Source organism: Gemmiger formicilis, assembly GCF_016900095.1.
Classification (GTDB): Bacteria; Bacillota; Clostridia; order Oscillospirales; family Ruminococcaceae; genus Gemmiger; species Gemmiger formicilis_A.
This window is the reverse complement of sequence record NZ_JACJJP010000002.1, coordinates 57,672-115,342: the sequence shown is the minus strand read 5'-3', so window position 1 is coordinate 115,342 and position 57,671 is coordinate 57,672. Positions and strand designations below refer to the sequence as shown.

The window sequence follows — 57,671 nt, the reverse complement described above, 5'->3', positions numbered from 1 at the left end:
CCAGGTGGTACGGGTTGGGTCGGGCAGGTCCTGCGGGGGAACCAGGTTGGTGCCGTAGGGCAGCTCGGTCAACGCCGGACTTTCGGGCAGGGTAAGCATGTGCTCATTGACCCAGCTGCCCGCCGGAATATCCTGCCGGGCATAGCCCAGCACCACCCCATAGCGCAGCACCTCGCTCCCCTGGGGAATGTGCCGCAGAGCAATCTTGTGAGCCTGGGGAATATCCTGCAGCGCACGCAGGCCGGGGGCCGCCATTGTGCCGGCGGGCAGGTCCCGCACCGCAATGGCAACGTTGTCCTGGGGTTTGACCTGCAGGACCAGAGGCATTTGTTGTTCCGCCATAAGGCACCTCCTCTTTGGTTTGAACACGCGGCCGGGTGTTCACCGGTTGCCGCGCAGATATTCGCTGTAAGCCATCATGCAGGCTGCCGCACCATGCTGGTTGTCCGGGCGGATGGCTTCGCTGAGATAATAGGCCACGCTCCCGTCGCGGTCGGTGCGGTGGTCGGGCCCGGGGCCCAGCCCCGCACTGCCGCAGATGCCGTCCAGCACCAGGGTGTTCCCTGTTCCCTTCAGGCAGGCACCCTGGATGCCAGCCAGGACCCCGGCCCCCCGCTGAAAGTACCCGGCGGGCAGCATGCCCAGCCGAGCGCCTTTCATCATGGCATAGGCCGCCATGGCGCTGCCCGATGTTTCGGGATAGTTGCCAGGCTCCCCGGCCAGGTCCACCAGCTGCAGGAACATCCCGCTTTCCCGGTCGCAGTAGGGCAGCAAACCGTTAATGGCTTCCAGCAGCAGATTTTCCACCCGCTCTTTCTGGGACTGACGGGGCATCAGGTCCCAAACATCCACCAGCATCATCAGGAACCAGCCTTCGGCCCGCAGCCACACGCAGGGGGAAAGCCCGGTTTCGGGGTCGGCCCATTCCTGCGCCCGGCGCTCGTCCCAGGCATGGCGATACAGCCCCTTTTCCGGCAGGTACAGCCGCCGACGGACCTCCTCGATCTGGTGCAGAGCATCCTCTGCGTTGGCCGGGTCCTGAAGGTAAACGGGTAAAGCCATGTACAGTCCGTCCAGCCAGACCTGCCAGGGATAGATATCCTTATGCCAGAAGTTGCCGCTTTCGGTGCGGGGATGCTCAGCCAGAGCCGCCTGTTTGGCAGCCAGACGGCGCCGCCAGCGCTCGTTCCCTGTCAAAGTCAACAGGACTAGGTCGGTCTTGCCGAAGCTGATGGTATCCAGATTGTGGCCCAGAGGCTGATCATCAGGCGGCAGAAGTTCCCCGGTCAGGTCCAGAATCCTGTCCCGAAAAAACACATCCCCGGTGGCGCGGTACAGGTCATAGGCCCCCAGTATTGTCAGATCGTCCTTGTAGTTCCAGTTTTTATGGGGTGCGCCGCCACAGATCCCCCGCCGCAGATAGGCGCGGAAATAGGCGTCGAACCGCTCAAAATTGTACTGCATTCCCTTTTCTCCTTTGCGGTGCCGGTCACTGCATCCACCGGCAGGCCTGTGTCATGACGGCCCGGTCGCTGTCGGCGGCACCGGGCACTGCTTCCTCCCGAAGGACGGGCAGTTCCTCCTGGGGCAGGCCCTTCATGTGGCGGAACACCGTTTCGTATTCTACCACCGAATCTTCCAGCCGGCAGGGGATGTGACGCCGGCCTTCGTACCGCACACCCTTGAAATGCACGGCCATGATCTTGTCGCCCCATAAGTCCATGGCGCGGCCGAACAGCTGATCCTGCCGGTCCAGCCAGTCCGGTCCCAGCAGATTGGCAGGGTCAAAGATCAGGCGCAGGGCCGGGCTGGCCATGGTATCCAGCAGCTGCCGGGCATACTCGGCGGTGGACAGGGCATGATGCCACACCGGTTCCAGTGCCACCGTCACCCCCAGGGCTTCGGCGGCAGGCAGAATCTCTTCCAGGCTTTTTTCCAGCTGGGCCCTGGCTTGGGCCAGGGTGGTGCCGACAGGCTGTTTTTCCATGCCGGTGGTTTCGCTGCCCATGCACAAAGCCCCCAGGGCCCGGCAGACCGGCATCTGGCTGATGAACGCCCGGACCTCCCGGCGGCGCAGGGTTTCGTCCGCAGCAGCCAGTTCCCGGTACACCCCCAGCACCGGCACGCGCAGGCCGGTGCCTTTCATGGCGGCCAGGGTGTCCTCCACCACCGTGGGGGTCACATCTTCCAGGGTAGAAATTCCTTCTATGGCTTTGGGGTAGGCCAGCTGGGTGCAGGTCCAGCCATCCCGCCGCAGGCGGGCAAACATTTCGGCCGGAGTTCCGCGGCCGTAGTCATGGGCGCGTGCACCCAGGTAAAAATCAGGCATAATCGGCTCCTTTTTAATGCAATTCCCGTTACAGCAGGCCCATTCCCGCAAGAACGGCGCGCAGTTTTTCCTTTTCGGGCGGGGTCAGTTCCTGGATGGGGTCCAGGCACTTGCCTACCGGAATGCCCTGCATGTTCAGCCCTTCCTTGATGGCCTGGGGGAAGGTGCCCATGGAGCAGGCAATGCGCAGCGGCGCCAGACGGTACTGAGCTTCCAGCGCCCCCTTCCAGTCGCCGTCCATGAACTTATCATAGATGTCGGCAGCGATGCGGGGGGCCACGTTGGCACAGCTGGCCACAGCGCCCGAGCATCCGTAATGCAGGCCGGCATAGATCATGGTGTCACGGCCCATCATCACATGGAAATGGTCCCGCTGGTCCATGGTCAGGCGCAGGTATTCCTCACAGGTAGTCATATCCCCGGTGGAATCCTTGATGCCGATGATGTTGGGGCAATCCCGCGCCAGGCGGGCAGCGGTTTCGGGGGCGATGTTGACGTTGGTTTTGGGTTTGTTGTTGTACATGATCACCGGCAGCGAGGACGCTTCGGCGATGGTGCGGTAATAGGTATACAACTCGTCCTGGGTCTGGCTGACGAACATGGGGGTCAGCACGCTGACGGCATCGTAGCCCCCCACCTGCTCCACCAGGTGCACCAGACGAATGACGCCCCGGGTGGTGATGTGGCTGCATCCGGCCAGCAGCTGGATGGGCTTTCCGTAGCGGTTCTTGCGGCCGGCGGCCGCCTGGCGCACAGTGGTCAGGACCCGGACATACTCCTCATCATTGACGGCGTAGAACTCGCCGGTGGTGCCGAAGGGAAACACGCCGTGCACTCCATTGTCAATGAGATGGCGGACCATATCGGCCAGGGCGTCACATCGCACGATACCTTCCGGCGTGAAAAGGGTGATGATGGGCGGGATGATTCCGTAGGGCAAATACATAGGACGATGCCTCCTCCAAAGATAAGCCGCAGGGGCTTTGAAACGAGTGTAGCCCGCAGCGGCGGTTTGTTCAATGGGCAGAACCACCGAATCTGGACGCCAAAGCTGTTCAAAACAGAGAAATTGCAAAATCCGAAACGAATGATTGCAAACCGGAACCAAAAGATTGCAGTTACAGGCTGTTGAAATCCGCCACCGCGTTGAGGGTGCACACCGCCTGGGCCATGGTAACCCTGCGGTCCGGGTCAAACCGGCCCCTTTCGTCCAGCTTCATAAAGCCGAAATACAAGGCCCGGGCCACCTGGGTGGCATGAATGGGGCTGACTCGGTCGGCGTCGGCGCAATGGGGCCGGGTGGTGGATGCGTTGCGGTAGTTGGCCGCGCAGCAGGACATGGCCACGGTGGCAAGCTCTTCCCGGGTGAGGAAACCGTTGGGTGCCAAGGCATCCCCTTGGCGGGCCATGACCCCCTGGACGATAGCGCTTTCCAGTGGGGGCAGGCCTGGCACCGGACTCAGCATCGGTTCCAGCATACTGGCCAGCGTCCGCCGCCGTATGGGGGCGTCGGGCGCGCCGGCGGTAGGGCCGGGCAGCATGCCCCGGGCCTGCAGGCGCCGGTTTTCGGCACTGCCGGGGGTGCCCGGCGCCGCGCCCGGCTCAGGGGGCGGCACAATGTGGTATTCCATGCTTTGCTCCCCGCAGCCCTGAGAATTGATGGCCCACAGGCGCAGCCGCCCTGCCTGCATGGCGGCAGAAAGGCGGAAGACGGTGCCGGTGCCGCAGTCCCGCCAGGCACCGCCGGGCGGGCAGAACTGCCAACGGTAGGCCGGCGGGGTGCCCGGCACGCAGCTGTTGCTGGCGGCATGAAGTTCGGCCCCAGGGGCGGGAATTCCCAGAATGTGCACTCCGTAAGGGCGGGGATAGGGTCTGCCGTTGAGGAACACATCCTCCAGCACCGGATCTTTCCAGTTCTGTGCCCAGAGCGGATGGGTCACACCGTCAATGTGAATGTGCCGCAGTTCCAGCCCGGTGATGGGCACCTGGGAAAAGGCTTCGAGAAAAATGCCGTACTCTCCGCCGTGAGCGGTGACGTTCTGGATCAGAATATCCCGGAACACCGGCAGGTTGTCGCCGTCAGGACCGTCCTCATACATCATGGTGCCGTGCACCGCGGCCCCGCTCACCGTACGGATGTCGCTGTCTGCCAGCACCACCTGTTCCACCACTCTGCCCCGGCGGGCATTGCTTTTCAGCCGCAGGGCATAGGTCAGGTTGGGGCTGTCGAACCGGTTGCCACGGGCCACAATACGGCACAGCCCGCCGCTCATCTCGCTGCCCAGGGCAATACCGCCGTGGCCGTCGGCAAAGAAGTTGTGGCGGATGAGCACATTTCGGCAGGGCGTAGCCAAAATACGCCCGTCCCGGTCCCTGCCGGATTTCAGGCTGATGCAGTCGTCCCCATTGTCAAAGAAGCAGTTTTCGATGAGCACCCCGTCGCAGCTTTCCGGGTCACAGCCGTCGGAGTTGGGGCCGTGAGAGTCGATACACAGCCCCCGTATGACCACGCTACGGCACAGCACCGGGTTCAGGTTCCACATGGGGCTGTGCCGCATGGTAAATTCCTTTAGCAGTACCCGCTCGCAGCGCAGGAACTGCACAAAGTTGGGGCGCAGATAATCTCCATCCCCGAACCGTCTTTGCTCCACCGGCACCCCTTCCAGGTTCATGCGGCGCAGACGGCGGCGGGCCGGTGCCTGCAGGTCTGCGCTCTCGGTGGACCAGGGATTTTCCTCTTCATGGTGCCAGGACCACCAGGTATCCGGCCGTCCCTGGCCATCCAGCACACCGGGGCCGGTCACAGCCAGATCGGTTTCGTCACAGGCATACAGCAGCGCCGAATAATTGTAACAGGGGGTGCCTTCCCAGTGGGAAAACACCACCGGATAATCACCCGTGTCCACCCGGGGCAGAAACCGCAGCACCGAAGCGGGACTTTGCAGGTGCAGTTCCACATGGCTGCGCAGGCGCAGCGCCCCGGTAAGAAAAACACCCCGAGGCACCTCCACCCGGCCCCCGCCGGCTGCGGCCACCCGGTCAATGGCCTGCTGGATGGCGGCAGTCTGGGGTGTGCGGGCGCCCGGCACCGCGCCACAGCGGCAGATGTTCAGGCTATAATTCGGAATCTGAGGTGGACGGATCCGGGCCAGAATTTCCCGTTCCAAAGCATCAACGTTCATAGTATTTCCTTTTGCGTGTTTTCAAGAACGGTTCCGTGTTCCGTCGGCTGTTCCCTCAAACCGGGGGTCAGGGTACTCCTCCAGGCAGCGCAGCAGCAGGGTCACGGCGTCCCCCGCAAACACAACCTGCACCAGCAGACTGCCGGTGCGCTCTCCCAGCAGGCAGACCTGCACCAACAGGGTCCGGTCGTCCTTCCAGGCAGCGGAAACCGCGCAGGGAATCTGTGTTTCCGCGAAGCTGCCGCAATGGCAGCTGCCCGCTCCGAAGTCCAGCACCACCGTGCCGGAGGAATAGCACAGCTCCAGGGTTCCGCCGGCGTCGCCGCTGCGCAGGGTCATCTCCCGAAGGCCGGCGGGACCGTGCAGGCGGTAGGTGCCGTCGTGCCCGGCGGCAGAGCCCGGCCAGGGGATTCCGGCCACCGGCGCCAGGGTCAGCGCCTGCACCCGCTCGCGCAGGGCAGCCCAGGCCGGGGGATTTTCCGGCAAAGGGTCCGGGGCAAGCCGGGGCCACAGGCAGGTCCACAGCCCGTCCAGAATCAGCTGCACCCCGCCCTGGCGGCCCTGGGTGTCGGCAGTGGTAACCACCAGCAGGTCCTTGTCCGGCAGGCAGATGGAAAGCTGCCCGCCCATGCCGTACAGGCACCAGCCGTTGTGGGACAGCCGCCAGAACTGGTAGCCGTACCCCTGGGCGAAATCCCATTCGCCGCCGGCATTGTTGGCTTCGGTATCAATCTGGCGGCACAAAGCCTGCCGCAGATAGCCGGCGGGCAGCAGCTGCCGCCCGCCCCACCGGCCCTCTGCGGCCAGTAGACGCAGCAGGCGCAACATATCCCGGGGGCAGGCCAGCAGCCCCGACCCACCCTGGGGGATTCCCATGGGATCCCCCAGGCAGTAGGCTTTGGGGGAAAAGCCGATCTCGTCCAGGCATTTCCGGCACAGATAAGGCAGCAGTTCTTCCCCGCTCAACCGGCCTACCAGGGCACAGAGCACATGGGTGGCGCTGGTGTCATAGGCAAAGAACCGTCCGGGGGCATGGTCTGCCGGAGCGGTAAAGAAACTGCCCACCCAGTCGGGGCCGGGATGGTCCTTGTAGGTAGTACGTCGGTAGGGGGTGGCCATGCACAGCATCTCCCGGATGGTCAGGGCGGCCAGTTCGGGAGTGGGACCAGCGGGAGGCAGTTTGTCCGGAAAATACCGGCATATGGGGTCATCCAGGCAAAGCCGGCCTTCCTCTTCCAGCAACCCGATAGCCAGGGAAACCAGGCTCTTGGTCTGGGAAAACATACGGTGCAGGGTCTGGGGGCCAAAGGGTTTCCAGTAGGCTTCCAGCACGAGCCTGTCCCTCCGCATGACAAGCAGGCTATGCATGGCCAGGCCTCGCTCCTCCCAGAAATCCAGCACACTATGCAGGGCCTCGCTGGGTATGCCCACGGATTCGGGGGTAGCGGTGCGCAGCGCGGGGGCGCTCATCGGGCAGCGGCCTCGGCGCGGCGCCGGGCTTCAAAGGCGATGAACTTTTCGTCACCGGGCATGATGGGGTCATACTCCTTGGTGAATATCTCCACCCGGGGGAAATCCTTTGCCAGGGCATCGGCTTTCCGGGCCAGCAGATATTCGGCATAGGCCATCATGCAGACGCCCACCCCCTTCTGTTCATCGGCTACCACATCTTCCGACAGGTAGTATTCCACTGTACCCTTGCGGCGCAGGTTTCCTGCCGGGCCCAGACCGGCCCCCTTGCAGATGCCGTTCAGGCTGACCTGGCCGTTGCTGATGGTAAACTTGCGCAAGGCAATACCCATAAGCACCTGTTCCCCGCTGCGGCGATAGGTTTCATCGGACAGAACGCCCAGGCGGGCCCCTTTCAGCAGGCTGTACGCCACCATCAGGGAACCACTGGTTTCCAGATAGTTGCCATGCACATTAGGCAGGGCCGGCAGCTGATAGAACAGCCCGCTGTCCCGATCCTGCCAGCGCAGGATACCGTCGATGCCTTCCTTCCACAGGGCCGCCAGTTCCCGCCGGTCCTCGGCTCGCTCTTCCGGGAAAAGGTCGTAGATATCGGCCAGCGCCATCAGGTACCACCCCAGGGCCCGCAGCCAGATGTTAGGGGACAGGCCGGTTTCTTTGTCTGCCCAGAAAGCCTGGCGGGATTCGTCCCAGGCATGGTAGTACAGGCCGGTCTTGGGGTCGTACAGATGAGCGCGGGCGTTGCGGAACTGCAGCATCACATCGTCCAGGCGGCTGCCATCCCCGAACTTGCGTTCATAGGTCACATAGTACGGCAGGCCCATGTACAGTCCGTCCAGCCAGACCTGATTGGGATAGATGCCTTTGTGCCAGAAACTGCCGCTGGCCGTGCGGGGCTGGTGGCGCAGCTGGTCTTCCAGTGTTTCGATTGCGGTGCGGTATTTTGGATTTCCGGTCCGGTCGTACAGTTCAAACAGGACACGGCCGGTGGGGATGTAATCCAGGTTGTATTCCTTCTGGTCGTAGCAGCGGATAGCGCCTGTGTCGTCGATATAACGGTCAATGAAGCGTTGGATGGTATCCCGGAACACTTCTTCGCCAGTGGCCCGGTACAGGGCAGAAAGTCCGATCAGGACACAGCCATCCTCATAGTTCCACATATTGCGGTCGGTACGGCTGAATACCGCGGCGTACTGCCGAAGGTAGCGATCATACAACATAAAAATTCTCCAGTCAAAGGTATGTGGGTGGACGGCGGACGGTTCAGCGCCGGCGCCAGCGGGCGAAAGAGAACTCTCCGCGATAGTTGGAAGAGTTGCAGTGTGGGTATTTCAGGGGGATATACTCCCGGTCAGTCAGGGTGCAGGGACGGTCCTGGGTGTAAATGTACATGTGCTTGGCATCCCATAGCACGATTTCATCCCGGGCATCACCGGTGAGGTCGATGACCTCGGCGCACATGTCTGGATGGCCGTCCGCCGGGAACCGGACCACCTGGTCCCCTTCCCCGTCAATCAGGCCTCCCAGTTCGGGGTTACCATTGAGCAGGATCAGCTCAGTGCCATCCCCCTGCCAGTTGACCGGGGCAATGACGTTGCCGTTGCACTTGGGTTCCTGGTGCCAGATTTCTCGCCCTTTGCAGTCGTAGAGATAGACAATGCCCTGGTTTTCCCAGTAGGTAGTGGTGCAGATCTGCAGGCCGGGACGGTCGGGGCAGTAGTTGGCCACACTGATGCGCTGGCCGTGACCGTTGATGTCCCGGGCGCGGATGTTGCCCTGCTTGTCCACGATCATGAACCCTTCCCACCCGGACACAATGGCAATAAGGTCATCATCCACATCGGGGTCAAACCGGCCGATAACGATCTCGTCGGTGTGGTCGGTACTGATGGGCAGCTGCCAGACCAGCTTGCCATCGCTGCTGATCATGTTGTAACAGCTGAAGATTTCGTCCTTGCCGTCCCCGTTGAAGTCGTAGGCGTAGGGAAAATGGCCGGTGTTGTTGTGGGTAAACTTCCACAGCAGGTTGAACTGATCGTCATACACCCACAGCCGGGCATAGCGGTCCTTGATGAGGATATCACTGGGGTGATCCTTGCCGGACACGTTCACGATGCGGATGGCATCCACATTCAGGCGGTCGAAGGCATGCTTCTGGAACTCGATGCCCAGGATCTGATCCGCCGGGTCGTCGTTGAAGGGGGTGGGCATAGACCGCAGCTCCCGGCCGGTGCGGCCGTCCAGAATCTTGAGATGGAAGTCCTGGGCCACAATGACCTCGTCAATGCCGTCATTGTTGATGTCGTAAATCTGGAAGGGCAGGTCACAGGTGGTATCCTGGTTGACCGCCAGGGCAGAGGGTTCCCCGGTCTGCCAAAGCACTCGACCGGTTTCGATACTCACGGCGGTCAGGCAGCTGATGTTGCAGTAGCGTTCCTTGAACACCCGTTTCTGGTGCTGGGCAATGACGAAATACCAGTCGGTGCCGCCGGTGAGGTGGCCGAAACGAATCTGGCGGGAAGCGCCGAAGTTTTCCAGGTTGATGATCTTCCACAGTTTGGGCTGGGCATACAGGCGGCGTTTTTCCGCCACACGTGCCGCCCGGGCGTCCCGCCGGGCGGTGAAAGCCGCTGCGGCTTCGGGGGTGGCGGTCACCAGAACGTCGGTGTACTGCGCCGGCATGTAGGCAGCCAGCGCCACTTTGCCGGTGGCGTAGCGCTCATCCTGCGTTTCCAGCAGAAGCCGGCCGTTTACGCTGCAACGCAGGTGCGCGCCGCAGCAGCTGGCTTCCAGGGTGTACAGGGTGTCGCAGTCATAGGCAAAATCGCATTGGGCCAGCAGGGTGCGTTCTTTCTTTTCCACCCGGTAAAGCTGGGCTTTGCCGTTGTTGAGGAAAAAGGCATAATGCATCAGAGAGGTCTGATACCGGAACAGAAGACCGGCTTCCTCGGTGGTACACAGGGCCCGCATCCGCACCCGGAAGGTATAGTCGCCCCAGTCCTCGTCCCCGGCGGTGAGCACCGGGCAGACGTTGTGGGTCAGGGGATTGCGGACCCGCATCTGCTCCATATAATGCACACCGTCACAGGCGGTGACGATCCAGTTGGGGCCACGGTAGTTGCAGTTGGTGATGGGATCGTACCAGCCGCCGGTGTACCCGGGCTGCTGTACGAAGTGGTATTCGCCCATGGCCGAATGTTCCCGGTCAAAAGGCAGCGGCCCGATGGAAAACGAGCGGAAGTCGTCCTGAAACAGAACGGTTGGCTGCGCCATTGTTTTGCCTCCCTTGCCAAAATCATGCAAAATATATGCAAAAAAGAAGCTGCGTCACGCAAGTAAGAAAAACTTTCCCCCCCCGTGGCGCAGCGTCGGTTCAGTTGGGCGTGCGCCCAGACTTAGCGTATGGTGCCTTGCTTACTTGTTGGCCAGGTACTCCGCCTGGTAGCCGTCGATTGCTTCGGCCCAGCCGTTGACGCAATCCTGTGCGGTCATGTCGCCCATCAGGACAGCCTGGAAGTCGGCGGTCATATCGTCGGTGATGAAAGTGGAGAAGTCGGTCAGCCAGTACGGGTTATCGATCTGGTAGTAGTTGGGATCGGTCAGGTAGCTGGCGTACAGCATCATTTCGGGATCGCTGGAATACCAATCCTGTTCCTGAACCTGGACGTTGCAGGGAACGCGGCCCAGCTGGCGGCACAATTCGCCTTCCACCTCGGCGCTCAGCAGCTGATCAATGAGCCACACGGAGCCGCTGTAGTCCTTGTCCTCGCCCTGGTTGGGGATGCAGTAGATGTTGGGCTGCAGACCGGAAGCGAAGTAGTGGCCCTGGTCGTTGGCCAGAACGCGGGCGGCGGCAAAGTTGCCTTCACCCAGGTTCTCCAGATGGGTGGCTTCGGAAGAAGAGTTGTGAATGATATACATGGAGACGCCGGAACCGAACTCGGCCACGATCTGGTCGAAGTTGTTGTTGATGGAGTCGCCGGAGACCCAGTTGTTCTTATAGATGTTGGCGTAGGTGTCCAGTGCTTCGGCAAAGGCGGGATCGCTCAGGATGCAGTTGCCCTCGTCGTCGAACCAGGAGCCTTCATAGCCCAGGCCGTCGGTGTAGGTCCACAGCCAGGCAACCAGGCTGTCGTACGGACGCACGCCGCGCAGGCTGTAGAAGTACTTGGAGTTGGCGGGATCGGCAAACTGTTCGCACAGCTGCAGGAATTCGGACTGGGTTTCGGGCGGGGTGATGTTATTTTCCTCAAAGTCCTTCACATTGTACCAGGCCACTTCCTGGTTGTAGGCGAAGGGCAGGCCGTACAGCACGCCGTCGCCCAGGGTGCGGGTGCCTTCCAGCAGCTGATCGTCGATATACTGGTAGTTGGTGATCTGGTCCACATAGTCATCCAGAGGCAGCAGGGAATCCTGTGCGGTGAAGGCCGCAATGTTGGAGAAGCCCAGGCTGACCACGTCCGGCATGGTGTTGGTGGAGACAGCCATCTGGAACTGCTGCTGGAAGTCGGCGAAGGAGAAGCTGGTATACACCACTTCGTACTGGTCCTGGCTGGCGTTCAGCTCTTTGAAGTAATCCTCAAAGTAGGCGTCGGTCACCGGATCGGCAGAGTGATACCAGAACTGCAGGGTTTTCTTTTCGCCGGTGGAGGCAGTGGAGGCGGTGGAGGCCGCTTCGTCGGTGGCGGTGCCCGCGGTGGACGCGGAGCTGCCGGAACCACCGCTGCAACCGGTCAGCAAAGCAGCAAACATGGCCATGCTCAGCACGCCGGCGGTCCATTTGGTCAATTTCATGTGTATGTCCTCCTTGTTCTTCTATTGTCAGGCGTTCTGATCCGAACGCCCGTTTCCTTGGGTGGGGGCCTTATCCCTTCACGGCGCCGGAAGTGGCACCGCCGGACAGGTGCTTCTGGATGAAGGCAAAGATGATGATGACGGGCAGCAGGGCGATGACGCAGCCGGCGGCCAGCAGACCGTAGTCGGTGCCGTATTCACCCTGGAAGACGTTCAGTGCCAAGGGCAGGGTGTACTTGGTACGGTCGGTGATGAAGGCGGTGGCGTAGACGTACACGTTCCAGGCATTGATGAAGGCGTAAGCGCCGGTGGCCACGATGCTGGGCAGCATAACCGGGATCAGAATGCGGAACACCGCGCCCAGCAGGGTGCAGCCGTCCACCTGGGCGGCCTCTTCCAGCTCGTTGGGAACCGAGTTGTAGTAGCCCATCATCATGAACATGCAGAACGGCAGGTTGGTGCAGGTGCAGATCAGCACCAGGCTCCACAGGTTGTTGATCAGGTTCAGGCTGACCATGGTCTGGAACAGCGGGATCATCAGCACAACGGCGGGCAGCATCTGGGTGACCAGCATGAGCACGTAGACGACCCCTTTGCCCCGGAATCTGTAGCGGCTCATGGCGTAGCCGGCCAGCAAGCTCAACAGGGTGACGAAGACGGTGGTCAGGATAGCCACAAAGAAGGTGTTCTTGACGTTGTTGCCAAATCCCATCTTCTGGAACAGGTAGATGTAGTTTTCAAAGGTGGGATTCTGGGGCCAGTACTGGATGGGGATGCTCAGCACGTCCACGCTGTCCTTCAGCGAGGTGTTCACGATCCAGTAGAAGGGGAACAGGGTGAACACCAGAAAGACGGCCAGCGGCAGGTACAGCAGCAGCACGCGGGAGCCCGCGGCAGACAGATTGCGCTTGAATTTGGTATCCATATTGTGCGGCCTCCTTTATACGTTTTTGCCCATTTTGCCGAACTTGATATACACGAACGCCACAACCAGCATGATGATGGTGGACACCACCGCCAGAGCGGAAGCGTAGCCGTAATCGTAGCTGTTGGTGAAGGTGCGCATGGTGTACAGTGCCAGGGTGGTGGTTCCGCGGTTGGGACCACCGTCGGTCAGGGCAATGATCAGGTCAACGGCGTTGAAGGTCCAGATGCAGCGCAACAGGGTGGTGAAGATGATGGTGTCCTTGATCATGGGAATGGTGATGCGGAACATCATGGTGGGGGCGTTGGCGCCGTCGATGCGGGCGGATTCGTACAGGTCGTCGGGAATGCTGACCAGCGCGGACATAAAGCTGATGGTAAAGAAGGGAATGCCGCGCCATACGTTGGCAATACAGGCGGCCAGCATGGCCATGGATGCGCTGGAGAACCAGGATATGTTGGTATCGATGAGCCCCACACGCTGCAGCAGGTCATTGATGACGCCGTAGGTCTGGCCCAGCATCAGGTTCCAGATGATACCGACCATCAGGCCGGCAACAGCCCAGGGCACCAGGGCCAGGGCGCGGACGATGCCGCGGCCTTTGAACTTGCGGGTCAGCAGATAGGCCAGCCAGAATCCCAGCACGCACTGGAACACCACGCTGATCACGGCGTACACCAACGTGTTGCCCAGCGTGCGCCAGAACAGGTCGTCCTTGGTAAAGATCTGGATGAAGTTTTCCAGGCCGATGAAATGACGGTCATTGGGCTTGGTGATCTTGTATTCTTCCACGCTCATGATGAACACGTTGATGATGGGCCAAATCATGAAGACCAGCACAAAGGCCAGCATAGGGGCCAGCATCAGGTAAGGCGTTGCCAGCTTGCGGTAATGCAGGCGCATGCCCTTTTTGGAAACAGCGGAGATGGCGGTTTGGTCCTTGCTCATGGGTTTCTTCCCTCCGTTTTTGCTTTCTTGTGCGGGGTGCTTACTCCACCCGCAGCAAAACCTTCATAATGTTGCCGTCGTTGTGCTGCAGCACCTCGAAGGCATCGGCGGCGTCGGCCAGGGCGTACTCCCGGCTGACCAGTTTTTCCACGTCCACCAGACCGCGGCACAGGATGTCCACCACCTGTTCAAAGTCGGCGGTGTAGGCGTTGCGGCTGCCGTAGACGTTCAGTTCCTTTTTCAGCAGGATGGAATGGAGGAAGGTGGTTTCGCGCTTGCCGTTGCCGATGAGGATGATGGTGCCGGCGAAAGCCGCCTGCTGGATGCACTGCAGGAAGGTCTGGGGCAGACCGCAGCATTCCACACAGACATCAAAGCCGTTGCCGCCGGTGATTTCGGCGGTAAAGCGGTCCACATCCTCCTGAGAGGCGGAATTGACCGTGCCGGCGGCGCCCATTTCCCGGGCAACGGCCAGGCGGCCGTCCAGAATATCGGCCATGTACACTTCGGCACCGATAGCCCTGGCGCTGAGCATGGCAAACATGCCGATGGGGCCGGCTCCCACCACCAGAACCTTGTCCCCGGCTTTGACATGCCCGCGGGAGATTCCGTGATGGCCGATGCAGAAGGGCTCCACCAGGGCCAGCTGGCGGGCGCTCAGGCCGCGGCCCGGCACAATGCGGGAAACAGGCATGGTGATGTAATCCTGAAAGGCACCGTCCCGCTGCACGCCCATGGTCTGGTTGTCGGTGCAGCAGTTCACAAAACCGCGCCGGCAGGAATAGCAGTGCCCACAATTGAAGTACGGGTTGCAGGTGACAATGTCGCCGGGGTTCAGACCGCGGTCATTTTCCGGCACGGAGACGATCTGGGCACTGAACTCATGACCGGGGACGCGGGGATAGGTGGTAAAGGGCTGGTTGCCGGTAAAGCTGGCCAGGTCGGCGCCGCAGATCCCGCAATACTGTACCTTCAGCAGCGCTTCTCCGGCACCGGGAACGGGCTGCACGGCGTCTTTGCGAACTTCGACGATTCCCGGTTCCTTGATCACAACTTGATTCATCGTTTGTGTTTCCTCCCTGTGGAATTCTCTTGCTTAACTGCCTTCAGGCCGCCTGCCATTCCCTCCGGCTCCGGCGGTCAAGGTCATCTTCTATCTAGATTATAGCCACATCTTTTGCCCGATTGGAAATATCAACCCAACTATCACGGTATAACTGCAAAGTTATGGAGCCTAAAAAACACTTTACAAAGCGATTTTTTGCTTCTATAATAATAATACTTGCCAAAGGTGGTGGAAAAATATTGTGAAAAATACCATGTTCGACCAACTGAACTATCTGATGGTGTTGGCAGAGGAACAGAATATCACACGTGCAGCCGACCGTTTGTTCATTTCGCAGCCGGCGCTGACCGTATACCTGAACCGGCTGGAGCGGGATCTGGGAGTACGGCTGTTTGACCGCAGTACCAACCCCATCCGCATTACCGAAGCCGGCACCTATTATATCTCCGAGCTGGAAAAAATCTGCAACATGCAGGACCGCCTGGCCCGGGACCTACTGCAGTTCAACAGCGACCCGGACCTGAAGCTGAACCTGGGGATCGGGCGAAACCGCGGCACCATCTGGCTGCCCATGACCCTGCCCCGGCTGCAGCGAATGTTCCCGGACGCCGAGATCAGCGTATCCGAGGACCGGGACGTAAATATGATCGAGAAGGTACTGCACGGAGTGCTGGACATGGCCGTGGTAGAAACCTATGTGTATAACGCCAAGCTGTCCTATCTGCGCCTGCCCCAGGAATTCCACCTGTTTTTGGTCCCCCGCAGCATTCCGCTCATGAAATCTTACGATCTGACAGGAAACAGCATGACCCATCCCCTGGATGTGGATGCCGAACGGCTGAGCAACGAGCTGTTCATCTGCCCTAGTGTCAAGGGCAGTATGAATCGCCATACCCAATGGATGTGCACCGCCTACAATTTCCATCCCAAGCGTACCATGTTCATTTCCAACGCGGTAACCGTTTATCAGATGGTGGCCAACGGCATGGGCATTGCTTTTGAGAACGCAGCCTATTCCCATTTTGTCCACACAGAGGAAAAGCCGGTCTTTGTCATGCCCGGCGGCAGCCCCACATCCTTCCGAATCTATGTGGTATTCAACGCCAAACGCATCACTCCCCTGCACCGCACCTTCATGCAGCTGCTGCACGACGCCATCGGCGAAACCTTGTACGGCCGCAAGTTCGAGATGGAGTACATGTAATCCCTTTCTCAGATAAACAAAAAAGTGCTCGCTCCCCTGACGGGGAACGGGCACTTTTTCACATCTTTTGTAGCCAGAACAGCAACCAGTTATAAATCGCCTTTGCACATAATTCTTTTCACTGAAAGTTGCCGCAAAGACCTCTCATAACACGATTCTTATGAATCAGTATTCTGCGTCGTCGCCCTCTGCAGGGCTGATGCCATACTTTTTGATGCAGCGCCACAGGGTCGTTTTGCTGATTCCCAGTTCCTGGGCCACCTTGGTCCGATTGCCATGGTATCGGCGCAGAAGCTCTGCAATCTGGTCAGCTCTGCGGTCCCGGTAGCGCACAATCTCCTTGGTACAGGGGTCCAAACGGGGGCTGACCTGTTCCAGCTGGCTGCGCAGAAAGACTTCATCCACCGTACGCTTTTGGGTCATCAGAACCGTGCGCTCACAGATGCTGCTGATCTGGTCCAGATTGCCGGGCCAGTCGTACTCCTGTAAAAATTTCCGTGCCCCCTGGCTCAGCCTTACAAACCGTTTGTATCGCTGCTGCCACAGGTCCAGGTAATGGTCTATCCATTCGGGAATATCCTCCCGCCGCTGCCGCAGGGGCGGAACCTGCAGACTCAGCGCCGTAAGAGCATAATAAAGCTCTCCGCGAAAGCTGCCTTTCTCCACCATGGCAACGAGGTTGGCTCCGGTGGAAGCTATGACCCGCACGGTTGCCTGGCCAGGCCGGTTGCTGCCATTGTGCCAGAACTTGCCCCGGATCAGGCAAAACAGTTTATACTGGGTTTCATAGGGCAGGGCATCCACATGGGCCAGATACAGCGTTCCGTTCTCCGCCAGTTCTGCCATGCAGGGATTGTCCCGGCGGCTGGTGTAATTGCCAAAGAGCATAGCGTCCACCGTTTCGGGCGGCCAGGCACTGCAATCCACAGACACAAAGGCATTGGCGCGCAGCAGGCTTTCATTGTGCAGACACTGGGCCAGCAAACCCTTGCCGGTGCCGTTTTCTCCCTGCAGAAGAACCGGTGTACTATACCGGGCAATGCGCTTGCCAAGATCCACCAGCTTGCGTGTGACCGCGCTGCAGCAGACATAATTCTGAAATCTGCATCCCGCAATGCAGCCCCGCTGGTACAATTCCCGGCGCAGCTCACTGTCCATACGGATAATGCGGTCGCCTTCCTGCAGGGTCAGCAGAACACCGTCGCTACCTCCGTCCACCCGGATGGGATTGATGCTCACCATCAGTGCCCGGTCCTGTTCGCCAGGCACCACCGTATAGCTTTCCTGCCCCTGAAGCAGCGCCGCTTCCAGGGCGCCGGGGTCCAGGGCAGGCAGCAGTTCGGTCACCGGATGACGCAGAACCCGATCCGGTTCCGGCTCTAACAGCCGGTACGCCGCCGCATTGGCCCGGCGGACCGTTCCTTCCCGGTCTACCTGAAGCATACCGCTCTGGGCGCTGTCCAGCATGACATTAATCTCGGCGCTATTTCGTTTTTCCTGGTCAATGGCCTGGCTGGACAGATTTGCCATCTCCAGAGCCGCCCGCAAACTGTCCGGCCCAGCCGGCAAAAAACGGCTGGGCACTCCCAGTTGCCGGGCCTGCTCACAAACAGTGCGGCCCCCAATCAGCGCCAGAGCCCCCTCTGCCACGGCATTGGCTACCGCTTGGGTCAGCTCGGCCCGGTCCTGCACCAGGTACGGAACCAGGCGTACCCCAAATAGTTCATTGAAGGCCGACAGGTCCGGAAACATATTGGCAATTCCCACCAGCCCCAGCACCGGGCAGTCGACGCCCAGTGTCTGTTTGAGTTCGTTCACCGGGCGGGCAATCTCCTGCATGGTGGCACGAATTTCCACCAAGGGCAGCGACACGCACCGGCGGAGCAGCGTTGCCTGCAGACCGCGGGCGATGATCAGGTCGCACCCCTGCTGCTGCAAGGTACTGGCCCGCTGCACCACCCGGTCGGTGGAGATGTATTCCACACATAGCGGTGTCAGGTGTGGAAAATCAGGCAACATGGACGTCAAAAGTTCACAGCTGTCCGGATAAGGCGCAAAAATGGCAATTTTGGCCATGGTGGAGCATCCTCCTGTGCGGCCCGCAGGCCGTTCTTTTACCTACAAAAGTAACAGCCTCACCCCGGTTTGTCAACCATTCGCCTTACCGGCCCAGCTTCAGCCCGGTGAGGTGCTCATAAAACTTGGCAATGGCGCTGTGGTCATTCTGACCGCAGCCGTTGTTGTGCAGCCACTGCAGTACTTCCTGCACTTCGGCGGTCATGGGCAGGGGGGACCCTACCATGTGGGCACAGTCCAGGGCATTTTTCAGGTCCTTGATGTGCAGATCGATCCGGAACCCGGGCTTATCATTGCCTTCCAGCATCATGGGCGCCTTGGCGTTCATGACAGTGCTGCCGGCCAGACCGCCTTTAATGGCCTGGAACACTAGTTCGGGGTCTACCCCCGCCTTCTGGGCCAGGGTCAGGGCTTCCGCCAGGGCTTGGATATTGCAGGCCACAATGATCTGGTTGGCCAGCTTGGTGGTGTTGCCGGCGCCCACTTCACCACAGCGCACCACACTGGAACCCATGGCGCTCAGCAGCGGCTTGTAGCGGTCAAATACTTCCTGTTTGCCGCCCACCATGAAGGACAGAGTCCCGTCAATAGCCTTGGGCTCACCGCCGGACACCGGTGCATCCAGCATCTCGATGCCGCGCTGGACCAGCGCCGCGGCTACCTCTTTGCTGGCCAGGGGATTGATGGAACTCATATCGATATACACGCTGCCCGGATGCATATGGGCAGCCACGCCGTCCTCCCCCAGCATGACCTGCTTGACCTGAGGGGAGTCCGGCAGCATGGTCAGTACCACATCGCAGGTTTCCCCGATCCGCTTGTTCTCGGCCTTCTGGGCGCCCAGGGCCACCAGTTCATCGGCAGCCTTGTTGAAGCTGCTAACCGTCAGGTCATATCCGGCTTTGAGCAAATTTTTGGCCATAGGCTTGCCCATAATCCCCAGACCGATCATTCCGATTTTCATACAATGCACCTCTTTCACGGGCCGCTGCAGGGCGGCTGTATTGGTTTTGGCTTTATTATAAAAAAGCCGCCTGCCAGCGGCAAGACGCAATCTGCACAAATTCCGTGCCGGATTTTGCCAAGGCCGCCGAAATTTCAATTTTTGAAATCAGTATTTCATTTTATGGAACATTCTGTCCGTTTTTCCTGCCGCAGAATCGGCAGCGGATATATGGATGCACTATCAAAACCACCCGCTTAGCCGGTGGCTTGAGTAAGCCCTAGAAGGGCATCGTACCGGCAAGCTTCTCAAGAGGCACTGAAAAATCCGCCACTTGCATCATTTGCCCTACAGCCCGTAAACGGGCGCTGTTTATCCAAGATCAGCTTTCTTGACAATAGTAAAGTTGTTGATTTTTTCTCGCTTCGCTCGACGCTTGGAGCTAAAGCTTTTTTACTCTCCCCAGCAGAGCTGGGAGCTCTCATTTTGCTAAAGCATACAAAAGAATAAGGGCAAGGACGTTTCCGTCCTTGCCCTTATCTGGCGGAGCATCAGAGATTTGAACTCTGGCGGCGCTGTTAACGCCCTATCGCATTTCGAGTTTTGTGTCCCCAATGCCCTTTGTGCTCCCCCAGGGTCAAAACAGGCCGTTTCGTCCCGCCCATTTTGGCCACGCCACGCGAATTTTCCGGGCACTCTCCCATAAAACCGCGTGGGTACAAGTAAAAGTATAGTACCACCCCTTGGGGCGAAAAGCAACGCCTTCCGGGAAAAATGCAAGATGCCGTGCAAGATAACCGGCAGGGCATTTGGCCCGCCGGGGCTGGTTCCGGCTTTTTGTCCCGGCGCAAAATTTCCCCGCAGGCGAGAAAATCACTCCAAAATTCAAGAATCTTGTCGTACAGATACGGTTTCTCCGGGTCCGAATATCATCAAAGGAGAATCCAACCATGAACGAACAAACCATTACACAGGACCGGCTGGCAAAGGAAATCGACACGCTGCTGGCGCCCTATCCCGATCCCATGAGCCGCAACGACTTCCGCATCGCCTGCCACATTGGCACCCGCACCTCGCTATACCTGCTCCAGAGCGGGCTTGTGCCCTGCCTCCACACCGGCAAGCGCACCCGTTGCTACAAGATCGCCAAAGCAGACGTGGCCGCCTACCTGCGCCGCCGTCTCACCGAACCGGAGCATTACGCTCCTCCCAGCGGGTGGTATAAGAACTATCCCCAGCACAAACCGCCCGCCGTATCCCTGACCCGCACTCTCGACTACGAGATCGCCAGCCGTCTGCTCCTCCGCCGCCATCTGGAACAGCAGCTGGCCGACGCCCCCGACGTACTGACCGTAGAGCAGATCGCCCGCTTCACCGGCTACACACCCCACACGGTCAGCCGTTGGTGCACTGAGGGCCGCCTGCGCACCATCCGGCGCCGCCCACGGTTTATGGTGCCGAAAACCTGGCTATTGGACTATCTGGTATCGGATGATTATAACAGGATCACGAGGAAGAGTGGGAAACATTATGGGATGATACAGGAGGTGGAACAAAACATCAGTCCCAACAAGGGATAATCCATTCTACTCTGCCAAAAATGCATGGCCGCATAATAATGCTGCCATGCATTTTTCACAATCATTCTTTGCTACAACTACCCAAAACCACTTTATTATAAGTACATCCTACGAAGCTGCTCAAAAGCTTCTTCCTTACTCATCGGGACACCAATCTGTTCCAGATTTAAATTTTCCTCTTCCATTCTCTTCAGGAATTCGGCTATATCTGCTTGAATTACATTTCCGACATCAATTTTCGCATTCTGCGGAACGATCTGTAGCAGTCTAAAGACATCCAGCTTGTGCTTTCGAAAATCGTGACTGTTTACATGTTCACCTGCTTCTTTTCTGCGACGCAAATCCAGCCAAGCGTACATTTTGAAAGGGATTAAACATTCTGCTCCCAAGAGTGTAACTCCCTCAACCTGCGTACGCCCCTGCATCATCAACCTGTAGTAATTATCATCCAGTAGGATAGCGGAAAGACTTGAGGTCTCATCATCAATATGGATTGGTATGATGCCCTGCGGTGTTTCAAGGTGGTAATCCGGGTTACGGGAAAACAGCTCCATCTGAACCGGGAAATCCGGCCTCTGCGGTTCCGTGAAGCGGTAAAAATGAACCGACTCGCTATTTTTCCAGCCGCAGCGATATCCACCCATCTTGATGTATTCCCAGAACTTGTGCCCGAATCCTGGGAAATCGCCCTCCAACACAAGAATCATATCAATATCTTTCGTAGCACGAAAATCCAAACCAGCTTCCGTCAACAGTACATCACAGGCCGCACCGCCAATGACCGTATAGCAATCGGGAAACTCTCGGAACTGTTCCACAAATGATTTCATACCCTTTACCATTCTATTTCCTCCAGCATCATTTCCAGTTCTCCTTGAACTCTTTCATCCGTGCTCCGCCTTAAAGAGCAGTACAAAGAAATTTTATCAACTCTTCCTTTTTTGGCAAATGGTTCAGGTGAATATTTCCACAATTCCAGCTGGACACAACCATCCGTGTTCTCCCACACCGGGTCCACCACCGTAAAAGCCTGCGCAGAGATTTTCTTTTTATCACAAGCGTATACCTCCATATGCGGAGGATTCAGCATCGAGTACTCTGACAAACAGCTTTCTCCTGCAAGCCACACGGCGTCCGGTAGATCCTGGCTTCGGATTACCACCCGTTTCTGTACTGGATCAATCAGATCTTCTTGGACAATTTTCTTTAGGTCTGCCATTGGATTCAACAATATCGGACTGCGCAGACTATCTCTTTTTTGCAATACTCCTAGCGCATCTAACTGTTCTATCGCCCGGGTAATACTGGTTCTGGTCAGGTTCAACTGTTCTGCCAGATTGCTCTTACTAATTCCAAGCGATGTTCTGTGGTAAAACAGATACAGAAATACTTGTTGCGCCGTTGCCTGAAGTCGTCCATAGGACACGCTTTCTTTTCTAAACGCATGCTTTCGCAAACTAATGCTCAGAAAAGGCAGATACACCTGGTTAGGCAACATAATAAAAGGAATCCCCTTCTCTGTCATAGCCTTGCGCTGGTATGGTGTCATGCTTGATAGGTTCAGAGCCACCGTCATATTTGCTGCCTTTGCTATTTTTTCCACCTGTCCGGCAATCTGCTGGATGTTAAACCTTCCATCCAACTGCATAGTCACCAGCATAAACTTGACAGAACCAGTCGAAACAACATCAAAGTTTCTTCCGTATACCAAGTACAGCGGGAGCTGATTTTTTCCCTCCCAAGGAGTTATCTGAATCGGAATGCCGAGCATTTGTTCCAGTTGGATCGACTCCATAGATGCTCCTCCCTTTTACTCTACGAATTCAATTTCGCTAATAACATTTTTTTAATAATAACATATTTTATGTGATTATACAATAACATGTTATCTTCTTATTGTATTATTACTCTTTATCATCTATTTTCTGAAGAAATCCGCCAAAGAATCAATCTATGTCGCCATTTATTGTAAGTATAACTTTGAATGATTGGCGAAGTCTGTATAACAAGGCCCAGCTTTTTCTAATCATTATTCTAATAATCATAATTAGCAAATAATTAGAAGCCTAAAAAACCGGTTGATATCCTGTAGAAATAGATTCGTACTTCCGGCCATTACACAACTTTGAGCGTTATTGAATTAATGAGCGGATAAATTACTCTATCCCGCATTCCGGGTCGCTCCAAAATCACCACTCTATTCTCTTTTTTCAGAAGGCCTCCCTGCCATTAATAGCCTTTTTCCCTGTTTCGCCATACCATTAATAGGCAGGCGGCGTTCATATCAAAGCCAGCGTTGTCTGGTTCAATCAGCATCTACCCGTTTTGCTTTGCCAACCTTTGCTCCTCCCCTTGCAATCACATAAAAAATCTTGTAGGATAAAAACAGCAAATTGCCGCAAAGTGAGGGAGCGCCAAGTGCTGTATCAGGAACGAGAAAATTATATTTTGCAGCAGCTTCAACTTCAGTCCACCGTCAAGGTCAGCGAGCTGAGCCGCCAGCTGCATATTTCCGTAGATACCGTGCGCCGGGACCTCAAGACCATGGAGCAGAGCGGGCACATCCGCTGCGTGCGCGGCGGCGCCTGCCTGCCGGAATCCCGGGTTCTGTTTTCCGATTTTACGGGGCGGGAGATCATCCACAGCGACCTCAAACGGGAAGCTGCCCGCAAAGCCCTTTCTTATATCAAGGAGAAAGATGTGGTAGCGCTGAACTCCGGTACCACCAACACCATCGTCGCCCAGGAGATGGTGGCTGCCGGTCTGCGCTGCACCGTTGTGACCAACAACTGCGCAGCCCTCAATGTGCTGATGCAGTCCCCCACCATCCGGGTCATTGCCGTGGGCGGCATGCTGGACCCCCAGGAACGCTCCACATACGGCAGTCTTTGTGAGCAGAGCTTCGGACAGTTCTACCCCGACTTGGTCCTGCTTTCCATCAATGCCCTCAACTACAAGGACGGCTTTACCGATTTCCGGATGAACGAAGTTGGTGTCATTCAGCTGCTGGCTGCACAAGGCCGCCAGGTGGTGGCAGTCATGGATTCCAGCAAATTGGGGCAATGCTCCAAGCGAAAGGTCCTTGCCCTCGAACAGGTGGATTTTGTGGTCATGGATGACCACGTTCCCCCGGAAATCCGGGAAAAATATCAGAAAAAAGGCATCCGCATCCTGTGATATTGCCGTTTTACGCCGTAAGAGCTTTTCTGTGCTTCGTGCCGGAAACGCTCTTACGGCTTTTTTACAGATTCTTTGCCGCCTCTTGCTTGATGATGCTGCATTTTGCAGCGTATAATGCAGCTGTGGCCAGCAAAAAGCCGCACTCAACTGCAAAAGAATGTAATTGAACAAGAGGTGCTCCTGATGGATACCAATAACAAAATCGAATTGGTTGTTTTTGACTGGGCTGGCACAACGGTGGACTACGGTTCCAGTGCTCCCAGCGAGGTATTCGACCGCGTTTTCAGCGCGGCCGGTCTGCATCTGACCAAGGAAGAGATCAACCGCCCCATGGGGCTGGAAAAGAAAGCCCACATCCGGGAACTGCTTTCCTGCGAATCCGGCCGCAACCAATGGCAGGGCCAGTACGGCCGCCCCTGGTATGAGGAGGATGTGGATGCCCTGTACCGGAAATTTGAGGACACCCTGCACCAGGTGGTGGCGGAACGCAGCGATCCTATGGAAGGCGTTGTGGAAACAGTAGAGGCTCTGCGCAAGGCCGGTCTGAAGATCGGTTCCACCACCGGCTACAATGACTGGATGATGCAGGAGGTTCTGCCCCGCGCCGCCGCCGGCGGTTACACTCCCGACTGTGTGGTGACCCCCGACGCCACCGGCATTGGCCGCCCCAGCCCCTTCATGTTGTTTGAATGTATGCACCGGATGAATGTCTATCCCCCCTGCCATGTGGTCAAAGTGGGTGATACGACGGTGGACATGCGGGAAGGCAAAAACGCCGGGGCTTTCAGCATCGGTATCCTGACCGGTTCCAACCTGCTGGGTCTGACCCCAGAAGAATACGCTGCCATGCCTGCCGAAGAACTGGCCGCCCGCAAGGCTGACGCCTCCCAGCGCTACATCGAAGCCGGTGCCGACCTGGTCATCGACTCCATCCGCGACCTGCCCGCTGCCATCGAGGAACTGAACCGCCGTCTGGCCCATGGGGAGGTGGCTGCGCTGTGAACTGCTACTTTAATCCCGTACAGACCATCCAGGGTCCCGGCTGTCTGGCCCGGCTGCCCGAACTGCTGCACAAGCTGCCTCAGGACCAGCGCCGGGTACTGGTGATTGCCTGGAGCGAAGAAGCCCTGCAGCATCCCGTTCTGGCCGCCTTATTGGCGCCGGGCTGCGAATTTGAAGGCCGCAGCCTGGTGTTCACCGCTTCCAACCCCACGGTGGAACAACTCTTCGACACCTGGGAGTCCACCCGCGACTTTGCCCCCAATGTTGTGATCGGCGTGGGCGGCGGCACCATCCTGGACGTGGCCAAGTCCCTGTGCTGCCTGTACGGCTGCCCTCTGAAAGACACCGACGATCTGCGGGCGCGCATCGCCGCAGGCGGGCTGAAACCCGCCGCCCGCTGGATCGGGGTCCCCACCACCGCCGGCACCGGCAGCGAGGTAACCTGCTGGGCCACTATCTGGGACCCCGAGCAGGATGCCAAGCGCTCGCTGGAAAGCAAGGAGAACTACGCCTGGGCCGCCCTGGTGGACCCGGAACTGGCCCAGGGCATGCCGGTACGGCTGGCTGTCTCCTCCGCGCTGGACGCCGTGGCCCATGCGGTGGAAAGCTATTGGGCCCGCAGCACCAATGCCGTTTCCCGTGCGCTGGCGCTGGAAGCCATCCGCACCATCATGGGCAACATTGATGACCTGTTCTCCGGCAGCATCGAAGCCCACGACGCCATGGCCCGGGGCAGTATGCTGGCCGGGCTGGCTTTCAGCAACACCAAAACCACGGCCTGCCATTCTATCTCCTACCCGCTGACCATGCACTACGGCATCCCCCATGGTGCGGCGGTGGCTCTTCTGCTGGCCCCGGTCCTGGCCCTGAACGCCCCCGCCGTACAGGACCCGGATGCCCTGATGGACGCTCTGGGTGTAAACAGCGCCGCAATGCTGCAGCGCCGGATTGCCGGGCTGCTCATCCGGTCCGCCCAGCCCGCCTCGCTGGAAGGCTGGGGCGTTGTCCACAGTGACCTGGCCCACCTGGCCGGGTTGGGCATCACCAAAGGCCGGGCCGACAACAACCCCGTGACCCTCACCCCCGACTGCATCGAAGCCATGCTGGAATCCATTTACTGCATGGACGCCGTGCCCTGTATGCGCTGACAAAGGAGTGTGCTGCATTATGAACCGCAAAACCAAACTGTTCGCCCTGACCCTGGCCGCTATGATGACCGCTGCCCTGGCGGGCTGCGGCGGCACCGACAGCACCGCTGCCGGCGAAACCGGCCCCGGCGGTGAGGATGGGGTTTTCACCATCGCCTATGCCCCCAACGAATCCAACACCGAAGCCGCCGACGCCCGCAACGGCCTGGCTGACGATCTGAGCGCTGTGCTGGGCTGCGAGGTGGAAGAGATCCAGGCCAGCGACTACAACGCCATTATCGAGGCCCTGCGCACCGGCAGCGCCGACATGGCCTATATGGGTTCCCAGGCCCTGGCCCTGGGCGTGGAACGCACCGATCTGGAGCCCATCGTCATGAAGGCGGAGGACGGCGACCCCGAAAAGGCCATCTATCACTCGGTTCTCATCACCAGCAGCGCCAATGAGGACATCAACTCCATTGAGGACATCAAGGGCAAGACCATGGCCTTTGTGGACCCGGATTCCACCTCCGGCAACCTGGTCCCCACCGCCGAGATCATCCAGGCTTTCCCCGACGAGGAGCTGAATTCCGACAAGCTGCACACCAACGGCGACTTCTTTGAGGCCGTGAGCTTCTCCGGTTCTCATCAGGCCGGTCTGCAGGCCGTCATCAAGGGCGATGTGGACGTGGTGCCCATCTCCGACCAGATTCTGGCTTCCGAGATCGCCAACGGCAACGCTGCCGAAAGTGACATCAAGATCATCCATGAATCCGCTGCCATCCCCGCCGAAGCCGTGGTGGTGGCCGAACACGTGGACCAGGAGACCCGGGACAAGCTGGTGGAATTCCTGACCACCTACGACAACGAACAGTACTTCACCGACGTGATCAAGGTCCCCGGCGCCCGCTTTGTGGCCTGTGATATGAGCGACTACGAAGACATCATCGAACTGAACAAGATCATCAACGAATTTTGAGCAGCCCCGCGGCAGGAGAATTTGCTATGGAACCGTTTTTACGCTTTGACAATGTGACCAAGAACTACCCCAACGGCGTGCATGCGCTGCAAGGGATCAATCTGACCGTATCCGAAGGTGAATTCATCTCGGTCATCGGACCTTCCGGGTCGGGCAAATCCACCCTGCTGCGGGCCATCAATGCCCTGATCCCCATCAGCGGCGGTACTGTCTGGCTGGACGGTGAGAATGTGTCCCGTCAGCACGGGCGGGACCTGCGTGCCCTGCGCCGCAAGGTAGGCATGATCTTCCAGAACTACAATCTGGTGTACAGCCTGTCGGTGCTGCAGAACGTACTGCACGGCCGTCTGGGTTATATGCCGGGCATGAAAGGCATCCTGGGCCTGTACAGCGAAGAGGACAAGCGCCGCGCCCTGGAACTGCTGGAGGAACTGGGCCTGCAGGACTTTGCCTACAACCGTGCCTCCGATCTTTCGGGCGGACAAAAACAGCGGGTGGGCATCGCCCGCGCCATCATGCAGCAGCCCAAACTTCTTCTGTGCGACGAACCCATCGCCTCGCTGGACCCTTCCAGCGCCAAAACCATCATGGATCTGCTGCGCACCATGACCGCCAAGCGCAACATTGCCTGCCTGGTCAACCTGCACCAGCTTGACGTGGCCATGCAGTATTCCACCCGCATCATCGGCCTGAGCAAAGGTCAAGTCGTGTTTGACGGTCCGCCCGCCGAACTGACCCCGGACGTGATCGAACGCATCTATGGTACCGCGCGGGAAAATCTGATGATGGGAGGGAAGGCAAATGACCGGACGGATTCCGCTGATTGCGCGTGACCTGAAACGGCTGTACACCGGTTTTATCATTGCCGCAGTGGTCCTTTTTGTGGTCTGCACCCTGCTCACCGGCTTCAATCCCGGCGTGCTGGCGGCCAACAGCGGCGCTTTCTGGGAGTTTATTACCCAGGATTTTCTGCCGCCCGCCCTGCCCAAGGCAAGCCGTATTCCCGGCGTACTGGAAAGCGTGGTGGTGACTCTGGCGCTGGCCCTGTCCTCCACCACCGTAGCCGCCATTCTGGCCTTCTTCGTTTCTCTGTTCGGCAGTGAAAAGGTTTCCCCTTTCCCCCGCGCCGCCAAATTCGTCCGCGGCTTCGCCACTTTCCTGCGCAACATTCCCGCCCTGGTGTGGGCGTTCATCCTCTTCTCTTCCCTGGGCATCGGTACAGGTGTGAGTTTTGTGGCCCTGTGCATCACCAGCTTCGCCTTTCTGGTACGCGCCTTCGTGGAGACCATGGAAGATGTTTCCCAGGATTGTGTGGAAAGCCTTCTCACCGTCGGCGCCAGCTTTCCCCAGCGGGTGTCCCAGGCCATCCTGCCTTCCTGCCTGAGCGGGTTCCTTTCCTGGTTCCTCTACTCGGTGGAAGTCAACATCCGCGCCTCCACCATCGTCGGCATGGTGGGCGGCGGCGGTGTGGGCCTGACCCTCTTCTCCTACATCAAAAGCTTTCAGTACGACGTGGCCCTCAGCATCATTTTGCTGATCGCTGTCATGGTCATTGCGGTAGATCAGATCACCAACAAACTGCGAAAGGAGCTGTTGAAATGAGCCCGCAGCTGTCTTCCTGCCTGGAAACAGGCGAACCCGCGATGGTTTCTTCCGCCAAAGCAGCCGCCATCCCCCGGGATTCCCGGGGCCGCATCCCCGTCCGGTGCCGTCAGCGCAATCCCTTTATCCCAGTTTTCCTCACTGGCACCGCTTTGCTGGCCATGCTGAGTTTGTGGTATCTGGGCATCGACTGGGGCAAGATGCTTTCACGTGTGCCGGATATAGGCATCGTGTTCTGGAATCTGGCACACCTGGACTTTTCCAACATGGACCTGATTTTCTCCTCGCTGGTGGAAACCATCTCCATCGCTGTGCTCTCTCTGCTGTACAGCCTGCTGCTGGGCATCGTCTTTGGCATGCTGGCAGCCCGCAACGTCTTCCGCCTGCCAGTTCTGTCGGTACTGACCCAGTCCTTCTTCACCTTTCTGCGGGCGGTGCCCACCCCCGTGTGGGTTCTGCTGATGCTGGTCTGCCTGGGCATGGGCCCGGAAGCCGGTGTGGCGGGCCTGTGTGTACACACCACCGCTTTCTTCACCAAATCCTTTGCCCAGAGCTTTGAAAGCATCCCGGACGAAACGGTGGAATCTCTGGAGGTGACCGGTGCCAGCCGGCTGAGTATCTTCTGCAACGCCATCCTGCCGGCGGCCTTTTCCCAGATCGTGGCCTGGGCCGGCATGCGCCTGGAAACCAACTTTTCCGAATGTGCCATCCTGGGTATGGTGGGTGCCGGCGGCATCGGTTACGTAATCTCCAACAGCCTGCAAGGCTATGATTACGGCACCGCCGGTGTAGCCATCCTGCTGGTGTTCGCCGTCGCCTACACCATTGAACGGATTTTCGTCCGTATCAAAAGACAGTTTAATACCTGATTAATGTTTGCTTTCCATACCAGCAAGGAACCGCGTTTGCTTCTGTCCCGATGAAAACTTTTCTAGAACTGCTCATTCGGGGCGTGCAATTCATCAAACTAAACGAGCAGGAACCGTATGGTTTCTGCTCGTTTCCTTTTAGCAGAGCATATCAAAGATTTGAATACTGGCGGCACTGTTACCACCCTATCGCATTTCAAAGAAAGAGAGCCCAAATCCTCTGTTTTCGGATTTCTTCCTGCCACGCTTAATACTAATATTTTGACTGGATCTAGCCCTCTCAGCTTATATATTCAGGTATCACTTTTTAAGTCAAATCAAACAACTTCTAATCGGCACTCATTTTATTCGTTCTTGCCATGGCTATACTCATTCTTTCTCCACTGCCGCCTCGGCTCTCTCAAGCCTGCCAGATCAGAGGATGCCGGCCACTGCAATAGCCATTCCAGATACTCATCCTTGGTGATCTGATGGGATGCCAACTCCTGTTTACGAATCGCCCACTCCCGCATAAGTACGTCTGTTGCAGCCCCATTCGACCAAAGGACCGTTGCAGGCTGATAGTTTCCCCCGTCCATCAGCACCTTGGCATTCCCTGCAAGCCGTACCTCGGACATATCTTTGCCAGCTTCCTCCGCATCGGTAATGGTCAGTCGGAATTCAGTGGGATGCTCCCAGTCAAACCATAACAAAGTCCGCAAAACGTCCTGCAGGTAGGTATCCTTCGTCAAAAAGTTTTCCACCGGAACATCCAGTGCCGCAGCGATAGCCTCCAGCAAATCCTCTTTCGGCACACGATACCCCATTTCATATTGGGCAACCCGATTGGCTCCATTTTCGCCTAAGCCAATCCGGATGCCCAATTTTTTTTGTGTCATTTTGCGGTGCTTGCGTACCAGCTGAATTTTTTTTCCGACAGTCATATGCCCTCCACGCTTTCTGTGTTTTCTACATTGTACTGTGTCCGTAACGCATTTTCAAGAAAAATTGTAACAAATTTGCGAAATATATTGACGTTCGCATTTTTGCGAACTATAATATACTTATCAAATTTGCGAAAGCTCAGTAAAGCATTCGCAAGCGATTACAGAAAGGAGACTTTTACACGATTATCCAATCCGTACATTTTCATTCCACGAGGGTCGCATGTCTGCGAAACGCCTCATCCCGGAAAAAGAGCTGAAAGCCTGCTATGGCCTGCTGTTTGCCGACTTTCCCGATGTGGTGACGGTCCGGCAACTGCAAACTATGTTGGGCATCAGCCGTCATGCGGCGTATGATCTGCTGGGAGAAGGGGAAATCGGGGCCCTCAAACTGGGCAACGCCTACAAGATTCCCAAAATCAACGTCATCCGCTATCTGCTAACCAATGCACACGGGGCGGGTTTTGCCGGGCAAGACCTGCAAAGTGAATCATAGCATGATTCACTGGAAATCCGCCGCAGGAAAAGTGAATCATAGCATGATTCACTTTCTGCTGTATTGCGGCCAAAGGTATCTTAACAAGATTCACGCAAGCGATTTTCCCGACAAAGTGAATCGTATTAAGATTCACTCCGTACCTCCGCCCAAATCCGCGCCCTGCCGCGCGCCGCCGGGCGGCGGGCACGTTACCCGCATTGTCGCAAAGGTCGCGCCACAGGGCCCCGTTGGGCGGCCTGTGGCCCAGCAAGAAGGAGGCGTATGCCATGCAGAGAAACGAACCTATTGATGCTGAAACTCTACTTTCCACCCCGCTGCCGCCGGTACGGTGGCTGATTCCCGGCCTGCTGCCCGCCGGGCTTTCCTTGTTGGCCGGTGCCAGCAAGGCAGGCAAAAGCTGGCTGTGCCTGTGGCTTTGCCTGCAGCTGGCCCGGGGCGGCGAGATCTGGGGCCGCACCACCCAGCCACAGACTGTACTGTACCTCTGTCTGGAGGACACCTACGCCCGCATCCAGGGGCGTTTGTTCCGCCTGACGGAGGACCCCGTTCCCAGTCGGTTGTACTTCCAGACCGGAAGCTGCGCCATCGGGGACGGTCTGGAACTCCAGATCGAGAAATTCCTGTCCCAGCACCCCGAAACCGGGTTGGTGGTCATCGACACCTTGCAGAAGGTCCGCACCGCCGACCAGAACAACGGCGCTTACGCCAGCGATTACCAGGATATGAGCGCGCTGAAATCCCTGGCGGACCGCCGCGGCATCGGGTTGCTGCTGGTGCATCATCTGCGCAAACAGGGCGCATCCGACCCGTTTCAGCAGATTTCCGGGTCCAATGGCCTGATGGGTGCCGCCGACACCATCTGGCTGCTGCAGCGCCAGCGGATGAGCGACACGGCCCGGCTGCTGGTGACGGGCCGTGACATGGACAGCTGCACCCTCCATTTGCAGACCCGGGACTGTATCTGGCAGCTGTTGGAGGAGGAATCTGCCGAGGAGCAGGTCCGGAAGGCCGTTCCGGACTATCTGTGGCGGGCGGCGGACTTTATCCAGCGCACCAGCAGCTGGACGGGCACCGCCACCGAACTGCTGACCGCCGCGGCCATCACCGGGGTACAGCCCAACCAGTTCACCCGCAAACTGGTAGAGCACTTCTACACGGTGTTTGCCCCGCAGGGCATCCGCTACCAGTCCCGGCGCACCTCCAACACCCGGCTGCTGTGCTTCACCTGTGACGGGGATGACGGTCATGACGGCAGTGACGATGATACCGGCGGATCCCCTTTACCGTCTGGTACGGTACCGGCTGGTGAAGAGGGTGCGGCCCCCGTACCGTCATCGTCGTCATCACCGTCACCGGGGCCGCATCACGGTAGCGAGCATGGGCTTTGTGTTGCCGACGGGCACCCCTTCGCCGCGGCGGACACCGCCGCTCCTACGGGGACGGCCCCGAGCCCCGATTTTTCACGGGAGACTGCCTCGTGAGAAACCGCACCGTGGGCATCAACGTGCGGGTGACACCGGCTGAAAAACACCGGATGGAAACCGCCGCCCGGCGCTGCGGTCTGACGCTGTCGGAATATCTCCGGCAGCGGGCACTGGGGTACACGCCGCAGTTTCATCCGCCCGCGTCTTTGTTTTCCGCTCTGGAAGAACTGGATGCGCTGGCGGACCGTCTGCCGCCCGGGGACGCGCTCCCCTGCCGGGCGGCAACAGACCAGATCCGGGATATCCTGCTGCCGAAGGAGTAATCCCTGGCCGTCACCAAGATCTGGCCGGTGCGGGACAGCCTGCGCCGGGTGGTGGACTACGCCGCAAACCCGGAGAAAACCGAATACGGTGGCCTGTCCCAGGCGCTGCACTACGCCGGGAACGACGCCAAGACCTCCTTGACGGAAAGCGCAAAACTAGTGAGCGGCATCCACTGCCGCCCCGAAACCGCCTGGGCGGATATGCGGGCGGTGCAGCGGAAGTTCGGTAAGACCGAAGGCGTGGTGGCGATGCACGCCTACCAGAGTTTCCAGCCCGGTGAGGTGACTCCGGAACAGTGCCACGCCATCGGGGTAGAACTGGCCCGTCAGGTGTGGGGCGGGCGGTTCCAGGTGCTGGTGGCCACCCACATGAACACGCACTGCCTGCACAACCACTTTGTCATCAACGCGGTGTCTTATGTGGATGGCAAAAAGTACGAACAGCGCCGCAGCCAGTACCGGGAACTGCGCCGCGCCTCCGATGCCCTCTGCCGGGCCCAGGGGTTGTCGGTGGTACAGCCTCAAGGCAAAAGCGCACCGCGTTCCCTCTACGAAGCGGAACGCCGGGGTGAGCCCACCCGGTACAACCGGATGCGGGAGGCACTGCGAACCGCCCTCCAGCAAACCAGCACCGAGGAGGACTTTGCCCTGGCCCTGTGTCGGATGGGCTACCTGTGGCGGCGGGAGGAGGGCCGCAAGTACGCCACGCTGCGCTCAGTGGACGGCGGCCGCCCGGTGCGGGTGCACCGCCTGGGCCCGGAGTTCGACTGGCCCGCGCTGGCCCGGGTACTGGACGCCCACTACTACCAGTTCGGTCCCCACTATTACAGCCTGTTCGGTGGGTATGACCGTCCCAGGCGCCCGGTTTGCCGTTCCTGGGCCAAGGTGCGGTACAAGGGCCTGCTGGACGAACTCTTCGGAAAGTCCCACCTGGGCCGGAAGTATCTCTACTTCCGGTACAAGGTACAGGCCAAGCCGAATCCCCGGGCGTCCATCAACTGGCCGGAGATCGAAGCGATCTGGCGCAACGTGGAGCGCACATTGGAGGAGATGCACCTCTGCTTCGACCGGGATTTCCACACCACCGACGAGGTGGAGGCCCACCGCCGGGAACTGGTGGCGCAGATCGACGCCCTCTGCAAGGAGCGCGCCGACTGTGCCCGGCTGCTGCGGCACAAGGTCCCGCCGCCCGGCACCGCCGAACGCCGGGCCGGACTGACCCGCCAGATCAAGGCGCTGCGGCACGAGGATGAAGTCTGTGACAGGATTCTCCGAAGGGTACGAGCCACCATCGCCTGCCGCAAGGCGTTGGCAGAACAGGCCCGCCAGCGGGCCGAGGAAAAAGCCCGCCACCGCAAGCGCCGCCGCGATCTGGAGCGCTGAACCACAACCATACCAAAAGCCCGCGCCGGGAAGTTCCCGACGCGGGCGCTTTGGTAGATTCGTACCCAAGACAAGGGCGTATCCTTGTGTAGATTTGTGAATAGCTTTTGCCAGGGATTCCGGGTATTGTTGTGTTGGACCCGGAAACCCGTACAAACGAGTATGAAAGGAGAAATGCCTATGGTCGCAGGCCGACTGCAAGAGAAAAACGGATATTACTACATGGTACTCAGCTACACCGGTGCCGACGGCAAGCGGAAACAACCCTGGCACGCCACCGGCTTGCCGGTGAAGGGCAACAAAAAGCGGGCGGAGGAGATGCTGCGGGAACTGCGCCGCAGCTTCACACCGCCCAAACCCAACCGCAAAGAGGAACTGAGCCCCGATATGCTGTTCAGCGACTATATGCTCTACTGGCTGAAGATCATCCGCCCCGCCGTGCAGGAAACCACCTGGTCCTCCTACAACTTCAATGTGAAGAACCACATCGTCCCCTACTTCAAGCCCACCGGCATCACGCTGGGCGGGCTGCAGGCGCGGCATATCCAGAGTTTCTATCTCCACGAGCTGGAAACGCTGAAAGCCACCAGCGTACTGCGGCAGCACGCCAACCTGCACAAGGCGCTGAAATACGCCGTGAAGCTGGACCTGATCCCCGGCAACCCGGTGGACAAGGTGGAGCGGCCCAAGCCCGAGAAGTATCTGGCCGTCTACTACACCGCCGAGGAGATGGAGCAGCTCTTCGAAGCCGCCCGGGGCCATCGGCTGGAACTGATCATCCAGTTCGCAGCCTTCTACGGGCTGCGCCGGGGCGAGGTGCTGGGCCTGCGGTGGGACGCCGTGGACTTTGAGGCCGGTACCCTGACCATCCGCCATATCGTGACCAGCACCAACCTGGAGGGCAAGCACGTCCTGGTGGAAGCCGACCGGGCCAAGACCAAGTCCAGCCTGCGCACCCTGCCGCTGGTGGCCAGCTTTGCCCAGCGGCTGCGGGCGCTGAAGGAGCAGCAGGCCTACAACGAGAAACTCTGCGGAAACTGCTACAACCAGAAGTACAAGGGCTACCTGTTCGTGGATGAGATGGGCAATCTCATCCTGCCCAACGCGGTGACTGACGGCTTCGCCAAGCTGCTGGCCAACCACGGCCTGAGGAAGATCCGCTTCCACGATCTGCGCCACTCCTGCGCCAGCCTGCTGCTGAAACAGGGCGTACCCATGAAGCAGATCCAGGAATGGCTGGGTCACAGCGACATCTCCACCACAGCCAACATCTACGCCCACCTGGATTCCCAGTCAAAACAGCTCAGCGCGGCCACGATGGAGCAGGCATTGCCACTGCCGGAAGAACTGCCGGAAAACCGGTGGTAATCCTACACTGGTTCAGAGCGCGAGCTCCCGACGCAGGTCGGTGAGCCAGACAGGCGGCGTATCGGTGGCGGGCAGCAGTTCCCCGTTGCGATAGAAAGCCACCACCCGGAAGCCATTGTCGTTGTCATAGAAGGTTGCTTCGTTGCACAGCGGCAGCAGCTTGCCCAGGTCCCGGAAACGCCGGGCAAACCGGCGCTCCACGTCCTGGGTCGGGATGTCGTGGCCGCCGCGGGCCACTCGGTTGGCGATCCGACGGACCGATTCCTCGGCGGTATCCAGGCCCACATAGTACAGCCGTACGGTGTAGCCCTTGTCCCGGGCCGCGCGGGCCATTTTGCGGGAGAAGCTGCCCGAAAGGGTGCTTTCCTCGGTGAAGTCGATGCCCTGGGCCAGGCAGTCCTGCAGTTTGGCAACGGCAGCCTGACCCCCGGCATACTCATCGCCGTTCAGGGCCATCAGCTTGTCCGGGTCAACGACAATGCCCACATCACCCAAGCAAACCTTTAGAACACCGGACAGGCTGCTCTTGCCTGCCCCGTTGACCCCGCCCACGATGGTAAATGTCGGCATAGCGCTTCCTCCCAAACGGCAAGGGGCTCTTGCCGTGAAAATACAAAAATACCCTCAGGAAGATTCCTGAGGGATTTGGCGGAGATGGTGGGAGTCGAACCCACGCGCCTCTCTCGAGACCTAAAGCATTTCGAGTGCTCCCTCTTACGACCTCTTGAGTACATCTCCATATTTAGTTTTTCCAGCACCGCCTTGCAAACCTTTCGGAGAAATGCAAGATTTCGATGCAAGATAAGCGGATACAACCGGAAACCATACCCCGGGGAAATCCCGCCGTCACGCCATTCGCGGCGGACGAATCGGCCAGTGGGCTGCAAACTTTCGAGTGCGACCTCTTCGACCTCTTGAGTAATGCTCCCTATGGGCCGTGGATTTCCCACGGCGTACAGTTCATTATACCAAACCGGGTCCCCGGCGTCAAGGGTGTTATGCCCCTGCCGGCCTTAAAACAGGTGCTGTTTCTGCACCGGGCCGGGGGCGAAGGGGGTGTCCTCGTGGTGGCGGCGGATGAACACCTGGCGGGTCTTCTGGGCCACGCCCCGGCCGTGGGGCTTGGGGGCCGACGCAAAGGTGCAGCTGATGTTGTAATATCCCCGCATATGGGCCACCAGGTACTGGGCCACGGCGGGCAGACAGTCGGTGTCCTCGATGTTCTCGTAGTTGTAGTCGCCGTACAGAAAGGCGGTCTCCTCCCCGCCGCAGACCAGGGTGATGCCCTCGGCGTCCAGGCGCACTTCGTCCACCACGCTCTGGCGCATACCGGCCATCCCGCATTCGCTGGCCAGCCGTGCCGCCCGGGCCCGCTGGTCCATGGGCACCGACTGCGGGTCCAGAGCTTCGCTGCCCCGCTGGCCGATCTCCAGAAGGATGTCCCTCATCATGCGGCTTTCCACCAGCGGACGGATCTTCTCCTTGGCGCGCGCTTCTCCTGTTTTTGCTTGGATCTTGCGGATGATCCCCATTGACGACGTCCCCTCCTGTTTGTGCTTTCCCAAAACCGCGGGGCGGTAGTCCGGCTACTGCCCCAATGATAATTATACCACAACAAATCGGGGCGCGCCACACCAAAAATTGCGGCACGCCCCGACAGATACTATGCGGTTTTTGCGAAGAATCAGGCGGTTTCCAGCACCTTGCGCAGGATGGTCAGGGCGTTCTTCACGTCCTGTTCGGTCAGGATCAGCGGCGGCAGCAGTCGGATGCGGTCCTTGGCGGTGAGCACCAGCAGGCCTTGCTTCTCGCAGGCGGTGCGCACCTCGGCGGCTTTCAGGCCCTCGTCCAGCTGGATGCCGATCATCAGGCCCAGGCCGCTGACCCCCTGCACATGGGGCAGGGTGCGCAGCCCGGTCCAAAGGGCGGCGGCGCAGTCGTTGACGTTCTGCATGAATTCCTCGTCCATGGTGTCCAGCACGGCGCAGGCGCCGGCGCAGACCACCGGGTTGCCCCCGAAGGTGGAACCGTGGCTGCCCGGACCCATGTGGGAAGCCACCTTCTCGGTGGTGACCACGGCGCCGATGGGCAGCCCGCCGCCCAGGCCCTTGGCCAGGGTGACGATGTCCGGGCGCAGGTGATAGTTCTCGCAGGCCAGGAACTTGCCGGTGCGGCCCACGCCGGTCTGCACTTCGTCCACAATGAGCAGGATGTCCTTGGCGGCACAGAACTCGGCCACCCCATGGACGTAGTCGGGGTCCAGGGCCACCACGCCGCCCTCGCCCTGCACCAGCTCCATCATGACGGCGCAGGTGTGCTCATCGGCGGCGGCTTCCAGGGCGGCAAAGTCCCCGGCGGGAACGTAGGCGAATTCCCCGGGGAAAGGCCCGAAATCATGATGGAACACATCCTGGCCGGTGGCGGTGAGGGTGGCCAGGGTGCGGCCGTGGAAGGAGTTCACCAGGGTGATGACCTTGCTGCGGCCCTCGCCGTAGGTGTCCACGCTGTATTTGCGGGCGCACTTGATGGCGCCCTCGTTGGCCTCGGCGCCGGAGTTGCCGAAGAACACCCGGTCCAGGCCGGTGCGGTGGCAGATGCGCCGGGCCAGGCGGCCGCAGGGGGCGGTGTAGTACAGGTTGGAGGTGTGCTGCACCCGGGCGGCCTGTTCGGTGACGGCCTGGAGCCAGGCGGGGTGGGCGTAGCCCAGGGCGTTGACCCCGATGCCGGAGGTAAAGTCCAGATAGCGCTTGCCGTCGGCGTCGATGGCTGTCATGCCCTCGCCCCGCTCGATGACGATGGGGCTGCGGCCGTAGGTGTGCATGATGTATTTGTTGTCCCGGTCCATGACCTTCTGGGTATTCATGACAAAGTCCTCCTTGGGGAATCAGCGGTTGTGGTTGCGGTAGAACAGGGTGCCCGACCCGCGGTCGGAGAACATTTCCAGCAGGATGGAGTGGGGCACCCGGCCGTCGATGATGACCGCCTCGTTGACGCCCCGGCGGATGGCGTCGGCCATGCCGTCGATCTTGGGAAGCATACCCCCGGCGATGATGCCCTCGGCCTTGTAGGCCTCGATCTCGGAGAGTTCCACCTCCGGGATGAGGGTGGAATCGTCGTCCTTATCCCGCAGCAGGCCGGTGATGTCGGTCATGGAGACCAGCTTTTCGGCGCCCAGGGCCACGGCGATGGCCGCGGCGGCGGTGTCGGCGTTGACGTTGTAGAGCACCCCGTTTTCCGGGTCCATGCCCACGGTGGCCACCACCGGGATGAACTGGTCGTCCAGCAGGTGGTTGATCAGGGTGGTGCTGATGCCGGTGATCTCGCCCACAAAGCCCAGGTCGGCCTTGGTGTAGCGGCGGCAGCTGATGGTGTTGCCGTCCATGCCGCAGAGCCCCACGCCCCGGCCCTTGAGCAGGGCCACCAGGTCCTTGTTCACCTGGCCGGCCAGCACCTGCTGCACCACCGCCATGGTCTCGGCGTCGGTGTAGCGCAGGCCGCCCACAAACTTGGATTCAATGCCCAGCTTTTTGAGCATGGCGTTGATGGCGGGGCCGCCCCCGTGCACCAGCACCACCCGCACCCCCAGCAGGGTCAGGGTGACCAGGTCGTTCATCACCGCCAGTTTCAGCTGGCCGTTGACCATGGCGTTGCCCCCGTACTTGATGACCAGGGTCTTACCGTGGTATTTCTGGATGTAGGGCGTGGCTTCGGAAAAGAGCCGCGCCATCTCTTCGTTCTTCATGTTCTTCCTCTCCCCTGCCGCTCAGGTGCGGTAATCGCCGTTGATCTTCACGTAATCGTAGGTCAAATCGCAGCCCCAGGCCTTGGCCATGGCGTCGCCGCAGCCCAGGTCCACCAGAATCTGGATTTCGCTTTCCTGCAAAATCTTGGCTGCCTCTTCCTCGCTGAAGATATGATGGGCGGCGTTTTCGCACACCAGCACTTCCCCGGCGGCGCTCTTCAGCCGCACGCTGGTCTTATCGATGGAGAAATCCCCCGGGGTGTAGCCGATGGCGCAGAGCACCCGGCCCCAGTTGGCGTCCTCGCCGAACATGGCGGCCTTGAACAGGGTGGAGTGGATGACGCTCTTGGACACGTCCCGGGCCACCTGCAGGGTGGGGGCTCCGGTGACGATGCATTCCAGCAGCTTGGTGGCGCCTTCGCCGTCCCCGGCCAGTTCCCGGCACAGGGTCTCGGCCACCTGGGTCAGGGCGGCCACGAAGGTGACGTAGTCCTCGCTGTCGGCGGCCACGGGGGTGTTGCCCGCCAGGCCGGAAGCCAGCAGCAGGACGGTGTCGTTGGTGGAGGTGTCCCCGTCCACCGAGATCTGGTTGAAGGTGGCGGGCACCACGCTGGACAGGGCCTTCTGGAGCACGGCAGGCTCCATGGCGGCGTCGGTGGTGATGAAGAGCAGCATGGTGGCCATGTTGGGGTGGATCATGCCGGAGCCCTTGGCGATGGCGCCCATGCGGCAGGTCTTGCCGCCCAGGGTGAACTCCACGGCCACCTGTTTGGGGTGGGTGTCGGTGGTCATGATGGCGAAGGCGGCGTTGAGGCTGCCTTCCGGGCTGTGGGCCAGCTGGGCCGCGCAGGCCGGGATGCCGGAGGCAAAGGGTGCGATGGTCATGGCCTGACCGATGACGCCGGTGGAGGCGGGCAGCACGTCGGCTTCGCCCACGCCCAGGGCCTGGGCGGCCAGACGGCAGGTTTCCCGGGCCAGCTCCACCCCGCCGGGGGCGCAGGTGTTGGCGTTGCCGGAGTTGACCAGGATGGCCTGGGCGTAGCCGTCGGCCAGGTGTTCCCGGTCCACCGTGATGGGGGCCCCGTAGACCTTGTTGGTGGTGTAGCAGGCGGCGCCCGCACAGCGCACGTCGGCTTTGATCAGGGCCAGGTCCGGTTTGGCGTGGTTATGCCGGATGCCGCAGTGGATGCCCGCGGCGGAAAATCCCTGGGGCGCGCAGATGCCGCCCTCGATTGTGGTAAAGTTCATCTTTCTCCCCCTCATTCAGGTTGCGGCGGATGCCGCGGATTACAGAGCCAGACCTTCGGTTTCGTCCAGGCCCAGCATCAGGTTCATGCACTGCACCGCCGCGCCGGAGGACCCCTTGCCCAGGTTGTCGAAGCGGCTGATCAGCTGGATCTGGCCGCCGTCCGGAGAGGCAGTGACGAAGATCTCCATGCTATCCTTGCCTGCCAGGGCGTTGGACGGCAGGAACCCCGGCATATTGTCGGGGTCAAAGGGATGGACGGTGATGACCGGACTGCCGGCGTAATAGTCGGCCAGCACGGAGGCCAGATCTTTGGCGTCGCCGTTCAGCTGGGTGCGCTGGAGCTGCACCACCGTTTCCATGCCGGCGTAGTAGTCGGCCACCACCGGGCAGAAGACCGGTGCGGTGTGCAGGCCGCAGACGGCCATCATCTCGGGCAGATGCTTGTGGTGCAGCGTCAGGCCATAGGGGCGGGGGGCGTACAGTTCCTCGTCGGTGCGCTCCGCTTCATACTGGGCGATCATGGATTTGCCGCCGCCGGAATACCCGGTGAGGCTGAAGCAGCACAGGGCGGCATCCGGGGCGATGAGCCCCCGGCGCACCAGGGGCGCCACCGGGGCGATGAAGCCGGAGGCGTGGCAGCCGGGCACCGCCACCCGGGTGGCGGTTTTCAGCGCCTTGCGGGTGTTGTCCAGTTCGGGCATGCCGTACAGCCAGCCGGAGGCGGTGCGGTGGGCGGTGGAGGTGTCCAGGATGCGGACATCCTGCCGTACCAGCGGGATGATCTCCTTTGCCGCCGCGTCGGGCAGGCAGAGGAAGGTCAGGTCGCTCTGGTTGATGACGGCGGCCCGGGCCGCCGGGTCCTTGCGGTCGGCTTCGGCGATGGTCAGCAGTTCAAATTCCGGGCGGGCGGCCAGGCGGTCCGCAATGCGCAGGCCGGTGGTGCCGGAAGACCCGTCCACAAAAATACGATACTTTTTCAAAACATCCACCCGTTTCGGTATTATTGGGCCAGCGCGGCGCGCACGTCGGCGATCTGGGAAAGGACACTGGCCTTGGTGGGGCCGCCGTAGCTGGTGCGGCCCTCGCAGCAGCGGGTCAGGTCGATGGCTTCGTAGATATCCCGGTCAAACAGCGGGCTGTAGCGCCGGAATTCCTCCAGGGACATCTCTTCCAGGGTCTTGCCTTCCCGGATGCAGGCGGCCACCATGGTGCCGGTGCACTTGTAGGCGTCCCGGAAGGGCATCCCCTTCTTGGTCAGGTAGTCGGCGCAGTCGGTGGCGTTGATGAACCCGTGGGCCGCCGCCTTGCGCATGTTCTCGGGTCTGGGGGTCATGGTGGCCAGCATGGGGGTCAGGGTGCGCAGGCAGAGGTCCAGGGTGTCCACCGCGTCGAAGATGGCCTCCTTGTCCTCCTGCATATCCTTGTCGTAGGCCAGGGGGATGCCCTTCATCATGACCAGCAGGGTGTTCAGGTCCCCGTACACCCGGCCGGTCTTGCCCCGGATGAGCTCGGTGACGTCGGGGTTCTTCTTCTGGGGCATGATGGACGACCCGGTGGTGAAGGCGTCGTCCAGCTCCACGAAGCGGAATTCCCAGCTGCACCAGAGGATGACCTCCTCCGACAGGCGGGAGAGGTGCATCATGCAGGTGGCCATGGCGGCGCAGAGCTCGATGCAGAAATCCCGGTCGGACACGCCGTCGATGGAGTTATGGCAGGGGGCGGCAAAGCCCAGCTTCCTGGCGGTGTAGAACCGGTCCAGGGGATAGGTGGTGCCGGCCAGGGCGCCGGAACCCAGGGGGCACTCGGCATCCATGCGGCGCACCGCGTCCTGCATCCGGCCCAGGTCCCGCAAAAGCATCCAGGCGTAGGCCATGAGCTGGTGGCCGAAGCTTACCGGCTGGGCCCGCTGCAGATGGGTGTAGCCGGGCATGACATAGCCGGCGCTCTCCTCGGCTTTTGTGCAGATGGCGTCGATGAGGTCTTTGATCTCCTTTTGCAGAGTGGCGGCGGCGTCCCGCAGGTAGAGGCGGATGTCCAGGGCCACCTGGTCGTTGCGGCTGCGGCCGGTATGCAGCCGCTTGCCCGCATCCCCCACCCGGGCGGTGAGGGTCTGTTCCACAAAGGTGTGGACATCCTCGGCGGTGGGGTCGATTTCCAGGGCGCCGCTGTGCAGATCATCCAGAATGGAGTGCAGTCCTTTGTGGATATCTTCCACATCCTGGGCGGAGATGATGCCCTGGGCGCCCAGCATGGCCGAGTGCACCAGGCTGCCCCGGATGTCCTGTTCGATCATGCGGGCGTCGAACCGGATGGAGGAGTTGAAATCGTTGACGCGGCTGTCCACCGCCTTGCTGGCGCGGCCCTGCCAAAGTTGGGGCATGGGGATAACCTCACTTTCCGTACAAATAGGGTTGGTTACGAGAATCAGGCTTGTTTATGAGAACGCCAAAGCCGCCAAGGAGGGATAATCCTCCCCGGCGGCGGTTTGTTTTTGGGTTATGCGATGGGAAAATCAGTCGATGGCGGGCCACTTTTTGGCCAGCTTGGCGCGCTCGGCAATGGGCAGGCCGAACAGGTTGATGAAGCCGGTGGCGTCGGCCTGGTTGTAGTCCTCATCCTCGCCGAAGCTGGCGGTCTGCTCGTCGTACAGGGTGTAGGGGCTGGTGACGCCGGCGTTGATCATGTTGCCCTTGTACAGCTTGAGGGTCACATCGCCGGTGACCGTCTTTTCCAGCTGGTCCACAAAGGCGCTGATGGCTTCCCGCAGGGGGGTGAACCACTGGCCGTTGTAGACAAGGTCGGCCATCTTCTGGGCCACGATCTCCTTGAAGTGGGCGCTCTCCTTGTCCAGGGTGATGGTCTCCAGCACGTTGTGGGCCTTGTACAGGATGGCGCCGCCGGGGGTTTCGTACACGCCGCGGCTCTTCATGCCCACCAGCCGGTTCTCCACGATGTCCAGCAGGCCGATGCCGTTTTCGCCGCCCAGCTTGTTCAGGGTCTCCACGATCTCCACGGCGCCCATTTCCTTGCCGTCCACGGCGGTGGGCACGCCCTTCTCAAAGTGGATGGTCACGTAGGTGGGCTTGTCGGGAGCCTGCTCGGGGCTGACACCCAGTTCCAGGAAGCCGGGCTTGTTGTACTGGGGCTCGTTCTTCGGGTTCTCCAGGTCCAGGCCCTCATGGCTCAGGTGCCACAGGTTCTTGTCCTTGGAATAGTTGGTCTCCCGGCTGATCTTCAAGGGGATGTTGTGGGCTTCGGCGTAGTCGATCTCCTCGTCACGGCTCTTGATGTTCCATTCCCGCCAGGGGGCGATGATGGTCATGTCCGGGGCGAAGGCCTTGAGGGTGAGCTCAAACCGGACCTGGTCGTTGCCCTTGCCGGTGCAGCCGTGGCAGATGGCGTCGGCGCCTTCCTTGATGGCGATGTCCGCCAGAGCCTTGGCGATGCAGGGACGGGCGTGGGAGGTGCCCAGCAGGTAATCCTCGTACTTGGCGCCGGCCTTCAGGCAGGGCCAGATATAGTTTTCCACGTAATCCTTCTTCAGGTCCAGCACGTACAGCTTGGAAGCGCCGGTCTTCTTGGCCTTTTCTTCCAGGCCGTCCAGCTCGGTGCCCTGGCCCACGTCGCCGGAAACGGCGATGACTTCGCAGTTGTTATAGTTTTCCTTCAGCCAGGGAATGATGATGGAAGTATCCAGACCGCCGGAGTAGGCCAGAACGACCTTCTTGATATCCTGCTTGTTCTTTTTCATGGTGAGCACCCTTTCTCTTGATTCGCACCGTGTGCGTTGAATATTTATTCATCTGATGGTTCCTATTATACACGCCATTCCGGCAAAATCAAGGTGGGATTCCCCACAAACAGACCCCACTTTCGGGCAAAATTTTGTATAAATTTCCATATATTTGCGGTTTAATTGCATTTAGACCACATTTTCATGTATTTTTATACAGTTTCAGGGGCTCACAGGGCGTACAGGTCGGTGTATTTGCGGCGCAGATACCCGGTGTAGTGGCTGGGGTCAAAGGCGCCGCCGCACAGGCTGCGCACCAGCTCGGCGGGTTCCCGGCTGTTGCCGTATTTCCACAGCCGGTCCCGCAGGGCGTCCTTGAGGGGGCTCAGGTCGCCCTGTTCGATGTGGGCTTCCAGCACACCCTGCCCCAGCCGGGCGGTGATGTCGTCCCAGGCTTGGGCGGCGTAGGCGCTGCCCAGAGCGTAGCTGGGGAAGTAGCCCATATCGCCCCCGGCCCAGTGGATGTCCTGCAGCACACCGTGGGCGTTGTCCGGCACCTCCACCCCCAGGTATTCCTTATATTTGGCGTTCCAGGCTTCGGGCAGGTCACGCACCGCCAGGGTGCCCTGGAGCAGGGCCTTTTCCAGCTCATACCGCACCATGATGTGCAAAGCGTAGGTCAGCTCGTCCGCCTCGGTGCGGATGAGGCTGGCCTCGGCCCGGTTGGCGGCGCGGTAGAGCTCCTCCTCGGTGAAGTCGGCGGTCTGGCTGGGGTAGAGTTCCCGCAGCACCGGCCACAGCCACCGGATAAAGGCCCGGGACCGGCCCACCATGTTCTCAAACAGGCGGGACTGGCTCTCGTGCAGGCCCATGGTGGCCCCGCCGCCCAGCACGGTGAAATCGTACACCGGGTCCACGTGCAGCTCATACAGGGCGTGGCCGCCCTCGTGGGCCACACTGTACAGGCTGCTCAGCACATCCCGGGGCATATAATGGGTGGTGATGCGCACATCCCCGTGCCAGAAGCCTTCGGTGAAGGGATGTTCGCTCTCGTCCAGCACGCAGTGGTCGGGGTCCAGCCCCCACAGATCCATCACCCGCCGGGCCAGTTCTTTCTGGCCTTCCAGGGGCCAGTCCCGGTCCAGGAAGTCGGTGCGCACCGGCTTGCCCCGGGTCTGGATCTCCTTGAGCAGGGGCAGGATCTCCGCCCGCAGGGCGGCAAAGAATTCATCGCACTGGGCGATGGTCAGCCCCCGCTCGTACCGGTCCAGCCAGGCTTCGTAGGGGTCCTTGTCCGGGGCAAAGTACCCGGCTTGGCGGCGGCGGGCTTCCACGATCTTTTCCAGATAGGGCGCAAAGGCGTCGAAATCGTCCGAGCGCTTGGCCCGGCCCCAGGCGGGCACCGCCTGCTGCACCAGACCGGTGAAGGCGGCGTACTCGTCGGCGGGGATGCGGGCGATCTCGTCGTACTGGCGGCGCAGTTCCCGCACTTCGGCGGCGGTGGTTTCGTCCGGGGCGGCGGCCGCGGCCTCCTGCAGCAGGGATTCGGTTTCGGGGTTGACCAGGGCGTCGAAGGAGATGCGGCTGAGCACCTCGGCGGCCTTGGCCCGGCCGTCCTCGCTGCGGGCGGGGGCGGCGGTGGCCTCGTCATAGCTCATGATGGCCTGGGCGTACCGGCAGGCGTAGAGTTTGTCCTCCAGGGCGCGGAGGTTTTCGGTGATGGTGTTGGGCATGGGTGGGGTCCTCCTGCAAAATAATTCTGGTTCCAGTATACCACGGTTTGTGTCCCGGTGCCATTGTATCCCAGGCGGTTTTGTGGTATGGTAAACACAATATGAAAAGAAAGGGGCGTTTTGTCCATGTCTGATGCCCAGCAGCCGCTGGTGAGCGTGATTGTGCCCATCTACAACGCCAAAGACCACATTGCCCGCTGTGTAGAGAGCATCCGCCGCCAGACCTACCGGAATCTGGAAATTCTGTTGCTCAACGACGGCAGCAGCGACGTGAGCGGCCCGGTGTGCGCCATGTACGCCAAGGTGGACGACCGCATCACCCTGATTGATAAAGCCAACAGCGGGGTGTCCGCCACCCGGAACCTGGGGATGCGGGCGGCCAAAGGCAAGTATCTGCAGTTTGTGGACGCCGACGACACCCTGCAGCCCTACGCCACCGAACTGTTGGTGGCCAAGGCGGAGGAGCACGCCGCCGACATGGTGATTGCCCACTACAACCGGGTGGAGCCCCCCAGGGAATGGCGGGCCCAGCGCACCCCGCCCCTGCCCCAGGAGGTAGACCCGGGGTTTGACCCCTTCACCAAGGTGCAGACTTTCGGGTTTCTGATGGAAGGGTACATGGGCAAGGCCCAGTTTGCCTACGGGCTGATGCAGGAGCCCGCCAGCTTCTACTACGGGGTGATGTGGAACAAGCTTTACCGGGCGGACCTGGTGCGCCAGCACCCGGACGTGGCGTGCAGCGAGGAGCTGGACTACAGCGAGGACTTTTACTTCAATTTAAGCTTCATCCGCTACGCCGAGCGGTTTTATGCCCTGTCCACCCCCATCTACAACTATGTGCAGAACCCGGACAGTCTGGTGCACAACCTGAACCCGGTGAAGGTGCTGGCCACCCGGTGGGAGCTGCTCACCTATTATAAGGACCTGTACCGGGACCTGGGGCTGTATGAGGACAACAAGTACCGGCTGAACCGGTATTTCTTCGGCATTGCCGAAAGCTGACCCCGGGGCACGGCTTTTTCCCGGGGAATATTCCGGGTAAAGAAGGGGTAAAATCCCGGCGCGGGCGGGCAAACCGATTGCGTTTGCCGCCGGGTTATGATACAATTATTTTTTAGTCTGGCGTTGTGCACCCGCGTGACGGCGCCGGCAAAATTCAATACAGAAAGTAGAGTTGATCTTTCCCCCCCATGGACGAGGACAGTATTATCACCATTATTTTGATCGTAGCACTGGTGGCGATGTCGGCTTTCTTCTCCGCTTCGGAGACAGCCTATTCTTCCCTGAACCTGATCCGCCTGCGCTCCCGCGCCGAGGCCGGCGACAAGCCCGCCGGCAAGGCCCTGCGCCTGGCCGAAAAGTTCGACCGACTGCTGAGCACCATCCTCATCGGCAACAACATCGTGAACATTGCAGCGGCTTCGCTGGGCACGGTGCTGTTCACCAATCTGCTGGGTCCGGTGTACGGCCCCACCGCCTCCACGGTCGCCCTGACCGTCATTGTGCTGATCTTTGGTGAGATTACCCCCAAAGGCCTGGCCAAAGAAATGCCCGAGACCCTGGCCGTCTCCTTCTCCCCGATCCTCAATGCGCTGACCACCCTGTTCACCCCGCTGAACTTCGTCTTCGGCAAATGGAAGGATTTTCTGGCCCGCCGGTTCCATTCCGACGAGCACGACACCGTGACCGAAGGCGAGCTGGTCACCATGGTGAGCGAAGCCGAAAAGGACGGCGAGATCACCGACCGGGAAAGTGAACTGATCCGCAGCGCCATCAGCTTTGACGACGTGGAGGTGGAAGACGTGCTGATTCCCCGGGTGGACGTGGTGGCCGTGGCCGACGACGCCGACCTGGAAGAGGTGGCCGAACAGTTTGCCGAAAGCGGCTATTCCCGCCTGCCGGTGTACCACGAGACCATCGACAACATCATCGGCGTGGTGCACGAGAAGGATTACTTTGTGGCTTCCCGCCGGGGGGACGCCGAGCTGGAAAAGCTCATTACCCCGGCGCTGTACACCACCTCCGGCAGCCGCATCTCCGAACTGATGCGCACCATGCGGGAAAGCAAGCATCACATGGCCATTGTGGTGGATGAGTACGGCGGCACCGCCGGCATCGTCACCCTGGAGGACATCCTGGAAGAGCTGGTGGGCGAAATCTGGGACGAACACGACGACGTGGTGGAGGAAGTGCGCGCCCAGAGCAACGGCAGCTGGCTGATTGCCGGCGACGCCGGTGTGGACGATGTGGCCGAGGAGCTGCACATCCGGGACAAGAGCAAGGCGGTGTCCATCAGCGGCCTGGTGCAGGAAAAGCTGGGCGGTCTGCCCAAGGTGGGCGACCATTTCCGCTGGGGCCGGTACGAGGGCATTGTCACCCGCACCACCCACCGCCGGGTGCAGGAAGTGCGCCTGACCCTGCTGGAGCCGGAACCGGCGCCCCAGGAATAAGAACACTCTGCCTTTTTTCCAACAGAATGAAAACCAAGCCGGACGGCCCCTGCACGGAGCCGTCCGGCTTTTGGTTTTGCAGGGGCAAAATGTCCGCCCCCACGCCGAAAAAGAGAGAGGTTCCTTCTTGCATCCCGCCGGGCGGGTTGGTATAATAGAGAACGCGCGCCGGGGAAGCCCCCGGCGTGATTCTTACAAAAACAGGAGCGGATGTATCGGTGGAACTGACAGGATGGGGCCGGGTGCTGCTGTGGCTGCAGCGGGCCAAGGCGTTTATCAAGAGCGAGGTGGTGCTCACCGTGGCGGTGGTGCTGGCGATTCTGTCGTCCATTGCGGTGCCGCCGGACGCCGCCTGGGCGGGCTACATTGACTGGGACACCCTGGCTTTGCTCTTCAGCCTGATGGCGGTGACCAAGGGGCTGCAGGGTCTGGGGCTGTTCGACGCCCTGGGCGCGGCCCTGCTGCGCCGGATGGCCGCCACAAGGCAGATGGTGCTGGTGCTGGTGTTTCTGCCCTTTGTTTTCAGCATGCTCATCACCAACGATGTGTCCCTGATCACCTTTGTGCCCTTTGCCCTGACCGTGTTGCACATGGCCGGGCAGGACCGGCTGGTCATTCCCACGGTGGTGCTGCAGACCGCCGCCGCCAACCTGGGCAGCATGCTCACCCCCATGGGCAACCCCCAGAACCTGTATCTGTACAACCGGTCGGGGATGAGCTTCGGGGCCTTCTGTGCCCTGATGCTGCCCTATGTGGTTTTGTCCGGGGTGTGCATTGCAGTGCTGTGCGTGCTGCCCCGCAGCGTGCCGGTGCACACCGACCTGCCCGCCACCCCGCTGGGCGACAAGCGCAAGATGGCCCTGTGCGGGGTGGGTGCCCTGCTCTGCCTGGGGTGCATCGCCAAGGTGCTGCCGCCGCTGGGGGTGGCTGCGGTGACGGCGGTGGTGCTGATCATCGGCGACCGGCCCCTGCTGGCCCGCATCGACTATTCCCTGCTGGGCACCTTCATCGCCTTCTTTGTCTTTATCGGCAACATGGGCCGTATCGAGAGCTTCCAGAACTTTTTGTCCGGGATTCTGGCCGGGCACGAGGTGGCCGTGGCGGTGCTGGCCAGCCAGGTCATCAGCAACGTGCCGGCGGCGCTGCTCCTTTCGGGGTACAGCAGCGCCTGGCCCCAGCTCATTGTGGGCTGCAACCTGGGCGGCCTGGGCACCCTGATCGCCTCCATGGCCAGCCTGATCTCCTACAAGCTGGTGGCCAAACAGCATCCCGAGATGCGGCCCAGATACTTTGCCTGGTTCACCCTGTGCAATGTGGGCCTGCTGGCGCTGCTGCTGGTGGAAAGTCTGTTTGTGTGAGCAGAGACAGGCTCCCCTGTGCAAGGGGAGCTGGCGGCCGCAAGGCCGTCTGAGGGGTTGGAGACTTGACGGTATTACCCGGTAACGGGAAATCAGGCAGGGTTTACAACCCCTCCGCCGCTGCGCGGCACCTCCCCTTACACAGGGGAGGCTTGGGGTAAAAGAAGCTGCGCGCCCCCCTTGCACAGGGGAGGCTTTCCGGAAGAGCCATTTTAATCATCTTCCTTGCTCAGGTCCCCCAGGACCTGAGTAGGCCGTCGTGAGGTGGCCGCATCTCGGGGTCCGGGGCCGCAGCCCCGGCCGGCGGCCGCCGCATCGGAACGGCGGGCCCTTTTCGTTTCCTTTTCGGGCACGAAAAGGAAAGAGTTTCCCGCAAGCACCCGCTTGCCCAGCAGCCTGCCGTCTGCCAGTAAACAAGCAACCAAAAAGGCTCCCCTGGGAAAAGGGGAGCCTTTTTTCATACCAGTTCAGGTTTGTGCTGACGCAGATAGTACACCGCACCCACCAGGCCGGCGTCGTTGTGCAGCTCGGCGGCCCGCAGGTCCAGCCCCTGCCGGAAGGCGGGCATCACCGATGCCTGCACCTTGTCGGCCAGGGGACGGATGAGCAGATCGGTCTGGGCGGATACCCCGCCCCCCACCAGGATGCGCTGGGGGTTGAAGATGTGCACCAGCCCCGCCAGACCCTGGGCGATCTCCTCGATCCAGTCGTCCAGCAGCAGCTGCACTTCCCTGTCCCCCGCTTCGGCGGCGGCAAAGACCGCGCGGCCGCTGTTCCAGGCGGGGTTGCGGGCCTGGGCGGCCCGCACCAGGGCGGTGGTGGAGGCATACCGTTCCCAGCAGCCCACGGCCCCGCAGGTGCAGGCCATGCCGTGGCGCACATGGGTGCGGTAATGGCCGATTTCGCCTCCCAGGCCCCGGGCGCCTTCCAGCAGGCGGCCGCCGGTGAGGATGCCGCCCCCCACCCCGGTGCCGATGGTGATGCCGATGACATCGGTGCAGCCTCTGGCCGCGCCGACCCACACTTCCCCCAGCACCATGCAATTGGCGTCGTTGGCCACCGTCACCGGCAGGCTCAGGGCCTTTTCCAGGGTGGTGCGGATGGGGGCGTCATCCCAGCCGGGCAGACTGCCGCAGGTGCCGGCCACCACCCCCTGCACACTGTCGATCTGACCGGTGGCCGAAACGCCCACCCCCGCAGGGGTGATGCTCTGCCCCGCCAGAAAGCGGGCCGCCGCCCCGGTGACCGTGTCCAGAATGGGGGTTTTGTAGCCGTCAAAGCTCACGCTCTCCTCGGCCCGGGCCAGGACCCGGCCGTGGGTGTCCACCAGGCCCAGCTTGACCGCCGTGCCCCCGATGTCCACCCCCAGATAGACCTTGTCCATGGGGTCCTCCTCTCAGCCCGGGTCGCGGATGGCCGCGGTGAACCGGGCGGTGATCTCCGCCGGGCGGGTGATGGCCCCGCCCACCACCAGGGCAAAGGCCCCGGCTTCCAGGGCTTTGCGGGCCTGCTCGGGATAGTGGATGTGGCCTTCGGCAATGACCTTGGCCGGGCATTCTCTGGCCAGTCTGGCCACAAATTCAAAATCGATGTCGTTGATGCCGGCGGTTTCGGGGGTGTAGCCCCGCATGGTGGTGCCCACAAAGTCGGCTCCCGCTTCGGCGCAGGCCATGGCCTCCTCAAAGGTGGCAATGTCCGCCATCAGGGGCTGGTCGGGGTATTTTGCCTTCACAGCCTTGATGAACTGGGCCGCCGTGGACCCGTCCGGGCGCAGAGCGCCGGTGCCCTGCACCGCCAGAATGTCCACCCCGCAGCCCACCAGAGCATCTACCTCGTCCATGGTGACGGTGATGTACAGGGGGGTGCCGGGGTAATCCTTCTTGATGATGCCGATGACCGGCAGGTCCACCACCGCCTTGATCTGGGTGATGTCCCGCACCGTGTTGGCCCGGATGCCCACCGCCCCGCTCATGGCGGCGGCTTTGGCCATCAGGGGCATGATCCCCCCTTCGGGGGTGTACAGGGGCTCGTTCTCCAGCGCCTGGCAGGAGACGATGAGCCCGTGTTCGATCTGTCTGAACAGTTGTTCTTTTTCCATCATAGCGTCCTTTCAACCCATCTCGATCTTGACCACGGCCTTGCGCAGATGGGTGCACACCCCGCAGTGGCAGCTGGGCTTGTGGGGTTCCCCAGGCAGGAAGAGGGCAAACCGCCCTTCTCCCAGCATGCCGGTGGCCTGTTCCGGCCCGGCGCCCAGGCCCGCATCGCTGTCCGGGTCGTAGGGGGCGTGGGATACCAGCGGGGTGCCCGCGGCGGCCCAGTCCCACCGCTCGGCCCCGGTCAGATCAATCTGCAGGTCGGCGTAGCGGCGGTGATACTCGAAGGCGGCGCCCTCGGCGTCCCGCAGCTCGGCCTCCATCACGTTGACAAAGACCGCCTCCCCGTCGATGACGGTGCGCCCCAGGGGCAGCGCCGTCACATCGTGTCCGGCAAGCCAGGCGATGGCGGTGTCCAGGTTCTTGTGCAGCCCGCGGTACCGGGCCAGGTTGGCAAGGGTATCGGTGATCATGGCACAGCTCCTTTCGGCAAAGGTCCGCCGGGCGTTACAGCGCCTTTACGGCGGCTTCGATCATGGCCTGGGCCTTGGCGACGACAGCCTCGTCCCCGGGTTCCAGGTTGGGCAGGGGTGCGCGCACCCCGCCCAGCTCCAGGCCGTACTGGCGGCGCAGAATTTCCTTCTGCACGGCGTACAGGTTGCCCTTGGCCTCGCACATCTTGTAGATGATGCGGTCGGCCTGATACTGGATGGTGCGGGCGGCGGGGATCTCCCCGGCCTTGACCAGCTCGTACATTTTCAGGAAGAGTTCCGGCATGACGGCGTAGGTGCCGCCGATGCCGCCGTCCGCGCCCATGGCCAGCCCCGAGACAAACTGCTCATCGGGGCCGTTGAAGACCGCAAAGCCGTCGGCACCCCGGGCGGCGATGCCCGCGTCCTTGAACATCTGGATGTCCTGGGTGGGCATGGAGGAGTTCTTCACCGCGATGACGTTGGGGTTCTTGAGCATCTCTTCCAGCAGGGGCATGGTCAGGCCGGTGCCCGCCAGCTGGGGGATGTTGTAGATGACGAATTCGGTGTGGGGGGCCGCGGCGCTCATGGCGTTCCAGTAGGCGGCGATGGCGTAGGGCGGCAGGTGGAAGTAGATGGGCGGAATGGCCGCAATGGCGTCCACGCCGCAGCTTTCCGCATGGGCGGCCAGCTCGGCGGAATCGGCGGTGTTGTTGCAGGCCACATGGGCAATGACGGTGATCTTGCCGGCGGCTTCCTCCATGACCGCTTCCAGCACGGCCTTGCGCTCCTCTACATGCTGGTAGATGCACTCGCCGGAGGAACCGCCCACATACACCCCTTTCACCCCTTTGCCGATGAGGTGGCGGGTCAGGGCGCGGACTCCGTCGGTGGAGATGGAGCCGTCCGGCGCGTAGCAGGCATAGAACGCCGGAATGACGCCGCGGTATCTGGTGATGTCTTTCATCGTTCAAACACTCCTTATACAGTATCAGCCCTTGACGGCACCCATGGCGATGCCCTGGGTGAAGTACTTCTGGAAGGCCAGGAACACGGCGATGATGGGAATGGCGGCCAGGGCGGCGCCCGCCATGATCAGGCCGAAGTCGTTGGACATTTCCGCCTGGATCTTGGCAATGCCCAGGGAAATGGTCAGGTTGTTGCTGGAGTTCAGCATGATCAACTGCAGGAAGTAGTCGTTCCAGCTGTTGATGAAGGTGAAGATGGCCAGCGCGCCGATGCCCGGGGTGACCATGGGCAGCACCACGTCGGTGAAGGTGCGCACCTCGCCGGCGCCGTCGATGCGGGCGGCTTCGATCATCTCACCGGGGATGGTCTCGCTGAACTGCTTCATGAGGAAGATGCCGAAGGGCCAGCCCACCGTGGGGAAGATGACCGCCCACAGGCTGTCGTGCAGGCCCAGGAAGCTCATCTCTTTCAGCAAAGGGATGAGGATGACCTGCTTGGGCAGGGCCATGGCGCAGATCATGATGCTGAAGATGAGCTTGCGGCCGGGAAAGCGCTTTTTGGCCAGCACGTAGCCCGCCATGGCGGCGGTGATGCAGGTCAGGGCCATGGCCACCACCGCCATGAAGACGGTGTTGCCCAGCCAGCGCAGGGCGGGGTTGTCAAACAGGCGGATGTAGTTGTCCAGGGTGGGTTCGGTGGGGAACCACACCGGCGGGCTGGCGTTGACCGCAATGCGGTCCTTGAAGGAACCGGTGACGATCCAGTACAGCGGGAAGATGAAGAACACCGCCAGCAGCACCAGAACAACGTTGGTCAGGACCTTGCCGGGGGTCAGGGCTTTGCTTTTGACGCTGGATTCCATAGTGTGACCCTCCTTTTAGTCAGACGAACCGGCGAACTTGAACTGAATGGCGCTGAGGATGGCAATGATGATGGCCAGCACCACGCCCATGGCGTTGCCGTAGCCGTAATCATTCAGCTTGAAGGCCTGGTAGTAGATGTAGTACATGATGGTATCGGTGGCGTGGTTGGGACCGCCGGAGGTCAACAGCTGGATCAGGGCATAGCACTGGAAGGTGTTGATGGTGGTGATGACCAGGATGTACAGGGTGGTGGGCATGATCTGGGGCCACTTGATGTGCCAGAAGACCTGCAGGTTGGAAGCGCCGTCCACCTCCGCCGCGTCGATCAGGGAGGGGTCCACGTTGCCCAGGGCCGCGATGTACAGCACGATGGGCTGGCCGATGGAGGTGGTGAAGAGGATCAGGGTGATACAGCCCAGGGCGAAGCGGGCGTCGCCCAGCCAGCTGATGTTTTCGTTGATCAGGCCCACGGCGTTCAGCACGTAGTTGATCAGGCCGGTGTACTTGTTGAACATCCACTTCCACACCACGGCCACGGCCACGGTGCCGGTGACCACCGGCAGGTAGAACACACACCGGTAGAAGCTGCGCTTGAAGGAGGACATCTTGTACACCACCGAGCCCACCCACAAAGAAAAGGCGGTGACGGCGGGCACGGCCACGATGACCAGGATGAAGGTGTTCTGCAGGGCCTTGAGGAAAACGGGGTCCCGGAACATCTTGATGTACTGGGCGAAGCCCACAAAGGTGAGGGGCTTGCCCATGCGGTAGTCCAGGAAGCTGGTGACCAGGCACATGACCATGGGCACCACCACGAACAGGACAAAGAAGACGAGTGCCGGCAGCAGGAAGAGATAAGCCGCCAGGGTCTGCTGCCGCACCAGTGCCGAGTTGCGGAAGGTTCCCTGGTTGTAGGTCAGGGTTTCGCCGCCGGCGGCGGCCGCCTTGGTTTTGGAAGCCATGCAAAGGCCCTCCTTTACTAGATGGGTCCCCCGCGGGGGAAAAGAACCGGATACAAATAAGACCCCCGCTCCACCTGTTTGACCCGATGGAGCGGGGGCGGCTGGCCCCGCCGGCTGTCAGCGGCCGGAGGGGGCATGTCCCCGGCGGCAGGTCATGCCGCCTTGCATATCAGTTTTGTCAGGCCGCGGCGCTGATGGCGTCGGCGCAGCTCTGCTGGTAGGTGGCGGTGGCGTCGTCCACGCTCACGCCGCTGAAGATCTGCTGCAGCATGTTCCACCAGGCGGTGCGCTGCTCGGCCCAGCCGGGAGCCACGTTGTAGTAGTCGCCCAGATACTGCATGAAGCTGGCGAACTGCGCCATGCGGGCTTCATCCTCGGTGCCGGCGTACACATCGCCGAAGGAGGAACGGACGGGGAAGAAACCGGTCAGGCGGACGCTTTCGGGGCCCTGCTCGGCGTCGTCGCACAGGAACTTGATGAATTCCTTGGAAGCGGCGGCCTTGGCGTCGTCGCCGTTATCGAACAGACCAAAGCCCCAGATGCCGCCGCACAGTTCGGGCACGCCGTCGTCGGAGGGGAAGGCCACCGGCATGGCGGTGAAGGTGACGGACTCGGCATAGTTGGCCTGGTTGGAAGCGTTCCAGCACAGGGTCATGGCCACGTTGCCGTTGGCGAACAGCTGCAGTTCGTCGCTGGCCTGGGCGGCGGCGTCGTAGGTGATGAGACCTTCGTCAACCCAGTCCACCAGCTGCTGCAACGCCTTCTTGTTGGCGTCGCTGTCGGCGGTGTAGGCGGTGTGGTCGGCGTTGGTGAACTGGCCGCTGTAGAGGTTGTTCACCAGAGCGCGGGTGCCCTGGTCGCCGCCCTGGCCGCCGCAGTAGACGATGGCGGTGGTGGAGACGCCGGAATCCTTCAGGGCCTTGAGGGCCTTTGCAAAGTTCTCGGTGGTCCAGGTGCCGTCGTCGTTGATGTACTGCAAAGCGCCGGCGGCCTCAAACATTTCCTTGTTGATGGCCATGGTGTGGGTGGTCATGCACAGGGGGTATTCATAGTAGTTGCCGTCGCTCCACTGGCAGGCGCTGACCACGTTTTCGCTGGTGGCGGAGATGTCGGCCACGGCCTCGTCGGTCCACAGGTCGTTTAGGGGCAGCATCTTGCCCTTGGCGCCCCAGTTGGAAACCAGACGTTCGGGGCCTTCCATGATGATGTCGGGGGTGGTGCCCGCCTCGATGGCGGCGGTGACCTGGTCGTCGCCGTTGGTGTAGTCCAGGTACTCCACCGTGACGCTGATCTCGGGATGGGATTCGTTGAACTTGGCAATCAGGCTGTCCACGGTGGCGGAATCGCCGAAGCTGCCGATGGGATAGGTCCACAGGGTGATGGCGGTGGCCTCACCGGTGGCGGCGGAGCTGGAAGCGCCGGTGTCGGCGGTGGCGGTGCTGTCCGTCGTGGTGGTGCTGGAAGTGCTGCCGCATCCGGCCAGCACGCTCACGGCCATACCGGCCGCCAACAACAGGGAAAGCTGCTTCTTCATAATGTTCTCCTTTGTGTTTGTTCCGTTTGCGGGCGTTTGGGTCCGCGCCCTTTCAGTGATTTCATTTTAGAAAATTATTTTCATTTTGTCTAGGTGCTCTTTGCCCAATCTTTTCCCTGTTTTTTCAACGTTTTATACAAAGGCAGAACTTTTCGTCTCGTTTTTTCTTCAAATAGCGCCGTTTTTCCGATACTTCTCCCCTGTCCCCCCTGCGGCGGGCCTTTTTTCGGACAGAAGGCGCCCGGATGTAAAATGTAAGATTTTTTCTTTTTTGACCGGATCGGCCGCCCCGGTTCCCCCGCCCTGCCCGAAAGAGTTTTTCCTTTTTCCGTGATTTTTTCTCCGTCGGGGCGGCCGCTGTCCCCGCAGGGCCGGAAATGCGGGGTGGAAAAATCGGGAAAGGTTTTCATTTTTTTCGGAATTTTCCGGCAATATATACAATACACAATCGCCAGATTAAGCAACTTGCCGCACTTGCCAAACAGAAAACTTTCTTTTATACTAAATATAGAAAATATTTTTCACTTATGACCCGTGCCCCTTCACGGGTCCCCACCGCAGAACCCACTGCAGAAAGGAACGATCCCAGCATGAAAGAGCAGAGCTTCTGGCAGCTGCTGCGCGACAAGCACAACGATCTGACCAAGTCCGGCCGGCTGGTGGCCGAATACCTGGTCCAGCACCCCGAGGAAGCACAGTATCTGTCGATCTCCTCCCTGGCCAAGGCCTGCGGCGTGGCCGAGGCCACCATCTTCCGGTTTTGCCGGTCCCTGGGCTTTGACGGGTACAACGAAATGAAGATTGCCCTGGCCCAGGCCAACGCCGCCGCCGAGCCCACCGCCGCCGGCAAGCCGGAACCGGGCAGTGACACCGCCAGCCTGTGCGCCTATGCGGCGGCGGTGAGCACCGAGGCCATCACCGGCACCCGGGATACCCTGGACCCCGCCGCCGTGGACCGGGCCGCCACCCTGCTGCAGCGGGCCCGGCAGGTGTACTGCTGCGGCCAGGGGGGCAGCCAGGTGCTGGCCAACGATATCTGGGCCCGGTTTGCCACCGTGACCACCAAGTTCCACACCGCCGGGGACAGCCACATGCAGGCTTTGACCGCCAGCCTCATGGGGCCCGAAGACGTGGTATTGTTCGTGTCCTACTCCGGCGCCACCCGGGATATGCTGGAGACCCTGCGCCTGGCCAAGAGCTGCGGGGCCCACATCATCCTGATGACCCACTACGCCGATTCCCCCGGCGCCGCCCTGGCCGACGTGGTGCTGCTGTGCGGCGCCCAGGAAAGCCCCCTGGAAGGGGGCAGCATTGCC

At 60.6% G+C, this 57,671-nt stretch carries 52 protein-coding genes and 1 tRNA gene (2 of these 53 cut by a window edge); 18 read left to right on the top strand and 35 right to left on the bottom strand.

Features of this window, described 5'->3' with window-relative positions:
* From garD to H6B15_RS01475, 12 genes are all read right to left on the bottom strand, one after another.
* Positions 1-342 carry the beginning of a galactarate dehydratase gene (gene garD, locus H6B15_RS01530; RefSeq protein WP_243424221.1) on the bottom strand. The gene continues 1,188 nt to the left of window position 1, outside the view, so 342 of the gene's 1,530 nt are visible here — the first part of the coding sequence; its start codon is at positions 340-342; its stop codon lies beyond the left edge, outside the window.
* 39 nt (positions 343-381) lie between these two features.
* Positions 382-1,464, bottom strand: coding sequence for a glycoside hydrolase family 88/105 protein (locus H6B15_RS01525; protein WP_204645338.1), 1,083 nt, complete (start codon positions 1,462-1,464; stop codon positions 382-384).
* Positions 1,465-1,489: 25 nt separating this feature from the next.
* Entirely contained in the window at positions 1,490-2,329 is an 840-nt protein-coding gene (locus H6B15_RS01520) for a sugar phosphate isomerase/epimerase family protein (RefSeq protein WP_204645337.1), read from the bottom strand.
* 28 nt (positions 2,330-2,357) lie between these two features.
* On the bottom strand, positions 2,358-3,275 hold the full coding sequence (locus H6B15_RS01515; RefSeq protein WP_204645336.1) for a dihydrodipicolinate synthase family protein: 918 nt from the start codon (positions 3,273-3,275) through the stop codon (positions 2,358-2,360).
* A gap of 172 nt (positions 3,276-3,447) precedes the next feature.
* Positions 3,448-5,511 (bottom strand): glycoside hydrolase family 28 protein, encoded by a 2,064-nt coding sequence (locus H6B15_RS01510; RefSeq protein ID WP_204645334.1) that lies wholly within the window; start codon positions 5,509-5,511, stop codon positions 3,448-3,450.
* Between the two features lie 21 nt (positions 5,512-5,532).
* Positions 5,533-6,981 (bottom strand): serine hydrolase domain-containing protein, encoded by a 1,449-nt coding sequence (locus H6B15_RS01505; protein WP_204645332.1) that lies wholly within the window; start codon positions 6,979-6,981, stop codon positions 5,533-5,535.
* Positions 6,978-8,201 (bottom strand): glycoside hydrolase family 88/105 protein, encoded by a 1,224-nt coding sequence (locus tag H6B15_RS01500; RefSeq protein ID WP_204645330.1) that lies wholly within the window; start codon positions 8,199-8,201, stop codon positions 6,978-6,980. The genes H6B15_RS01505 and H6B15_RS01500 overlap by 4 nt, the downstream gene beginning before the upstream one ends.
* Positions 8,202-8,244: 43 nt before the next feature.
* Positions 8,245-10,254, bottom strand: coding sequence for a hypothetical protein (locus H6B15_RS01495; protein WP_204645329.1), 2,010 nt, complete (start codon positions 10,252-10,254; stop codon positions 8,245-8,247).
* Between the two features lie 141 nt (positions 10,255-10,395).
* Entirely contained in the window at positions 10,396-11,775 is a 1,380-nt protein-coding gene (locus tag H6B15_RS01490; protein WP_204645328.1) for an ABC transporter substrate-binding protein, read from the bottom strand.
* Positions 11,776-11,845: 70 nt separating this feature from the next.
* Positions 11,846-12,700 (bottom strand): carbohydrate ABC transporter permease, encoded by an 855-nt coding sequence (locus H6B15_RS01485; RefSeq protein WP_204645327.1) that lies wholly within the window; start codon positions 12,698-12,700, stop codon positions 11,846-11,848.
* A 15-nt stretch (positions 12,701-12,715) separates the two neighbouring features.
* On the bottom strand, positions 12,716-13,648 hold the full coding sequence (locus H6B15_RS01480; RefSeq protein WP_243424220.1) for a carbohydrate ABC transporter permease: 933 nt from the start codon (positions 13,646-13,648) through the stop codon (positions 12,716-12,718).
* 40 nt (positions 13,649-13,688) lie between these two features.
* Positions 13,689-14,711, bottom strand: coding sequence for a zinc-binding alcohol dehydrogenase family protein (locus H6B15_RS01475; protein ID WP_204645326.1), 1,023 nt, complete (start codon positions 14,709-14,711; stop codon positions 13,689-13,691).
* 244 nt (positions 14,712-14,955) lie between these two features.
* On the opposite strand from H6B15_RS01475, the gene H6B15_RS01470 reads away from it, so the two are divergent.
* Positions 14,956-15,918, top strand: a complete 963-nt coding sequence (locus tag H6B15_RS01470) for a LysR substrate-binding domain-containing protein (RefSeq protein ID WP_204645325.1) — start codon at positions 14,956-14,958, stop codon at positions 15,916-15,918.
* A 165-nt stretch (positions 15,919-16,083) separates the two neighbouring features.
* Here H6B15_RS01470 and H6B15_RS01465 read toward each other — a convergent pair whose 3' ends face one another.
* Positions 16,084-17,994: a sigma 54-interacting transcriptional regulator gene (locus H6B15_RS01465; RefSeq protein WP_204645324.1), complete on the bottom strand. Its 1,911-nt coding sequence runs from the start codon at positions 17,992-17,994 to the stop codon at positions 16,084-16,086.
* Positions 17,995-18,079: 85 nt separating this feature from the next.
* Positions 18,080-19,048, bottom strand: a complete 969-nt coding sequence (gene garR, locus H6B15_RS01460; RefSeq protein ID WP_204645318.1) for a 2-hydroxy-3-oxopropionate reductase — start codon at positions 19,046-19,048, stop codon at positions 18,080-18,082.
* 839 nt (positions 19,049-19,887) lie between these two features.
* On the opposite strand from garR, the gene H6B15_RS01455 reads away from it, so the two are divergent.
* On the top strand, positions 19,888-20,517 hold the full coding sequence (locus H6B15_RS01455; RefSeq protein WP_204645317.1) for a hypothetical protein: 630 nt from the start codon (positions 19,888-19,890) through the stop codon (positions 20,515-20,517).
* 95 nt (positions 20,518-20,612) lie between these two features.
* Here H6B15_RS01455 and H6B15_RS01450 read toward each other — a convergent pair whose 3' ends face one another.
* Positions 20,613-21,347, bottom strand: coding sequence for a hypothetical protein (locus tag H6B15_RS01450; protein ID WP_243424219.1), 735 nt, complete (start codon positions 21,345-21,347; stop codon positions 20,613-20,615).
* 5 nt (positions 21,348-21,352) lie between these two features.
* Complete coding sequence (locus H6B15_RS01445) at positions 21,353-22,312, bottom strand: HTH domain-containing protein (RefSeq protein ID WP_204645314.1); 960 nt, start codon at positions 22,310-22,312, stop codon at positions 21,353-21,355.
* Positions 22,313-22,935: 623 nt separating this feature from the next.
* On the opposite strand from H6B15_RS01445, the gene H6B15_RS01440 reads away from it, so the two are divergent.
* The 7 genes from H6B15_RS01440 to H6B15_RS01410 all read left to right on the top strand — a co-directional run bounded on the left by H6B15_RS01440 (position 22,936) and on the right by H6B15_RS01410 (position 29,276).
* Positions 22,936-23,694 carry a DeoR family transcriptional regulator gene (locus H6B15_RS01440; RefSeq protein ID WP_204645313.1) on the top strand — a complete coding sequence of 253 codons (759 nt, stop codon included), beginning with the start codon at positions 22,936-22,938 and terminating at the stop codon, positions 23,692-23,694.
* Between the two features lie 186 nt (positions 23,695-23,880).
* On the top strand, positions 23,881-24,699 hold the full coding sequence (gene phnX, locus H6B15_RS01435; RefSeq protein WP_204645312.1) for a phosphonoacetaldehyde hydrolase: 819 nt from the start codon (positions 23,881-23,883) through the stop codon (positions 24,697-24,699).
* Positions 24,696-25,847 (top strand): iron-containing alcohol dehydrogenase, encoded by a 1,152-nt coding sequence (locus H6B15_RS01430; protein WP_204645311.1) that lies wholly within the window; start codon positions 24,696-24,698, stop codon positions 25,845-25,847. The genes phnX and H6B15_RS01430 overlap by 4 nt, the downstream gene beginning before the upstream one ends.
* Before the next feature lie 19 nt (positions 25,848-25,866).
* On the top strand, positions 25,867-26,805 hold the full coding sequence (locus H6B15_RS01425; protein WP_204645310.1) for a phosphate/phosphite/phosphonate ABC transporter substrate-binding protein: 939 nt from the start codon (positions 25,867-25,869) through the stop codon (positions 26,803-26,805).
* A gap of 26 nt (positions 26,806-26,831) precedes the next feature.
* Positions 26,832-27,638 carry a phosphonate ABC transporter ATP-binding protein gene (phnC, locus tag H6B15_RS01420; RefSeq protein WP_204645309.1) on the top strand — a complete coding sequence of 269 codons (807 nt, stop codon included), beginning with the start codon at positions 26,832-26,834 and terminating at the stop codon, positions 27,636-27,638.
* Positions 27,607-28,407 carry a PhnE/PtxC family ABC transporter permease gene (locus tag H6B15_RS01415; RefSeq protein ID WP_204645305.1) on the top strand — a complete coding sequence of 267 codons (801 nt, stop codon included), beginning with the start codon at positions 27,607-27,609 and terminating at the stop codon, positions 28,405-28,407. The genes phnC and H6B15_RS01415 overlap by 32 nt, the downstream gene beginning before the upstream one ends.
* Positions 28,404-29,276 (top strand): PhnE/PtxC family ABC transporter permease, encoded by an 873-nt coding sequence (locus H6B15_RS01410; RefSeq protein WP_243424218.1) that lies wholly within the window; start codon positions 28,404-28,406, stop codon positions 29,274-29,276. Before H6B15_RS01415 ends, H6B15_RS01410 begins: the two co-directional genes overlap by 4 nt.
* Before the next feature lie 344 nt (positions 29,277-29,620).
* Here H6B15_RS01410 and H6B15_RS01405 read toward each other — a convergent pair whose 3' ends face one another.
* Entirely contained in the window at positions 29,621-30,199 is a 579-nt protein-coding gene (locus H6B15_RS01405) for a helix-turn-helix domain-containing protein (protein WP_204645304.1), read from the bottom strand.
* 223 nt (positions 30,200-30,422) lie between these two features.
* Between H6B15_RS01405 and H6B15_RS01400 the strand changes: the two genes are divergently transcribed.
* The 5 genes from H6B15_RS01400 (at position 30,423) to H6B15_RS01380 (ending at position 35,196) form a co-directional block, all read left to right on the top strand.
* The gene (locus H6B15_RS01400; protein WP_204645303.1) at positions 30,423-30,695 is read left to right on the top strand and encodes a helix-turn-helix domain-containing protein; all 273 of its coding nucleotides are present in this window, start codon (positions 30,423-30,425) and stop codon (positions 30,693-30,695) included.
* A 269-nt stretch (positions 30,696-30,964) separates the two neighbouring features.
* A complete protein-coding gene (locus tag H6B15_RS01395) occupies positions 30,965-32,179 on the top strand; it encodes an AAA family ATPase (protein ID WP_204645302.1) in 1,215 nt (404 codons plus the stop codon).
* A complete protein-coding gene (locus H6B15_RS01390) occupies positions 32,176-32,445 on the top strand; it encodes a plasmid mobilization protein (protein WP_204645301.1) in 270 nt (89 codons plus the stop codon). The genes H6B15_RS01395 and H6B15_RS01390 overlap by 4 nt, the downstream gene beginning before the upstream one ends.
* Positions 32,446-32,472: 27 nt before the next feature.
* Positions 32,473-33,828 (top strand): relaxase/mobilization nuclease domain-containing protein, encoded by a 1,356-nt coding sequence (locus H6B15_RS01385; protein WP_204645300.1) that lies wholly within the window; start codon positions 32,473-32,475, stop codon positions 33,826-33,828.
* Between the two features lie 180 nt (positions 33,829-34,008).
* On the top strand, positions 34,009-35,196 hold the full coding sequence (locus H6B15_RS01380) for a tyrosine-type recombinase/integrase (protein ID WP_204645298.1): 1,188 nt from the start codon (positions 34,009-34,011) through the stop codon (positions 35,194-35,196).
* 12 nt (positions 35,197-35,208) lie between these two features.
* On the opposite strand, the gene H6B15_RS01375 is transcribed toward H6B15_RS01380, so the two are convergent.
* From H6B15_RS01375 to H6B15_RS01330, 10 genes are all read right to left on the bottom strand, one after another.
* Positions 35,209-35,766 carry a zeta toxin family protein gene (locus H6B15_RS01375; RefSeq protein WP_204645296.1) on the bottom strand — a complete coding sequence of 186 codons (558 nt, stop codon included), beginning with the start codon at positions 35,764-35,766 and terminating at the stop codon, positions 35,209-35,211.
* Between the two features lie 76 nt (positions 35,767-35,842).
* A tRNA-Ser gene (locus tag H6B15_RS01370) sits at positions 35,843-35,934 on the bottom strand.
* Between the two features lie 275 nt (positions 35,935-36,209).
* Entirely contained in the window at positions 36,210-36,728 is a 519-nt protein-coding gene (locus H6B15_RS01365) for a hypothetical protein (RefSeq protein WP_204645295.1), read from the bottom strand.
* A gap of 152 nt (positions 36,729-36,880) precedes the next feature.
* Positions 36,881-38,059 (bottom strand): aspartate aminotransferase family protein, encoded by a 1,179-nt coding sequence (locus H6B15_RS01360; RefSeq protein ID WP_204645294.1) that lies wholly within the window; start codon positions 38,057-38,059, stop codon positions 36,881-36,883.
* A 21-nt stretch (positions 38,060-38,080) separates the two neighbouring features.
* Positions 38,081-38,938, bottom strand: coding sequence for an acetylglutamate kinase (gene argB / locus H6B15_RS01355; RefSeq protein WP_204645293.1), 858 nt, complete (start codon positions 38,936-38,938; stop codon positions 38,081-38,083).
* A 21-nt stretch (positions 38,939-38,959) separates the two neighbouring features.
* On the bottom strand, positions 38,960-40,186 hold the full coding sequence (gene argJ, locus H6B15_RS01350; protein WP_204645292.1) for a bifunctional glutamate N-acetyltransferase/amino-acid acetyltransferase ArgJ: 1,227 nt from the start codon (positions 40,184-40,186) through the stop codon (positions 38,960-38,962).
* Between the two features lie 39 nt (positions 40,187-40,225).
* On the bottom strand, positions 40,226-41,176 hold the full coding sequence (argC, locus tag H6B15_RS01345; RefSeq protein WP_345941906.1) for an N-acetyl-gamma-glutamyl-phosphate reductase: 951 nt from the start codon (positions 41,174-41,176) through the stop codon (positions 40,226-40,228).
* An 11-nt stretch (positions 41,177-41,187) separates the two neighbouring features.
* Positions 41,188-42,567 carry an argininosuccinate lyase gene (argH, locus tag H6B15_RS01340; protein WP_204645290.1) on the bottom strand — a complete coding sequence of 460 codons (1,380 nt, stop codon included), beginning with the start codon at positions 42,565-42,567 and terminating at the stop codon, positions 41,188-41,190.
* Between the two features lie 132 nt (positions 42,568-42,699).
* Positions 42,700-43,938, bottom strand: a complete 1,239-nt coding sequence (locus tag H6B15_RS01335; RefSeq protein WP_204645289.1) for an argininosuccinate synthase — start codon at positions 43,936-43,938, stop codon at positions 42,700-42,702.
* 212 nt (positions 43,939-44,150) lie between these two features.
* On the bottom strand, positions 44,151-45,653 hold the full coding sequence (locus H6B15_RS01330) for a carboxypeptidase M32 (RefSeq protein WP_204645287.1): 1,503 nt from the start codon (positions 45,651-45,653) through the stop codon (positions 44,151-44,153).
* 126 nt (positions 45,654-45,779) lie between these two features.
* On the opposite strand from H6B15_RS01330, the gene H6B15_RS01325 reads away from it, so the two are divergent.
* The 3 genes from H6B15_RS01325 (at position 45,780) to H6B15_RS01315 (ending at position 49,461) form a co-directional block, all read left to right on the top strand.
* The gene (locus tag H6B15_RS01325) at positions 45,780-46,655 is read left to right on the top strand and encodes a glycosyltransferase family 2 protein (protein ID WP_204645286.1); all 876 of its coding nucleotides are present in this window, start codon (positions 45,780-45,782) and stop codon (positions 46,653-46,655) included.
* A gap of 188 nt (positions 46,656-46,843) precedes the next feature.
* Entirely contained in the window at positions 46,844-48,103 is a 1,260-nt protein-coding gene (locus tag H6B15_RS01320) for an HlyC/CorC family transporter (RefSeq protein ID WP_204645285.1), read from the top strand.
* A gap of 218 nt (positions 48,104-48,321) precedes the next feature.
* Complete coding sequence (locus H6B15_RS01315; protein ID WP_345941905.1) at positions 48,322-49,461, top strand: SLC13 family permease; 1,140 nt, start codon at positions 48,322-48,324, stop codon at positions 49,459-49,461.
* 457 nt (positions 49,462-49,918) lie between these two features.
* Here H6B15_RS01315 and H6B15_RS01310 read toward each other — a convergent pair whose 3' ends face one another.
* The 8 genes from H6B15_RS01310 to H6B15_RS01275 all read right to left on the bottom strand — a co-directional run bounded on the left by H6B15_RS01310 (position 49,919) and on the right by H6B15_RS01275 (position 56,765).
* Positions 49,919-50,845 carry an ROK family protein gene (locus H6B15_RS01310; RefSeq protein WP_204645284.1) on the bottom strand — a complete coding sequence of 309 codons (927 nt, stop codon included), beginning with the start codon at positions 50,843-50,845 and terminating at the stop codon, positions 49,919-49,921.
* 12 nt (positions 50,846-50,857) lie between these two features.
* On the bottom strand, positions 50,858-51,559 hold the full coding sequence (locus H6B15_RS01305) for an N-acetylmannosamine-6-phosphate 2-epimerase (protein WP_204645283.1): 702 nt from the start codon (positions 51,557-51,559) through the stop codon (positions 50,858-50,860).
* A 12-nt stretch (positions 51,560-51,571) separates the two neighbouring features.
* Positions 51,572-52,030 carry a YhcH/YjgK/YiaL family protein gene (locus tag H6B15_RS01300; RefSeq protein WP_204645282.1) on the bottom strand — a complete coding sequence of 153 codons (459 nt, stop codon included), beginning with the start codon at positions 52,028-52,030 and terminating at the stop codon, positions 51,572-51,574.
* A 34-nt stretch (positions 52,031-52,064) separates the two neighbouring features.
* On the bottom strand, positions 52,065-52,994 hold the full coding sequence (locus H6B15_RS01295; protein ID WP_204645281.1) for a dihydrodipicolinate synthase family protein: 930 nt from the start codon (positions 52,992-52,994) through the stop codon (positions 52,065-52,067).
* Positions 52,995-53,018: 24 nt separating this feature from the next.
* Entirely contained in the window at positions 53,019-53,858 is an 840-nt protein-coding gene (locus H6B15_RS01290; protein ID WP_204645276.1) for a carbohydrate ABC transporter permease, read from the bottom strand.
* A 15-nt stretch (positions 53,859-53,873) separates the two neighbouring features.
* Positions 53,874-54,821 carry a carbohydrate ABC transporter permease gene (locus H6B15_RS01285; RefSeq protein WP_204645275.1) on the bottom strand — a complete coding sequence of 316 codons (948 nt, stop codon included), beginning with the start codon at positions 54,819-54,821 and terminating at the stop codon, positions 53,874-53,876.
* Positions 54,822-54,999: 178 nt separating this feature from the next.
* Positions 55,000-56,355: an ABC transporter substrate-binding protein gene (locus tag H6B15_RS01280; RefSeq protein WP_204645273.1), complete on the bottom strand. Its 1,356-nt coding sequence runs from the start codon at positions 56,353-56,355 to the stop codon at positions 55,000-55,002.
* Between the two features lie 89 nt (positions 56,356-56,444).
* Complete coding sequence (locus H6B15_RS01275) at positions 56,445-56,765, bottom strand: hypothetical protein (protein WP_204645271.1); 321 nt, start codon at positions 56,763-56,765, stop codon at positions 56,445-56,447.
* A 180-nt stretch (positions 56,766-56,945) separates the two neighbouring features.
* Between H6B15_RS01275 and H6B15_RS01270 the strand changes: the two genes are divergently transcribed.
* Positions 56,946-57,671 carry the 5' portion of a MurR/RpiR family transcriptional regulator gene (locus H6B15_RS01270; protein WP_204645269.1) on the top strand. It continues 123 nt past the right edge of the window, so the window shows 726 of its 849 coding nt (coding positions 1-726); its start codon is at positions 56,946-56,948; its stop codon lies beyond the right edge, outside the window.

Bases quoted from the DNA above. Each gene is read 5' to 3' on its own strand.
- H6B15_RS01525 (WP_204645338.1), bottom strand. From the start codon at position 1,464: ATGCAGTACAATTTTGAGCGGTTCGACGCCTATTTCCGCGCCTATCTG.
- H6B15_RS01520 (WP_204645337.1), bottom strand. From the start codon at position 2,329: ATGCCTGATTTTTACCTGGGTGCACGCGCCCATGACTACGGCCGCGGA.
- H6B15_RS01515 (WP_204645336.1), bottom strand. From the start codon at position 3,275: ATGTATTTGCCCTACGGAATCATCCCGCCCATCATCACCCTTTTCACG.
- H6B15_RS01510 (WP_204645334.1), bottom strand. From the start codon at position 5,511: ATGAACGTTGATGCTTTGGAACGGGAAATTCTGGCCCGGATCCGTCCA.
- H6B15_RS01505 (WP_204645332.1), bottom strand. From the start codon at position 6,981: ATGAGCGCCCCCGCGCTGCGCACCGCTACCCCCGAATCCGTGGGCATA.
- H6B15_RS01500 (WP_204645330.1), bottom strand. From the start codon at position 8,201: ATGTTGTATGATCGCTACCTTCGGCAGTACGCCGCGGTATTCAGCCGT.
- H6B15_RS01495 (WP_204645329.1), bottom strand. From the start codon at position 10,254: ATGGCGCAGCCAACCGTTCTGTTTCAGGACGACTTCCGCTCGTTTTCC.
- H6B15_RS01490 (WP_204645328.1), bottom strand. From the start codon at position 11,775: ATGAAATTGACCAAATGGACCGCCGGCGTGCTGAGCATGGCCATGTTT.
- H6B15_RS01485 (WP_204645327.1), bottom strand. From the start codon at position 12,700: ATGGATACCAAATTCAAGCGCAATCTGTCTGCCGCGGGCTCCCGCGTG.
- H6B15_RS01480 (WP_243424220.1), bottom strand. From the start codon at position 13,648: ATGAGCAAGGACCAAACCGCCATCTCCGCTGTTTCCAAAAAGGGCATG.
- H6B15_RS01475 (WP_204645326.1), bottom strand. From the start codon at position 14,711: ATGAATCAAGTTGTGATCAAGGAACCGGGAATCGTCGAAGTTCGCAAA.
- H6B15_RS01465 (WP_204645324.1), bottom strand. From the start codon at position 17,994: ATGGCCAAAATTGCCATTTTTGCGCCTTATCCGGACAGCTGTGAACTT.
- H6B15_RS01455 (WP_204645317.1), top strand. From the start codon at position 19,888: ATGAACGAACAAACCATTACACAGGACCGGCTGGCAAAGGAAATCGAC.
- H6B15_RS01450 (WP_243424219.1), bottom strand. From the start codon at position 21,347: ATGAAATCATTTGTGGAACAGTTCCGAGAGTTTCCCGATTGCTATACG.
- H6B15_RS01445 (WP_204645314.1), bottom strand. From the start codon at position 22,312: ATGGAGTCGATCCAACTGGAACAAATGCTCGGCATTCCGATTCAGATA.
- phnX (WP_204645312.1), top strand. From the start codon at position 23,881: ATGGATACCAATAACAAAATCGAATTGGTTGTTTTTGACTGGGCTGGC.
- H6B15_RS01425 (WP_204645310.1), top strand. From the start codon at position 25,867: ATGAACCGCAAAACCAAACTGTTCGCCCTGACCCTGGCCGCTATGATG.
- phnC (WP_204645309.1), top strand. From the start codon at position 26,832: ATGGAACCGTTTTTACGCTTTGACAATGTGACCAAGAACTACCCCAAC.
- H6B15_RS01415 (WP_204645305.1), top strand. From the start codon at position 27,607: ATGACCGGACGGATTCCGCTGATTGCGCGTGACCTGAAACGGCTGTAC.
- H6B15_RS01410 (WP_243424218.1), top strand. From the start codon at position 28,404: ATGAGCCCGCAGCTGTCTTCCTGCCTGGAAACAGGCGAACCCGCGATG.
- H6B15_RS01405 (WP_204645304.1), bottom strand. From the start codon at position 30,199: ATGACTGTCGGAAAAAAAATTCAGCTGGTACGCAAGCACCGCAAAATG.
- H6B15_RS01400 (WP_204645303.1), top strand. From the start codon at position 30,423: ATGTCTGCGAAACGCCTCATCCCGGAAAAAGAGCTGAAAGCCTGCTAT.
- H6B15_RS01395 (WP_204645302.1), top strand. From the start codon at position 30,965: ATGCAGAGAAACGAACCTATTGATGCTGAAACTCTACTTTCCACCCCG.
- H6B15_RS01380 (WP_204645298.1), top strand. From the start codon at position 34,009: ATGGTCGCAGGCCGACTGCAAGAGAAAAACGGATATTACTACATGGTA.
- H6B15_RS01375 (WP_204645296.1), bottom strand. From the start codon at position 35,766: ATGCCGACATTTACCATCGTGGGCGGGGTCAACGGGGCAGGCAAGAGC.
- H6B15_RS01365 (WP_204645295.1), bottom strand. From the start codon at position 36,728: ATGGGGATCATCCGCAAGATCCAAGCAAAAACAGGAGAAGCGCGCGCC.
- H6B15_RS01360 (WP_204645294.1), bottom strand. From the start codon at position 38,059: ATGAATACCCAGAAGGTCATGGACCGGGACAACAAATACATCATGCAC.
- argB (WP_204645293.1), bottom strand. From the start codon at position 38,938: ATGAAGAACGAAGAGATGGCGCGGCTCTTTTCCGAAGCCACGCCCTAC.
- argJ (WP_204645292.1), bottom strand. From the start codon at position 40,186: ATGAACTTTACCACAATCGAGGGCGGCATCTGCGCGCCCCAGGGATTT.
- argH (WP_204645290.1), bottom strand. From the start codon at position 42,567: ATGCCCCAACTTTGGCAGGGCCGCGCCAGCAAGGCGGTGGACAGCCGC.
- H6B15_RS01335 (WP_204645289.1), bottom strand. From the start codon at position 43,938: ATGAAAAAGAACAAGCAGGATATCAAGAAGGTCGTTCTGGCCTACTCC.
- H6B15_RS01330 (WP_204645287.1), bottom strand. From the start codon at position 45,653: ATGCCCAACACCATCACCGAAAACCTCCGCGCCCTGGAGGACAAACTC.
- H6B15_RS01325 (WP_204645286.1), top strand. From the start codon at position 45,780: ATGTCTGATGCCCAGCAGCCGCTGGTGAGCGTGATTGTGCCCATCTAC.
- H6B15_RS01320 (WP_204645285.1), top strand. From the start codon at position 46,844: ATGGACGAGGACAGTATTATCACCATTATTTTGATCGTAGCACTGGTG.
- H6B15_RS01310 (WP_204645284.1), bottom strand. From the start codon at position 50,845: ATGGACAAGGTCTATCTGGGGGTGGACATCGGGGGCACGGCGGTCAAG.
- H6B15_RS01305 (WP_204645283.1), bottom strand. From the start codon at position 51,559: ATGGAAAAAGAACAACTGTTCAGACAGATCGAACACGGGCTCATCGTC.
- H6B15_RS01300 (WP_204645282.1), bottom strand. From the start codon at position 52,030: ATGATCACCGATACCCTTGCCAACCTGGCCCGGTACCGCGGGCTGCAC.
- H6B15_RS01295 (WP_204645281.1), bottom strand. From the start codon at position 52,994: ATGAAAGACATCACCAGATACCGCGGCGTCATTCCGGCGTTCTATGCC.
- H6B15_RS01290 (WP_204645276.1), bottom strand. From the start codon at position 53,858: ATGGAATCCAGCGTCAAAAGCAAAGCCCTGACCCCCGGCAAGGTCCTG.
- H6B15_RS01285 (WP_204645275.1), bottom strand. From the start codon at position 54,821: ATGGCTTCCAAAACCAAGGCGGCCGCCGCCGGCGGCGAAACCCTGACC.
- H6B15_RS01280 (WP_204645273.1), bottom strand. From the start codon at position 56,355: ATGAAGAAGCAGCTTTCCCTGTTGTTGGCGGCCGGTATGGCCGTGAGC.
- H6B15_RS01275 (WP_204645271.1), bottom strand. From the start codon at position 56,765: ATGAAAACCTTTCCCGATTTTTCCACCCCGCATTTCCGGCCCTGCGGG.